Raw genomic sequence first — 54,778 nt, 5'->3', positions numbered from 1 at the left:
GCCGATGTGGAAGAGGTGGGCGAGCACCAGCGACCGGTTGTGCGCGCGGGCGTGCTCGGGCAGCACCTTGCCCGTCGGGCGCAGGGCCCGACCGACTCCGTGGGCCGCCGCGAGGGGCTGCGTGGTCGCTGTCACGTTTGTTAGTAGACCTTCCTTACAAATCCGTGTCAACTCTGATCTGTGACCGTGACCACATCGTGACCGGACGTTCACCGGACCGACTCATGGGATGACATGTCCGGAAACGATTCAACGCGCGTGCCCCTCACCTGCGGGAACACGGGGAACAGCCCGTGCGGTCGATGCGTTCGCATGGGCATGGAGCTGGGGATGTACACGTTCGGTGACGTCGGGGACGCCTCCCCCGGTCAGCGCCTCAGGGAGGTGCTCGAACGCGTCCGGCTGGCCGAGGAGGTCGGCCTCGACTACGTCGGGATCGGCGAGCACCACCGCCACGACTACGCGATCTCGTCCCCCTCGACCGTCATAGCCGCCGCCCTGGCGCAGACCTCCCGGATCACCGTGGGCAGCGCCGTGACGGTGCTGTCCACCGAGGATCCCGTGCGGGTCTACCAGCAGTTCACGACCATGGACCTGCTCTCGCAGGGGCGCGTGGAGCTGCTCGCCGGCCGGGGCTCGTTCATCGAGTCCTACCCCCTGTTCGGGGCGTCGCTGGACGACTACGACGAGCTCTACGACGAGAAGATCCAGCTGCTCCTGCGGCTCGACCAGAGTGAGCGGACGACGTGGCAGGGGCGGTTCCGGCCGGCGCTCGACGATGCCCTGGTGCTCCCCCGCCCCTACGGCGAGCACCTGCGGATCGCCGTCGCGACGGGCGGCAACCCGCAGTCGTCGGTGCGCGCCGGGCTGCTCGGGCTGCCCATCAGCTACGCGATCATCGGCGGCCAGCCGGCCCAGTTCGCTCCCCTGGTCGACCTCTACCGCCGCGCCCATGCGGAGGCCGGGCACGACGAGGCCGACCGTTTCGTGTCCGTCGCCGGGATGGGCTTCGTCGCGACGGACGGCAAGGCTGCGCGCGACTACTTCTACCCGTACTGGCTGGAGTCCATGCGCCGGATCTCGTCGGAACGCGGGTTCCCGATGCCCAACCGGATCTCCTTCGAGTCACAGGCCGCGCGCGGCGGGGCGTACTTCGTCGGCGAGCCGGAGCAGGTCGCGGAGCGCATCGTCGCGCTGCACCGGGTGCTCCACCACGACCGGCAGTCGTTCCAGATGGACCTGTCCGGGGTGCCGCAGAAGGAGTCGCTGCGCTCCATCGAGCTGCTGGGCACCGAGGTCGCACCGCTGGTGCGCGAAGCCCTGCGTCAGTCCATCCGCCCCGACTCGTAGGCCCACATCGCCAGCTCGACGCGGTTCCGGGCGCCGAGCTTGTCCATGAGGCTGCCCAGGTGCGTCTTCACGGTGCTCAGGCTGATGTGCAGCTCGTCGGCGATCTCGACGTTCGTCCGCCCGCGCGCCACGGTGAGCAGCACCTCCTCCTCGCGCCCGGTCAGCGGCACCACGGGCGGCAGGACCCGGCTGCGCCTCCCGGTGGCGGCGAACGCGGCGAGCAGCCGCACCGTGACGTTGGGCGCGATGAGCGCGTCACCGGCGGCGGCGGCGTGCACGGCCTGGACCAGGAGCTCCGGCCCGGCGTCCTTGAGCAGGAAGCCGCGGGCGCCCGCCTTCAGCGCACCGTGCACGTACTCGTCCAGGTCGAACGTCGTGATCACGACCACCGCGAGCGGGTCCGCCACGTCGGGTCCGGCCAGCCGGCGGGTGGCCTCGATGCCGTCCAGCTCCGGCATCCGGATGTCGAACAGGCACACGTCGGGACGCAGCTCGCGGGCCTTGGACACCGCCTGCCGGCCGTCGGCGGCCTGACCCACCACGTCGATCCCCGGCTGCGCGTCGAGGATCATCGACAGCCCGGTGCGGACCAGCTCCTGGTCGTCGGCGACGAGCACCCGGATCGTCATGCGACCGCCCCCGTCCTCGGCAGCACCGCGACCACGGTCCAGCCACGCTCCGCCCCCGGCCCGGCGTCGAGCGTGCCGCCCAGGAGGGACGCCCGCTCGGTCATGCCCACCAGCCCGTACCCCGTGCCGGTGCGGCCCTGGAGCTCGCCGTCGTCGACGACGGTCAGGCGCACGCTCGCCTCGTCCGCGGCGACCGCGACGCTCACCTGCGAGGCGTACCGGGCGTGCCGCAGCGCGTTGGTCACCGACTCCTGGGCGAGCCGGTACAGCGCCGCGCCGACCGCCGGTCGCAGGCCGTCGAGGTCACCCGACAGCTCGACGGCCACCCGCGGCGGCCCACCGGCGGCGAGCCGCTCGATGTCCGCGACCCCGCGCTGCGGCGCCAGCTCGGCGGCGTCGTCGTCGCGCAGCGCGCTGACCATCAGCCGCATCTCGGTGAGCGCACGGGACGCCTCCTTCTCGATCACGACGAGGGCGTCGAGCGCCGCGGACGGGTCCGTCGCCGCCACCACCCGTCCCGCCTGCGCCCGCACGGCGATCGCGGAGACGTGGTGCGCGACGGTGTCGTGGAGCTCCCGGGCCAGCTGCTCCCGCTCCCGCAGCCGGACCTGGTCCCGCTCCCGCAGCCGGGACGTCGAGGCCAGCCGGACCCAGGCGCCGACCGCCGCGGGCGTGAGGATGAACACGACCCCGAGCACAGCCTCCGCGACCCCGTTGTAGTCCCCGGCGATCCCGAGCGCCGTGGCCACGAGGACCGCCGCGAGCCCGAGCACGACCTCCCGCCCGCTCCCCCAGCGGCACAGCGCGTACGGCAGCAGGAGCACGCAGGCCGTCGTGTAGAGCCCCAGCTCAGCCACCCCGCCCACGAGGGCCGCCGTATCGACCACGATGAGCGTGCCGAACACGGCCAGGATCGCTCCCAGCGGGTGGGTCCGGCGCCAGAGCAGCGACAGCACCACGACGAGGGCCAGGACGAGGGCGACAGGCCGCCAGGTCACGTCCGGCCGCAGCACGCCCTCCAGCACCGCCGCGGGGACCAGCAGGGCGACGAGCACCCAGTCCCGCCACACCCGCGCGGGCGCGCCGGGTGCTCGGGGGGCCGTCCAGAGCGGACGGAGGGCGTCGGGGATCACGTGGTGAGCCTAGGGACGCACGGTCGCGCGCGGCTCGGCCGATCGGTCGAGTCGTGCGTCGTCCGTCAGGGCACCCAGCCGAGCGCCCCGGGATGACGCACCGACTCGCTCGCCCGGGCGACGCCGTCGGCCAGTGCCGTCAGCACGTCGTGGCCGGTCGCGAGCGAGGCGGCGGTGGCGCCGTGCAGCACGTCGCCCGCGCCCAGCGTGTCGACGACCTCCGCGGACGGGACGGTCGGCGGGTGCAGGACCGACGACGCACGCCGACCGTCGGCGTCGACCCTGCGGACCTGGACCGGTCCCGCTCCGGCCGACTGCGCCACGAGGCGCGGTCCGAGGTCGGCGACGCGATCGAGGAGGTCCTCGGCGACGTCGGGGAGCCGGAAGTCGGCCGACAGCACCGCGTGGTCGACGTGCGCGAGCAGGCGGTCCAGCCCGGGCTTCCAGCTGCCGCCGTCGAGGAGCACCGGGATGCCTCGCGCGGACGCGTCGGCGGCGAGCACCTCGGCGGCCTCGAGGTGGTGGCCGTCGACGAGCAGCGTCGTCGCCCCCTCCAGCACGTCGAGGCGGCGTGCCGCGCCGCTCAGGTCGCCGGTGCCGACGGCGTTGACCGAGACCACGGCCCGCTCCCCCGTCCCCCGGGTCACCAGCACGGTCGAGACGGCCGGTGTCCCTGGCCCGTCGAGCAGGTCGACGACCGCGACGCCCGCCGCCGCGAGCCCGGCCCGGACGAGGTCCCCGATCGGACCTGCCCCGAGCGCCGTCACGAGCACCGTGCGGACCCCGAGCGCGGCGGCCGTCGCCGCGGCGTTCGCCGCTGGACCGCCGAACGTGACGTCCAGGCTGCGGGCGACGACCTTCTCGTCGGGCGCCGGCAGCCGGTCGACCACCTGCACGACGTCGAGCGTCGCCAGGCCGCAGCAGACCAGCAGCGCCGTCACGCGACGCGGGCGGGCTGCGCGGGGCGGTCCACCAGCGCGTACGTCGCGAGGCCGAGCACGAGGGCCGCGACCGCGACGGCCGGCCAGGCGCCGATCACGCCACCGAGCGGGTGGGAGAACGCGAAGCACACGGCGCCGACCAGGACGACCGCTGCGACCCGCAACCAGCCGGCCGACCGGGCTCGCACCATGCACCACACGACGCCCGCGACGAGCACGACCCCGCCCAGGGCACGCACGCCGGTGAGGTCGGCGACGGCGAACCCGACCACCAGGGTGAGCGCGGCGATGACGGCGGTGGGGAGGCGCGACATGGGACCACCGTAAGACGCGGACGTGCGGTGCGAGGTGCCGCGCCCGCGCAATACGGTGGTGCCATGCCCACCTCGCCGATCGACGCCACGTCCACCGCTGCCTGGCAGGAGCTCAGCGTCCACGAGTCGACGCTCACGCCTGACCTGCGCGGCTGGTTCGCCGACGACCCCGAGCGCGCCACGCGCCTGACCCTCCCGCTGGCCGACCTCACGGTCGACCTGTCCAAGAACCTGGTCACCGACGAGACGATCGCTCTGCTCGTCCGGCTCGCCGACGAGGTCGGTCTGGCCGACCGGCTGCAGGCGCAGCTGCGCGGGGACCACATCAACGTCACCGAGGACCGCGCGGTCCTGCACACGGCGCTGCGCCGGCCGGCCGGCGCGCAGCCGCCGCTCGTCGTCGACGGGCAGGACATCGACACCGACGTGCAGGCCGAGCTGACCAAGATGTTCGCGTTCGCGGACAAGGTGCGCTCCGGTGCGTGGACCGGTGTCACCGGTTCGCGGGTGCGGACCGTCGTCAACATCGGCATCGGGGGCTCCGACCTCGGTCCGGTGATGGCCTACGAGGCGCTCAAGCCGTACGTGCAGGACGGTCTCGAGGTGCGGTTCGTCTCCAACATCGACCCCAGCGACCTGGCGGAGAAGGTCAAGGGCCTCGACCCGACCACCACGCTGTTCATCGTCGCGTCGAAGACGTTCGGCACCCTGGAGACGCTCACCAACGCGCGCCTCGCCCGGAACTGGCTCTGGGAGCAGCTGGGCACGGCCGACGACGACGAGTCCCGCAACGCCGCCGTCGCGCAGCACTTCGTCGCCGTCTCCACCGCCCTGGACAAGGTCGCGGCGTTCGGCATCGACCCCACCAACGCGTTCGGCTTCTGGGACTGGGTCGGTGGCCGCTACTCGGTCGACTCGACCATCGGCACCTCGCTGGCCATCGCCGTCGGCCCCGACGCGTTCCGGGAGTTCCTCGCCGGGTTCCACGCCGTCGACGAGCACGTCGCCACGACCCCGTTCGCGCAGAACGTGCCCGTCCTCATGGGCCTGCTGAACGTCTGGTACGTCAACTTCCTCGGCGCGCACACCCACGCGGTGCTCCCCTACGCCCAGTACCTGCACCGCTTCGCGGCGTACCTGCAGCAGCTGACCATGGAGTCCAACGGCAAGTCGGTCCGCTGGGACGGCACCCCCGTGACCACGCAGACCGGCGAGGTGTTCTGGGGCGAGCCCGGCACCAACGGCCAGCACGCGTTCTACCAGCTCATCCACCAGGGCACGCGGCTCATCCCCGCCGACTTCATCGCGGTCGCCAACCCGGCGCACCCGCTGGCGGACGACGGCGTCGACGTGCACGGCCTGTTCCTGGCCAACTTCTTCGCGCAGACCAAGGCGCTCGCGTTCGGCAAGTCGGCCGACGAGGTCCGCGCCGAGGGCACGGCGGAGGACATCGTTCCCGCCCGCGTGTTCTCCGGGAACCGCCCGACCACGTCGATCCTCGCCGCCGCCCTCACGCCGAGCGTGCTCGGCCAGCTCATCGCGCTGTACGAGCACATCACGTTCGTGCAGGGCGTCGTCTGGGGTATCGACTCGTTCGACCAGTGGGGCGTCGAGCTGGGCAAGAAGCTCGCGCTCGAGATCGCCCCGGCGGTCCAGGGCGATGCCGCCGCGCTGGCGGCCCAGGACCCGTCGACGCGCTCGCTGATCAGCCGCTACCTGGAGCTGCGCGACTGACCCAGACGACGAACCCGACACGGGTGTCGTGACCACGCACCGTCACGACACCCGTGTCGGGTTCGTGCGTCAGGCGCGGGAGCAGGTGACCCAGGACGCGGTCGGGCTTCCGGTGCCCTGGAAGCCGAACTCGACGGAGCCGCCGACCGGGACGGAGCCGTTCCACGGGGCTGCGGCGAACGTCGTCGTGGTCCCGGACGTCGTCGGCTGCGAGCTCCAGGCGTTGGTGACGGCACCGTCCGGCAGGGTGACGGCGACCCGCCAGCCCGACAGCGCGACCGCCCAGGGCTTGACCCGGACCGTCGCGACGAAGCCTCCTGGCCACTGGCTGGCGACCGTGTAGGTGGCGGTGCAGCCGTCCGCGGGCGGCATCGTGAAGGTCGGGCTCGGCGACGGCGAGACCGTCGGGGTCGGGGTGCTCGTCGGCGTCGGGGTGGCCGTCGGCGTGGGGGTCGGCGTCGTGCCGTTCAGCGCCGCGGTGAGCGCCGGGTACCACCGGTCGGCCAGCTTCACGATGCCGGTCTCGTTCGGGTGCACGCCGTCGGAGGTATCGGTGGCGGCGTTCCAGCCGGTCCACTGGTCGACGACCGTGATCGGGGACGCCGAGGTGCTCAGCCCGGCGGCCCACGCCGGGATCGCGGCGTTCAGGTTGATCGTCCGCTGCGGGCAGTCGCTGCAGCTCGACGGCGCCACCGGGATGATCTTCGCGACGAGGATCTTCATCGTCGGCTTGCTCGCCCGCATCTGCTGCACGAGCGTCGTCCAGGCGGCGAGGATCTCCTGCGGGCTCTTGTTGCTCCACACGTCGTTGGTGGCGAAGTGCATGACGACGATGTCCGGGTGCGTCGCCGACAGCCAGCCGACGAGCTGGTTCTGCGTCGCGACGTTGGTCACCAGGTAACCGCCGTGGCCCTCGTTATCGCCGTCGTAGGTGATCCCGCAGCCCTGCGCGGGCAGGGTGCCCACCATGTCGATGTTCGTGTAGCCGGTCTGCTGGAGCTTCTGCCACAGGAGCGCCCGCCAGCAGCCGGGCGACCCGGTGATCGAGTCGCCGAGCGTCATGATCCGGACCGGGTCGGCGGCGGCCGTCGGGCCGGCGAGGGTCAGTGCACCGGTCACGAGCAGCGCCAGGGCGGCGAGAGCGCCGGCCAGTCGGCGCACGAGCGTGGTCGTCATGGGTCCTCCGTCCGCATCCGCCCCCGGGGCCACGATGCCCGGGCGGGGCGGGCACACGCCCACCAGGGTGCAGCGTGGTGCGCATCCGCCTGGTGGTCAGGGGCGCGAATCGTTTCGCCGCGGAAGCGGTTCGACGAGCCCGCAGCGACCGACATCGGCAGCGGGAGGTCCGACGACGCCGTACCGCCGGCCGTGGGGCGACCGGCCGCCGGGCCGCGTGCCCGTGAGAGGCTCGCGAGATGGCTGAGGTGACGCGAGCGCGCGTGGACGCGTGGACGTGGGCGGTGCGGCTGTTCCCGACCCGGTCCGCCGCCGCGGCCGCGTGCCGCGCCGGTCATGTCCGCGTCAACGGCGATCGCGCGAAGCCGGCGACGATGGTGGTCCCCGGCGACGAGGTGCACGTCCGCGGCGGTGAGCGCGAGCGGATCGTCGTCGTGCAGCGCACCGTCGTGAAGCGCGTCGGCGCCCCGGTCGCGGTTGCCTGCTACCTGGACCGCTCCCCCGCGCCGCTGCCCAAGGAGCACGTGGTCCCGGGCGAGCGCGACCGCGGCGCGGGCCGGCCCACCAAGCGCGACCGCCGACTGATCCAGCGCCTCAAGGGCCGCTGACTACTGGCCCGGCGTCAAGCCCAGCCGGGCCGCGAGCGCCATCGAGTCGTACGGGGCGCGGACCTTCAGGTCGTTGTCGAAGTAGACGAACACGTCGCGCTCCGCGACCGGCTGCGCAGGAGCCGACAGCGTCCGCGCACCCTCCGGTTCGCCGCCGGACGCCCACGCGCGGATCTTCGTCGCCCACCGGTCGAGCGCATCGTCGTCGTAGCCGCTGGCGTAGAGCTCGGTCTCACCGTGCAGCCGCACGTAGACGAGGTCGGCCGTCACGTCCTCGATCACGGGCCAGCGTCCGGCGGCGTCGGCGACGACGAGACCGATGTCGTGGGCCCGCAACAGCTGCACGAAGGACGGGTCCTCAAAGCTCGCGTGCCGGACCTCCAGCACGTGCCGCAGGGGCCGGTCGGCGTCGGTCGTGGTCCACGCCCGGTCGTCGAGACGCTCGTCGTGCTCGGTCGCCAGCTGGGCGGCGGCGGCCGTGGTGCGCGGCAGGAGGTCGAAGAACGCGGCGAGCCGGTCCGGGTGGAACCCGAGGTTCGGGGGCAGCTGCCACAGGACGGGTCCCAGCTTCGGCCCGAGCGCGAGCACGCCGCTGGCGAAGAAGTTGGCGACCGGCACCTGCACGTCGGCGAGCTTCTTCAGGTGCGTCACGAAGCGCGGACCCTTGATCGAGAACACGAAGTCGTCGGGCGTCTCAGCGGCCCACGCGACGTAGCTCTCGGGCTTCTGGAGCGCGTAGAACGAGCCGTTGATCTCGATCGACGTGAGCTGCCGGGAGGCGAACTCGAGCTCGCGACGCTGCGGAAGGCCGACGGGGTAGAACACGGAACGCCACGGTGCGTAGCGCCAGCCGGAGATCCCCGTGCGGATGGTCATGCGCCCAGTGTGTCGGCGGTGCGGCGCATAGTGGGGGCGTGACCACCGTGCCGACCGACGAGCAGGCGGGTCTGGAGTCCGTCTACCGTCCGCGCGACCGGGTCGACGTCCGCCTGACGCTCGGTCCGCTGCGGCGCGGTGGCGGCGATCCGGCGTGGTGGTTCGCGCCGGACGGGTCGGTCTGGCAGGCGACGTCCACGGCGGACGGTCCCGCCACCCGCCACCTCGCCGTCCGAAGCGACGGAATCCACGGCACCGCGTGGGGTCCGGGCGCCGAGCGTGCGCTGGCCGACGTCCCCGACCTGCTGGGGGCGCGCGACGACCCGACCGGCTTCGACGCGTCGCTGCACCCGGTCGTCCGCGAGGCCTACCGGAGCCGGACGGCGCTGCGTATCCCGCGGTCCGGCAACGTGTTCGAGGCGCTCGTGCCGGCGGTCCTCGAGCAGAAGGTGGTCGGGCTGGATGCCAAGGCCGCGTGGCGAATGCTGGTGCTCCAGCACGGCACGCCCGCGCCCGGCCCGGCTCCGCGCACGATGCGGGTGCCGCCGACGGCCGCGGCCTGGCGCGAGGTGCCGGTGTGGGACTGGCGCCGGGCAGGCGTCGAGGAGGCTCGGGCGGGCACGGTGCTGCGTGCGGCCGTCGTGGCGCACCGCCTCCAGGAGGGTGCGGACCTGCCGATCGAGGAGGCGCGCCGGCGGCTGCTGACCGTGCGGGGCATCGGGCCGTGGACGGTCGCGGAGGTCGCGTCGCGTGCGCTCGGCGACGCCGACGCGGTCTCCGTCGGCGACTACCACCTGGCCCACCTGGTCGGCTGGGCGCTGACGGGGAGCCGCACCGACGACGCGGGGATGCTGCGCCTGCTGGAGCCCTGGGCGGGTCATCGGCAGCGCGTGATCCGGCTCATCGAGCTCACGCAGACCAGCCGGGCGCCCCGGTTCGGACCGCGCGCGCCACGGGCACGACCGCTGCACTAGAAAACTGCTCGCCCGATCGTGTCGATCCGCCGCCCGCAGGATCGTCCATCAGATGAAGGCTCGACCACCACCTGGAGGACTCCATGCGTTTCCTGCTCCTGATCTGCGACGACCCGACCGCCGAGACCTACCGCCCGGAGGACGACAACATCTCCGACTGGGTGGGCGAGAACGACCGTCGCAACCTCAGCGTCATCGGCGACCGGCTCCGGCCCGCCGAGGACGCCCGCACGGTGCGGGTGCGCTCGGGACAGCTGCTGGTCACCGACGGACCGTTCGCGGAGACGCAGGAGTCCATCGCCGGGTTCGACGTGCTGGAGTGCTCTGACCTCGACGAGGCGCTGGAGCGGGCGGCGGCCCACCCGATGGCCCGCTTCGGACGCGTCGAGGTCCGACCGTTCTGGCCGATGGTGCTGTGAGGGGCGTCTCCTGACAGCGAAAAGCGTCGACCCGCCCGGGCCGCACCGCACAGACTGTGCACAGCTTCCGCGCCGATCCACACCGGCTGCGACCACCCCTCCCTCCCACACCCGAGGTGTTCCCGTGACCGATGAGACCCTGACCACGACCCATCCGCCCTCGGACGCGGCCGCCGGGACCGGCGTGCGCGACCGCCTCGCCGTCCGGCTGCTGCTGATCTCGACCTTCGTCGTCATCCTCAACGAGACGATCATGGGCGTCGCGCTCCCCCGGCTGATGAGCGACCTGGACATCCCGGCGAGCACCGCCCAGTGGGTCACCACGGCGTTCATGCTGACGATGGCGATCGTCATCCCGGTGACCGGCTTCGTGATCCAGCGGTTCACCACGCGTGCCGTGTTCCTGGCGGCGATGACCCTGTTCAGCCTGGGCACCGCGATCTGCGCGCTGGCACCCGGGTTCGACGCGCTCATCGTCGGCCGCGTGGTGCAGGCGTGCGGCACGGCGATCATGCTGCCGCTGCTCATGACCACGGTCATGACCGTGACCCCGCCCGCGAGCCGCGGCCGCACGATGGGCAACATCTCCATCGTCATCTCGGTCGCCCCGGCGATCGGTCCGACCATCTCGGGCCTCGTGCTGAGCGTGCTCGACTGGCGCTGGCTGTTCGCGCTCGTCCTGCCGATCGCGCTCGGCGCCCTGGCGCTCGGCGCGGTCCGGCTGCCGAACCTGACCGAGACCCGGAGCGCCAGGGTCGACATCGGCTCGGTGATCCTGTCGGCCGTCGCGTTCGGCGGGATCGTGTACGGCCTCAGCGGACTCGGGGCCGTCGCGACGACCGGCATCACGACGACGACCTGGGTGTCGCTCGGCGCCGGCGCGGTCGCGCTGCTGGTCTTCGTGCTGCGCCAGCTGCAGCTGCAGAAGGTCGACGGCGCGCTCCTGGACCTGCGCACGTTCTCGTCGTCCACGTTCACCATCTCGGTAGGCGTGATGGCGATCAGCATGATGTCGCTGTTCGGGACGCTGATCCTGGTGCCCCTGTACGCGCAGACGGTGCTCGGGCTCGAGGCGCTGCAGACGGGTCTGCTGCTCCTCCCCGGTGGCCTGATCATGGGTCTGCTGGCGCCGAGCGTCGGGCGGGCCTACGACCGGGTCGGTCCGCGTCCGCTGCTCGTGCCCGGCGCGATCATCGTGAGCGCCAGCGCGTGGGGCTTCACGCTGCTGGGCGCGTCGAGCTCGCCGTGGCTCATGCTCGCGTGCCACGTCACGCTCAGCGCGGGGCTGGCCCTCATGTTCACGCCGCTGTTCACCTCGGCGCTGGGCTCGCTGCCGATGCACCTGTACTCGCACGGCAGCGCGATGGTCGGCACGGTGCAGCAGGTGGCCGGCGCGGCCGGCACGGCGCTGTTCGTCACCGTGCTCACCGCGCAGAGCGCCACGCTGGCTGCCGCGGGCTCCGGGGTGGTCGACGCGACCGCGGGCGGCATCCACGCCGCGTTCCTGGTGGGCGCGGTGATCTCGCTGGCCGCGATCCCCGCCGCGTTCTTCGTCAAGGCGGCTCCGTCACCGCACGGCGCACCGGTCGACGAGTCGGCGCCGGCCCTGGCGCACTGACTACGCTGGGGTCCTCGGTGGAACCACACCGGGGACCCCAGCACAGCACTCCGTGGAGGACGACCCATGAGCTACCCGGTGATCGAGCGCCGCGAGGACGACGGGTCGGGCACGCCCGGTCGCATGCTCAGCGTCGTCTTCCCCGCCATCCTGTTCCTGCTCGGCCTGGCCCTGTTCGCGGTGGCCTTCAACGTCGGCGACTGGGGCCCGTGGGTGTTCTTCGGCGGCATCGTCGCCGTCTCGCTGTCGTTCGCGATCCCCACGACGATCCTGCCGGCGCTGGAAGACCGCGCCTGACATCAGGTTCGGCGGCCCCACCGACGGCGTGTCGGTGCGGGCTCCGGTGACGGCTCCGGCGGTCGGTGTCGCTCCGCCCACGCCTGCACCTCGCGGTCCACGTCCCGCAGCGGCGTGACCACCGGCGGACCGCCCATCAGCTGACGCCGCGCGGACACGATCCGGGCGTTGAACTCCTCGACGGCGGCGCGCACGTCGTCCTGGGTGCGCAGCCCGTCCAGCCGTTCGGCCAGGACCGCGTCGTCCTTGCGCAGCTGGATCGCCTCCGGCAGGACGCCCGAGATCTGCTCCCGCTCGATCAGCGCCTTGAGCCACCAGTCCGGGTCGTGCCGGGCGATGCCGGGGATCGGCTTGCCGGCCAGGGGCAGGTCGTCGAACTCGCCGCGGGCGATCGCCTGGTCGATGACGACGTCGACCCACTGGTGCCGGTTCTCCATCCGGCCGCGCGGCGCAGCGTGTTCCTGCTCGGGACGTTCGCCGGCCGAGTCGCGCTCCACGCGGTACCGGGCCGCGTCGCGCACCGGGTCGTGCTCGGGCATCGTCGTCACCTCCGGGGCTCGTCCCACCCAACCTACGACGACGGGCCGGTCCTCGGCAGCCGCACCTCAGCCCGCAGCCCGCCCAGGTCGGCGACCCCGAGCACGACGTCGCCGCCCTGCTCGCGCGCGATCTCGCGGGCGATCGCGAGCCCGAGGCCGCTGCCGCCCTCGTCCCGCTGACGTGCCTCGTCGAGCCGCACGAACCGCTCGAACACGCGCTCGCGGTCCGCCGGGTCGAGACCGGCGCCGTCGTCGTCAACACGCACGGACCCGTCGCCGACCGTCACCACGACCCGGGAACCCGCGTGCCGGACGGCGTTGTCGACGAGGTTGCGCAGCACCCGTCCCACCGCGGCGGTGTCCCCCCGGGCGCGCCCGGAGCCCGTGACGGTGACGGGTTCGGTCGGCCGCACCACGTCGCGCGCCACGGCACCGAGGTCGACGTCCTCGAGCGCCATCGGCGTGGAGCCCACGCGTGCGAGCAGCAGCAGGTCGTCGACCAGGGCCTGCATCCGCAGCACCTCGCCCTCGAGCTCCGCCGCGAGCTCGTCCGTCCGGTAGGACTGCGGGTGCGCCCGCGCGACGTCGATGCTGGTGCGCAGGGCAGCCAGCGGGGAGCGCAGCTCATGCGCTGCGTCGGCGACGAACGCCCGCTGCCGGGCGGCGCCGGCCTCCAGCCGGTCGAGCATCGAGTTGAGCGTGCGGGCCAGCGCACCGAGCTCGTCGTCCCGCGCGGGAACCGGCAGGGAGCCCGGGCCGCCCGACGACGCGACGAGGGCCGCGCCGCGCCGCAGCTCCTCGACCGGGCGCAGCGCCCGCCCGAGGATCAGCCAGACGACGAGGCCCAGCGCCACGGTGAGCAGCGGCACCACCACCGCGAGCGCGACACGGAGCGCGTCGAGGACACCCTGCACCTCCGTCAGCGGGACGGTCGCGACGACGGTCGCCGGCTCGTCCTGGAACGTCGTGGTCTGCACGGCGACGCGGGCGACGTCGTCGTAGGCGCTCTGGTCGGTCGTCGAGACCCCGCTCAGGCCCGCCAGGACGTCCTGCGGCAGCACCGGCAGGGTCCTGCTCGCGTTCGGGGAGGTGGCCAGCACGGCGCCGTCGGCGTCGATGAGCTGCACGATCTCGCCCGGCTCGGCGACCGGCAGCGTCTCGGGGAGTCGGTCGTCGGAGGCCAGCGCGGACACCGTGGCGGCGCGGTCGCGGACCACCTGGTCGAGGGCGTCGATGCGCGTGCTGCGCAGGACGGTCGTCAGAGCGATCGCGCCGACGACGAGCGCTACGCACAGCGCGCCGGAGGCCAACAGCGTGAGCCGGAGCCGCAGGGACACCTCAGCCCGCCACGCGGTACCCGGCGCCCCGGACCGTCTCGACGGCCTCCCGGCCGAGCTTGCGCCGCAGGTAGCCCACGTACACCTCGACCACGTTGACGTCCTCGCCCGTGCCGTCCCACACGTGGTCGCGAAGCTCGACCTTGCCGACGACGCGGTCGGCGTGGTGCATCAGGTACTCGAGCAGGGCGAGCTCACGGGTCGTCAGCGCCACGGCCTCGCCGGACCGGGTCACGCGCCGGGTCGCGGGGTCGAGGACCAGGTCCCCCGCGGTCAGCACCGGGGGGCGCACCTGGCCCTGCCGGCGCAGGAGGGCACGCAGCCGCGAGACCAGCACCACGAACGCGAACGGTTTGGTCAGGTAGTCGTCAGCCCCGACGTCCAGCCCGTCGGCGACGTCGTACTCGCCGTCCTTGGCGCTGAGCATGAGGACGGGCGTCCACACGTCCTGGGCGCGCAGCTCGGTGACGACGTCGTACCCGTTGCGCCGCGGGAGCATGACGTCGAGCACGATGACGTCGTAGCCGCCCTGCGCGGCGAGCTCGAGCCCGCGCTCGCCGTCGTACGCGACGTCGACGGCGAAGCCCTCGGCGGTCAGCCCGCGGTGCAGCGCACGCACGAGCCCGCGCTCGTCGTCCACCACCAGAACCCGCATGGTCCGAGCATCCCATCCGATGCCCGCACCACGGTCGTCATGCTCTCAGGATGCCCTCAGCAGCCATGACGCACAGTGGAGCCATGAACGAGCCCCGTCGCACCCTCAGCCCCCGGACCCGCTGGGCCGTCCCCGTCGTCGCCGCCGTCGCGGTGGGTCTGGCGTTCGCCGCTCCCCCGCTGTTCGCGTCGGCCGACGACGCCGGCCTGCCGACCATCAGCCCCGAGGAGCTCGCCGCGCAGGTGGCGAGCGCCGAGCCGTCGCCGCTGTCGGGCACCGTCGTCTATACCGCGCGCCTCGGGCTGCCGGCGCTCCCCTTCGGCGACGTCGGCGGCGCCAACCCGGTCGCGCTGCTCGGCGGCAGCTCGACGATGCGCGTCTGGTCGGACGGCGGGGAACGGTCCCGCATCGCACTGCTGGGAGCGACGTCGGAGTACTCGGTCGTGCAGGACGGGCCGGAGGCGTGGACGTACTCCAGCACCGACGACGCGGTCGTGCACTACAGCCTGAGCGCAGCCGACGCCGCCCGGTACGACGAGCTGACGGCGCAGGCGGAGGCCGGTGACCTTCCGGTGCAGGGCGACCTGCCGACGCCGGAGGAGGCCGGTCGGCAGGCGGTCGGGATGGCCCGGCTGACGTCGACGGTGACGCTCGACTCGCAGACCGAGGTAGCCGGGCGGCCCGCCTACCAGCTGGTGGTGACGCCGACCAGCGACACGACCCTCGTCGGGAGGATCGTGGTGGCCGTGGACGCCGAGACCTCGACCCCGCTGCGGGTGCAGGTGTGGAGCGCCTCCGACACGAAGACGCCCGCGCTGGAGATCGGCTTCACCGACGTGTCGTTCGCGACGCCCGCCGACTCGGTCCTCGCGTTCTCGGCCCCGGCCGGGGCGTCGACCCGCGAGGTCGTCGTGCCGCTGCCGGAGGTTCCCGCCGAGGCGGCGACCGAGACTCCCGACAAGGAGCTGCCCGAGGGAGTGACCGTCACCGGGACCGGCTGGGACACCGTCGTGGAGGCCTCCGGGCTCGACGTCGCGGCCCTGGTCGCCGGCGACCCGTCGGCCGCGGCAAGCCTGCCCGGCGTCGACAAGACGTTCGGCTCGCAGGGTGCTGCGGACCTGTACTCCGAGTTCGTGCCCGAGGAGGGGTCCGGCTCACCGATGGGTGACCTCGACACCACCGCGCTGTACGACACGCTGACCACCGAGGTGCCCGAGGGGCGGCTGCTGTCCTCCGCGCTGCTGTCGGTGCTGGTCACCGACGACGGCCGCGTGCTCGTCGGCGCCGTGCCCGGTGCCACGCTCCAGGCCCTGGCGGCCCAGTGACGGATCCGACGACGGGGGCCGCACCTTCGGGTGCGGCCGTCGTCGCGCCGCTCGCCATCTCGACCGAGGGGCTCACCAAGCGGTTCCGCTCGGGACAGGTCGCGGTCGCCGGCATCGACCTGCAGGTCCCGCGCGGTGCCGTCTACGGGTTCATCGGGCCCAACGGCTCGGGCAAGACGACGACCATCCGCATGCTGCTCGGGCTGGTGCGGCCGACGAGCGGGCGCGCGTTCCTGCTGGGCGGCGAGATGCCGGGGGCGGGCGCCGACGTGCTGCCGCGGGTCGGGGCGCTCGTCGAGGGGCCGGCCTTCCACCCCTACCTGACCGGCTCGGCCAACCTCGCGCGGCTGGACGCCAGCGACGCGACGGCCGACCCCCGCACCGCCCGGAAGCGCGCCGACGAGGCGCTCGACCGCGTCGGGCTCGGTGCCGCGGCCGGCAAGCCCTACCGGCAGTACTCGCTCGGCATGAAGCAGCGGCTCGGGCTCGCGGCCGCCCTGCTGCGTCCGCGGGAGCTCCTGGTGCTCGACGAGCCGACCAACGGCCTCGACCCGCAGGGCACGCGCGAGGTGCGCAACCTGGTGCGGGAGCTCGCCGAGCACGGCACCACCGTGCTGGTCTCGTCGCACCTGCTGGCCGAGATCGAGCAGGTGTGCAGCCACATCGGGATCATGAGCGGCGGCCACCTGCTGCTCCAGGGCGACCGCGCGGAGCTCACCTCGCGCGGCCTGCCGCGGCTGTCCGTGCAGACGTCCGCCGACCACGTCGGCGCCGCGACGGAGGTGCTGACCGGTCTGGGCCTGACCGACCTCCAGGTGGTGGACGCCACGGTGTCCGCGCTGCTCGGAGCCGTGCCGCCCGAGAAGGTGTCGACCGCCCTCGTGTATGCGGGCGTCGACCTCCTGGGGTTCGAGGTGCGGCGACCGAACCTGGAGCAGATCTTCGTCGAGCTGACCGGGGAGGGCTTCGATGTCGCTCGTTGAGACCGCCCCTCGTCGAGGTTCGCTCGCGCGGCTCGTCCGCAGCGAGCTGCGGCTCGTCCTCGGCCGACGCCGCAACCAGGTCCTTCTGGCCGGGCTCGCGCTGGTCCCCCTGCTGCTGGGCACCGTGCTCTTCCTCTCGCAGGACACCGCCCTCCAGGGACAGGGGCCGGGGTTCGTCGGTCGGGTGACCGGCAACGGGCTGTTCCTCGTCGTCGCGTCCCTGTTCGTCTGCCTGCCGTTCCTGCTGCCGCTGACCATCGGGATCGCGTCGGGCGACGCCATCGCGGGCGAGGCCTCGGCCGGCACCCTGCGCTACCTGCTGACCGTGCCCGTCGCGCGGGGTCGGCTCCTCGCGGTCAAGGCCGTCGGCGCGCTGACGTTCGCAGCCGCCGCGGTGGCCGCGATCGCGGTGGTCGGGATCGTGGCCGGGGCGACGTACTTCGGTCTGCGCGGCATCACCCTGCTGTCCGGGACCACCGTCTCGCTCGGCGACGGCATCCTGCGCATCGCCGCGGTCGTCGTCTACGTCGGGCTGTCGATGACCGGGCTCGTCGCGGTCGGGCTGTTCTTCTCTACTCTCACCGAGGTGCCCGTCGGCGCGATGGCCGCCACGGTCGTCACCGCGATCGTCTGCGGCGTCCTCGACCAGCTCCCTCAGCTCCACACGATCGCGCCCGCACTCCTGACGCACCACTGGCTCGACTTCGCGGAGTTCCTCCGGCTCGAACCCGACTGGGGCGTGCTCGGTCAGGGGCTCGCACTCCAGGCCGCGTGGGTGGTGATCTTCGGCGCGCTGGCGTGGAGCCGCTTCACGACTGCCGACGTGTCGAGCTGACGCCGTCCGCTCAGGGCAGAAGCGTCGCGACGCCGGTCGGCGGCCCTCGCGGGCTAGCGTGGCGGGAGCACCACAGGACCCCCGGAGGACGCGATGACGCCGCACCTGACGCACCTCGAGCACCGCACCGAGCCGCTGCTCCGGCGGCTCGTGGGCTCGATCCTGCGGGAGCAGCGGGAGCGTCAGAGGCGGACGCTGCGCGATGTCGCCGAGGACGCGCGAGTGTCCGTCGCGTACCTGTCCGAGGTCGAGCGAGGCCGCAAGGAGGCGTCGTCGGAGGTCCTCGCCGCGGTGTGCCGGGCGCTCGGGCTGCGGCTCGTCGACCTGGTGGGCACCGCGCACGCGCAGCTCGCACTGGCCGAGGGCCGGCTGGTGGTGGACCTGACCGCGCCAGCGCCCGCCGACCCGGCGACCTCCGGTCGCCACGAGCTCGCGAGCGTCACCACCCTCACCACCCAGGCGGAGACGCCGTCGCCGACCGGCGAGGTCGGGACGGCGCTCCTGCTGGCCGCCTGAGGGTCAGCTGATCGTCGGCACTGACACTGTGGTCGGTCTGACCTTGCGCTCCGCTACGGGTGAGTGCCGCGTCGCGCCCCTCACCCTTCGCTGCGCTCCAGGTCCGGCCTCGCTTTGAGGGTGGTGACGACGCGATCCGCCAAGCCGTAGTCGACGGCCTGCTGGGCGGTCAGGATCAGGTCGCGCTCGGTGTCGGTGCGCAGCTTGGCCAGCGGCTGACCCGTGTGGCGGTGCAGGATCTCGTCCACCTGCTCGCGCAGCCGGGCGATCTCGCGGGCCTGGATCTCCAGGTCGGCCGCGGTCCCCTCTCCCCCGCCCGACGGCTGGTGCAGCAGCACGCGGGCATGCTCGAGAACGTGCCGGTTGCCGGGCGTCCCCGCCGCCAGCAGCACGGCCGCAGCGGACGCCGCCTGCCCGAGGCAGAACGTCGCCACGGTCGGCTTGATGTACTGGATGGTGTCGTAGACGGCCAGGAGCGCGGTGATCGAGCCGCCCGGCGAGTTGATGTACAGGTGGATCGGCGAGTCCTGGCTCTCCGACTGCAGGTGCAGCAGCTGCGCGATGACGACGTTGGCGACCCCGTCGTCGATCTCGGTGCCCAGGAAGATGATCCGGTCGGTGAGCAGGCGGGAGTAGACGTCGGACGCGCGCTCGCCCGTCGGCCGCTGCTCGATGACCACGGGGATCGTGTACTGGCCGGCCATCACAGACCCGCCCGTCGGATCGACGCGTCGGGGCGCACGTCGTCGAGGTGCTCGACCACCCGGTCGATGAACCCGTACGCGAGCGCCTCCTCGGCGGTGAACCAGGCGTCGCGGTCGGCGTCCCGCTCGATCGTCTCGACGCTCTGCCCGGTGTGCTCGGCCGTGAGCGCCTGCATGGTGCGCTTCACGTGCGCCATGTTCTGCGCCTGGATCGCGATGTCGATCGCGGTCCCGCAGATCCCGCCGGACGGCTGGTGCATGAGCACGCGGGAGTGCCGCAGCGCGAACCGCTTGCCCGGGGTGCCGGCGCTGAGCAGGAACTGGGCGGCGCTCGCCGCCAGACCCATCGCGAGCGTCGCGACGTCGTTCGGGATGAGTCGCATCGTGTCGTACATCGCGAGGGCCGCGCTGACGGAACCGCCCGGGGAGTTGATGTAGAGCGCGATGTCGCGCCGGGGGTCCTCCGCGGAGAGCAGGAGCAGCTGCGCGCAGACGCGGTTGGCGATGGTGTCGTCGACCTCCTGGCCCAGCACGACGATCCGCTGGTGCAGGAGGCGGGTGGACAGGTCGTCGTCGAAGGGGCGGACTGTGGGTGGTGCGGTGGTCATGAGTGCCTCCGTGGGTCGCTGGTCCCTCGACCGTCACACGCGCGGACCGCGCACGGACCCCGGGTCTGCCGTGGGCAGATCTGCCGACGGCAGACCACATACTTGCCAATCTGGAAAGTTCGATCCATACTTTCCGCTATGGAAAGTAGCCGAGATCCTGAGGACCCGCTCACGGCCCTGAACGTGGCCGACGACGCACGCCGACGACTGACGGCCGGCCTGCGGCTGCCCACCGGCTTCTACCCGATGCTCGCCACCGGGATCGCGGTCCAGGTCGGCGCCGCGGCCTACGGGATCGCCGCGCAGACGGTCACCGGGGTCGCCGTCGCGCTCGCCGGGGTCGCGGTCTTCCTCGGCGTGGCGGCGCTCCTCCTGCACCGGTTCAGCCGGATCAACGGCGTCCGGGTGGACGGCCTGGCCAGCCAGGTCGTCCTCGCGGCCGGGGCGGGCGCATCCGTCGTCTACCTCGGCGCGCTCGCCGTGGGGATCGTCGCCGCCTTCGACTCCCGGTGGTGGCTCGTCGCCGTGGCGGCCGTGGCAGCCGGAGTCGGCTGCGCGCTCGGCGCCCGCCACTGGTGGCACGCCTACCGCCACGACCCGGCCGCCCACGAGCGCGGCGCCTCGCCGCGGGTGCTGGGCGTGCTCGCGGTGGTCGCGTGCCTGGGGTGCGCGGCGCTGCTGGTCCTCGGCTGATGACCGGGCTCGATCCGCTGATCCACGCTCCGACGCGGCTGCAGCTCGTCACGACGTTGTCCGGGGTGTCGGAGGCGGAGTTCGCGACGTTGCGGACCGCGCTCGAGGTCAGCGACTCCGTGCTGTCCAAGCACGTCTCGGCGCTGGTCGACGCCGGTTACCTGCACAGCCGCAAGGGCGTCCACGCGGGCCGGCGGACCACGTGGGTCGGGCTGACACCGGTCGGCCGGCGGGCACTGCACGAGCACGTCGCGGCGGTGCGCCGGCTGATCGACGCGGTGGAGTGACGACCGATCTAGTCTCGACCTCGTGACCGACCACGCCCCGATCCCGCTGCGCGAGCTGCGCTCGGACTGCTCCCGGTGCGCTGGGCTGTGCTGCGTGGCGCACGCGTTCCAGCGGTCGTCGGACTTCGCGTACGACAAGCCGGCCGGCACCCCGTGCCGCAACCTGCAGGACGACTTCCGGTGCGGCATCCACGCGGACCTGCGGACCAGCGGGTTCACGGGGTGCACGGTGTACGAGTGCTTCGGCGCCGGGCAGTTCGTCACGCAGCAGCTGTTCGACGGGCGCACGTGGCGCGACGACCCCGCCATCGCCGCCGACATGTTCGCGGTCTTCGGGACGATGCGCGGTCTGCACGAGCTGCTCTGGTACCTCACCGAGGCGCTCGCGCTCCGCGCCGCGGCGCCGCTGCACGACGAGATCGCGCGGCTGCGTATCGAGGTCGCTGACGTGCGGGACGCGGGAGCGGGACCGGATGCCCAGGCCCTGGTCGGCGAGCTGCTCGGACGGGTGAGCGCGCTCGCGCGGGACGGCCTGCGCGGCCGACAGGCCCGCGGCACCGACCTGACGGGGGCGAACCTCCGCCGTGCCGACCTGCACGGGGCCGACCTGCGCGGTGCGCTCCTGATCGGCGCGGACCTGCGGAGCGCCGACCTGCGACGGGCCGACCTGCTGGGAGCGGACCTGCGCGGCGCCCGCCTCGACGGTGCCGACCTCGCGGACGCACTCTTCCTGACACCGCCGCAGGTGGCGTCCGCGCGCGGCGACCGGACGACCCGACTGCCCGCCGGCCTGGACGCACCCGCGCACTGGTGAGCGCAGCGCTCAGGTGGCAGGCCGCGGCGTCCCTGCGGTGATGACGCGCGCGATGACGGCGAGGACGATCGCCACACCCGCGCCGACGAGGTACACACCGGCGAGGCCGATGCCGGTCGCGGACTCCAGCGGCGCGACGCCGAACGCGGCGAACCCGTAGCCGACCTGGTAGGCGGCGATGAGCTCGCCGGAGGACGTCGCGCCGAGCCGGGGGAACTCCTCCCCCGCGAGGCTCAGCGTGAGGGGCAGCATCGCGGAGCACGCGAACCCGGCGGCGGCGAAGGCGAGGACGGCGGCGACGGCACCGTGGGAGGACGAGACCGCGAGGTTGGACGCAGCGATGAGGACCGGCAGCACGACGAACACGACGGTCGCCGCGACGCGCGTCGTGAGGGCCGCGACGATCACCCGGCCCAGGGTCACGCAGGCCCAGAAGGCGGCCAGCGCCAACGAGGCGGTCTGCGCGGACAGCGCGCGCTCCCCGGTGAGGTACACGCTCGACCAGTTGCCGAAGAGCGTCTCGCACACGCCGTAGAGCACGGCCGCGGTGGCGTACCACCAGAACCGGGTGGGCAGCTTCTGGCGCTGCCCGGTGGTCCGCTGCTGTGCCGGCCCGGCATCCAGCGCGGTCCGCAGGGCGAGGACCAGGAACATGACGAGCCCTGCGGCGGCGAGGACCGGCAGGAGCCACCACGCCCCGAGCGCCAGGAACAGGGCGATCAGCAGCGGTGCCAGCGCGGTCCCCGTGCCGAGCAGCGCGTTGAGCGTGAGGATCGACCGGTCCTGGTCGGCCGGCCTCAGTCGCGCGGCGAACGTGTTCAGCGCGGGCACCGTGGTGCCGAAGCCGAAGCCCAGCGCGCCCGTCGCGCACAGGAGGACCGGGTAGGCGGCGGGCGACGTCGACACGGCCTGGCTCAGCACGAGCAGGAGCATCGCGAGGAGGTTCGACACCAGCCCGACCTGCAGCACGCGCTGCAGCGACCACTGTGCGGCCAGCAGCGGGGACGTCGCCGCTCCCGTGATCGCGAGCACGACCTGCGGGACGAACATCAGCCCGTACTGGGTGGTGCTCAGGTCGTACCCGGACGCGCTCAGCAGGATCGAGCTCGCGGCGGGGAACGACACGAGTGCCAGGCCCTGGACCAGTCCTGCCCCGTACACGAGGACGGACCGGGCGTCCGCGCGACCGAGGTGCACGACGACGAGTCCAGCACCACCGCGGACCGCCGTCGTCATCCTCTCGGGATGATGCGCTCGACCGGTCGGACGCGAAGACTCGCACCGAGCAGGTCGACCGCCGATCGAGCCGCCGATGAGGTGGAGAGTCGTGACTGCAACGGACCAGAGCGTTCTCATCAACGGGTTCGGCCTGCTCTTCGTGATCCTCAACTCGTTCGGCCTGGGCCTCAGGCTGCCGGTCGGCAAGGTGGTGGCGCAGGCCGTCGCACACTGGAAGATCACCGTGTCGGTACTGGCGGTCAACTTCCTCGTCATCCCGCTGGTGTTCGTCGGCTACCTGCTGACGGTCGCCTCGTCGATCCCGGACGAGATCAAGGTCGGGTTCTGCATCGCAGCCCTGAGTGCAGGCATGCCCTTCGCCCCCATCCTCGCCAAGCTGGCCAAGGCGGACGTCAGCATCGCCACCACCCTGCTGGTCGTCCTCACCATCGGGACGGTCGTCGCCCTCCCGGTGGGGCTGCCTCTCGCCATCGACGCGGTCGACGCCCAGCTGCGCACCACCGCGTGGGACGTCGCCTGGCCGCTGCTGCTCTTCCTGCTGCTCCCGATCGTCCTCGGGTGCGCGTTCCGGGTCTGGTGGCCCGAACTGACGGCTCCCCTGAGGCAGTGGGTCGTCCGGGTCGCCATCCTGTGCCTGCTCTTCAACCTCAACTTCACGCTCGTGGCGTACTGGAGCCAGTTCGTGGAGAGCTGGGGCACCGAGAGCTACGTCGCTGCCATCGCCGGCCCCTTCATCGGCCTCGGGTGCGGCTACCTGCTGGTCACCGCGCTGCGGGTCAAGGACCTGGGCATCAGGCATGCGAGCGAGGTGACGACGGCGGTGCGCAACATCGGCCCGATGCTCCTGATGATGATCTTCCCCTTCGTCTCCGACCCGCTGGTGACGGTCTCGATCACGATCCTCAACACCATCGGGATCATCGTCGTCCTGGCGTTCGTCCTGATGTGGCGACGCGCTCTCCCGACGGACGAGGCCGTCGCCGCCCGCTGAGCCGAGCCCCTTTCATCCCGACGGGGTGATGCTCGGCCCGAAGGCTCGGTGCGACGCTCGAACGGGTCGACGCGCCGTCTGCGCGCGTCGACCGCAGCCGCACCGTCGACCTGGGGAGGGCCGGTGTCCGACCTCGACCTGGCCCGCCTCCAGTTCGCCTCGACGAGCATCTACCACTTCCTCTTCGTCCCGGTCACCATCGGGCTCGGCTTCCTCGTGGCCGTCCTGCACACGATGTGGTTCCGGTCCGGCAACCCCGACCACAAGCGGCTGACCAAGTTCTTCGGCACGCTGCTGCTGATCAACGTGGCCGTCGGCGTGGTGACGGGACTCATCCAGGAGTTCCAGTTCGGCATGAACTGGTCGGCCTACTCCCGCTACGTGGGCGACGTGTTCGGCGCACCGCTGGCGATGGAGGGGCTGGCCGCGTTCTTCCTGGAGTCGACGTTCATCGGCCTGTGGGTGTTCGGCTGGAACGTGCTGCCCAGGAGGATCCACCTGCTCACCGTGTGGCTCGTCGCCGCGGGGGCCGCGGGCTCCGCGGCGTTCATCATGGCGGCGAACTCCTGGATGCAGCACCCGGTGGGGTACACCGTCGACCAGGCGACGGGCCGCCCCGAGCTGTCCGACATCGGCGCGGTGATGACGAACCCCGTCTTCGTGTGGGGCTACGCGCACGTGCTGACCGCGTCCCTGGTCACCGGGTCGGTCCTCATGCTGGCCGTGTCGGCGTGGTACCTGCGCCGCGGTCACCACGCGGAGGTGTTCACGCGCTCCGCGAAGGTGTCGATCGCCGTGCTGCTGCCCTCGATCTTCCTGGCGCTGGGCATCGGCAGCCACCTCGGCGTGATCGAGGCGACGTACCAGCCGATGAAGATCTCGGCGGCGGAGGGGCAGTGGGAGACGTGCCAGCCCTGCTCGTTCTCCGCGTTCCAGATCGGCGGCGGCAACAACGACCAGAACCCCACCAAGATCATCGAGATCCCCCACCTGCTCTCCATCCTCGCGACGGGGACGTGGAACGGTGAGGTGGTCGGGATGAACGAGCTGAACGCGCAGTACCAGGAGGAGTACGGGCCCGGCGACTACGTGCCGAACGTGTTCGTCCAGTACTGGTCGATGCGCGTGATGGCCTACCTGGGCTCGCTCGCCGCGCTCGTCGCCCTCTGGGGCCTGTGGCTGATCTGGCGGCGCCGACTACCCACCGCGCGCGTGTTCCTGTTGGTCGCGACCTGGGCTGTCGCCTTCCCGTTCCTGATGAACACGGCCGGGTGGATGCTCACCGAGAACGGCCGGCAGCCCTGGATCGTCCAAGGGCTGATGCTCACCAAGGACGGGATCTCCACGTCCGTCGGCAGGACCGAGCTGATCATCAGCATCGTCGTCTTCTACACGATCTTCCTGCTCCTCGGCGCCGTGAACGTGTACCTGATGATGCGCTACGCGCGCCGCGGCCTGGAGCTCGAGGAACCCGACGAGCCCGTCGACGACGACCAGCCGCGCGTCCCCGCCCTGACGTTCTGAGGAGGTGTCCCGATGACCCTGCCCGACCTGTGGTTCCTGATCATCGCGTTCCTCTGGACCGGGTTCTTCGTGCTGGAGGGGTTCGACTTCGGGGTCGGCATGCTGCACAAGGTGGTCGGTCGCACCGACACCGAGCAGCGCGTCGCGATCAACGCGATCGGGCCGTTCTGGGACGGCAACGAGGTCTGGCTGATCGTCGGTGCGGCCGGGATCTTCGCGGCCTTCCCCAGCTGGTACGCCACCTGGTTCTCCGCGATGTACCTCCCGCTGGTGCTGCTCCTGGTCGCGCTCATTGCCCGCGGCGTCTCGTTCGAGTTCCGAGGTCGCATGGAGGCGAGCCGCTGGCGGCAGACGTGGTCGTGGAGCCTGACCCTCGGCAGCCTGCTGTGCCCGCTGCTCATCGGCGTCGCGCTGGGCAACCTCCTCGCCGGCCTGCCGGTCGACTCGACCGAGGAGTTCACGGGCTCGGTCACCGACACGATCACCGGATACGGCCTGCTCGTCGGGCTCACGCTCACCGCCCTGTGCGTCCTGCACGGCGCCACCTTCCTCGCCCTGCGGACCACGGACCAGGTGCGCACCCGGGCGCAGCGCGCCGCGGCCGTGGCGATCGTGCCGGCGGTCCTGCTCCTGCTCGCGTTCGCCGTCGCGACGCCCGCCGTGTCCGGCGCTCCCGCGCTGCGCGGCACCGTGCCGCCCGTGCTCGCGGTCGTCGCGGTCCTCGCCGCGGCGCTGCTGGTCCGGGCGCACCGGGACGGCTGGGCGTTCACCGCCACGGCTGTCGCGATCGCCCTGACCGTCGTGACGCTGTTCGCGAACCTCTACCCGAACGTCCTGGTGTCCAGCACCTCGGCGGCCGACAGCCTGACCGTGACGAGCGCGGCGTCCGGGCCATACGCGCTCAAGGTCATGACGATCGTCGCCCTCGTGCTGGTGCCGCTGATCCTGCTGTACCAGGGCTGGTCGTACTTCGTCTTCCGTCGCCGGATCGTAGGCCCGCCGACGGCTGTACCACCGGAACCACCGGAACCGCCGGACCCGACCACGGGACCGTCCGCACCCCTCGACGAAGGAGCACGCACATGAGCCTGCACGGGAAAGTGGCCATCGTCACGGGCGGCAACAGCGGCATCGGCAAGGCCGTCGTTCTCGCGCTCGCGGAGGCGGGGGCGAACATCGTCATCGACTTCGTCGCACACCCGGAGGCCACCGAGGCGCTGGAGCAGCAGGTGCACGCCCTCGGCGACCAGGCGATCGGCGTGGACGCCGACGTCAGCAAGGTCGCGGACCTCGAGCGGCTCGTCGCCACGACGGTGGAGGCCTTCGGGCGCCTCGACATCATGGTGAACAACGCGGGCATCGAGACGCGCACGTCGATCCTCGACACCACCGAGGAGCAGTACCAGCGCGTCATGGACATCAACCTCAAGAGCGCGTTCTTCGGCACCCAGATCGCCGCGAAGCAGATGATCAAGCAGGGCACGGGCGGCCGGATCATCAACATGACCTCGGTGCACGAGGACTGGCCGATGCCCGGGAACACCGCGTACTGCCTGTCCAAGGGCGGGATGCGCATGCTCACCCGGACCGCGGGCGTCGAGCTCGGGCCGCAGGGCGTGCAGGTCGTCGGCGTGGGCCCGGGCGCGGTGGCGACCCCGATCAACACCTCGACGATGAACGACCCGGAGAAGATGAAGACCCTCGACGCCGCGATCCCGCTCGGCCGGATGGCCGAGCCCGAGGAGATCGCCAGCCTCGTCGCGTTCCTCGCCGGCGACGGCGCCACCTATCTCACCGCCACGACGATCTTCGCCGACGGCGGCATCATGCACAGCAGCCCGGGTCTGTGAGGCGGACGAGATGACCGAGCACTACGACGTCGTCATCATCGGGTCGGGCGCGGGCGGCGGGACCCTCGCGCACCGCCTGGCCCCGTCGGGGAAGAAGGTCCTCCTCCTGGAGCGGGGCGACTGGCTCCCGCGCGAGCCGGAGAATTGGGACGCGACCGAGACGTTCGTCAAGAATCGCTACGTCTCGAAGGACACCTGGTACGACCACGACGGCAGGTCGTTCCAGCCCCAGGTGCACTACAACGTGGGTGGCGCGACGAAGTTCTACGGAGCTGCGCTCTACCGGCTGCGGGAGCGGGACTTCGGGGAGCTGCAGCACCACGGCGGCATCTCCCCCGCGTGGCCGGTCGCGTACGACGAGTTCGAGCCGTACTACGCGCAGGCCGAGGAGCTCTACCAGGTGCACGGCGAGCGCGGCGAGGACCCCACCGAACCGCCGTCGAGCGGTCCGTACCCGTTCCCACCGGTGTCGCACGAGCCGCGCATCCAGCAGCTCTTCGACGACATGGGGGCGATCGGCCTGCACCCGTTCCACTCGCCCTCGGGCATCATGCTCGACGAGGCGAACCCGGCCTACAGCCCGTGCATCCGGACGGCGACGTGCGACGGGTTCGCGTGCCTGCTGCACGCCAAGTCCGACGCGGAGGTCATCGCGGTCCGACCCGCCGTCACGCACGCGAACGTGACGCTCGTCCGCAACGCCGAGGTGCACCGGCTCGAGACCGACGACTCCGGACGCTCGGTGACCTCCGTGGTCGCCGACGTCGACGGCGTCGAGCAGCGGTTCTCGGGCGACGTCGTCGTGGTCTCGGCCGGTGCCGCCAACTCGGCGAAGCTCCTCCTGGCCAGCGCCAACGACCGGCACCCGAACGGCCTGGCCAACGGGTCCGACCACGTCGGCCGCCACTACATGTTCCACAACAGCCGCGCGTTCCTCGCGATCTCGATCGAGCGCAACGACACCCGGTTCCAGAAGACGCTCGGCGTCAACGACTACTACTTCGGCGACGAGAGCTTCGCGTTCCCGATGGGCAACATGCAGATGGTCGGCAAGTCGTCGGCACCGATGTACCGCGGCGAAAAGCCGATCGCGAAGCTCGCGCCGCTCTTCGCACTCGAGGAGGTCGCGGAGCACGCGGTCGACTTCTGGCTGTCGGCCGAGGACCTGCCCGACCCCGACAACCGCGTGACCCTGGGCAACCACGGCGACATCGTGCTGACCTACACCCCGAACAACCGGCAGGCCCTCGACGAGCTGTACAGCCGCGTCAAGCACAACCTCGGGCACCTCGGCATGCACCCGCACCACCTGGTCCCCCGCGACCTGTACATGAAGAACGACATCCCGGTCGCGGGCTGCGCGCACCAGGCCGGCACGGTCCGGTTCGGCGACGACCCGGCGACCTCGGTGCTGGACCGCGACTGCAGGACGCACGAGGTGGACAACCTCTACGTCGTCGACACGAGCTTCTTCCCCAGCATCGGCGCCGTGAACCCCGCGCTCACCGCCATGGCGAACGCCCTGCGCGTGGGTGACCACCTGCTCGCCCGACTCGCCTGAGCACCCCCACCAGGAGGAACCTGTGGACTCGAACAGCCCCGCATCCCCGTTCCCGCCGATCGCCCAGTACGCGTTCCTGTCCGACTGCCACACGGGAGCGCTCGTCGCGCCCGACGGGTCGGTCGACTGGCTGTGCGCCCCACGGTTCGACAGCCAGAGCGTGTTCGGCAGCCTGCTGGACCGGGGCGCGGGCTACTTCCGGTTCGCGCCCTACGGCATCAACGTGCCGACGTCCCGCGCGTACGACCCGGGCACGAACGTGCTCGTGACCACGTGGCACACGCCGTCGGGGTGGGTCGAGGTCCGTGACGCGCTCACCATGGCCAAGCGCGAGGGACCGGACGAGACGACCCCGCACACGCGCCCGCCTGCCGACGACGACGCCGAGCACCTGCTGGTGCGCACCGCCACGTGCTTGGAGGGGTCCGTGCGGATCGAGCTCGTGTGCGACCCGGCGTTCGACTACGGCCGGACGCGGGAGCCGTGGGTCCTCGACGCGGGCGGCCACACCGCCGACATCAGCGGGGCAGGGCTGTCGATGCGCCTGCACTCCGACCTGGCGCTCGGTGTCGAGGGCGACGCGCTGCGCGGCCGGCACGAGCTCGCCGCGGGCGAGACCGTGTTCTGCGCGCTGTCGTGGGGTGCCTCCCTGGACGGTCCCACCGACGCGGCCGACGCCGTCGCGCGGATCGCGGCGACGCGCGACTTCTGGCGCCGCTGGCTCAGTCGCGCCCTGATGCCCGACCACCGCCTGCGGCCCTACGTCGAGCGCTCCGCACTGGTGATCAAGGGCCTGACGTACATGCCGACCGGCGCCACGGTCGCGGCGCTGACGACGTCGCTGCCCGAGACGCCCGGGGGTGAGCGCAACTGGGACTACCGGTACACCTGGATGCGCGACTCGACGTTCACGCTGCAGGCGCTGCACTACCTGCGGCTCGACTGGGAGGCGGACGAGTTCATGCAGTTCGTCGCCGACGTCGAGCCCGACGAGGACGGTGCGCTGCAGATCATGTACGGCATCGACGGCCGACGCGACCTCACCGAGACCACGCGCGACGAGCTCAGCGGCTACCAGGGCGCACGACCCGTCCGCCTCGGAAACGGCGCCTTCGACCAGAAGCAGAACGACGTCTTCGGGGCCGTGCTGGACTCGATCCTGCTGCACACCCGGCGCAGCGAACGGCTGCCGGCGCGGCTGTGGCCCATCGTGAAGTCCCAGGCCGAGTGCGCCACCGCGATCTGGCAGCAGCCCGACCAGGGCATCTGGGAGGCACGCGGCAAGCCGCAGCACTACGTCTCGTCGAAGATCATGTGCTGGGTCGCCATGGACCGGGCCGCGCAGCTGGCCGGGATCCGCGGCGAGCCCGACCTCCAGGCGGCCTGGGGCGCGACCGCGCAGGAGATCAAGGACGACATCCTCGCCCACGGCCTGAGCGACCGCGGCGTGCTCCGCCAGCACTACGACACGGACGCGCTCGACGCCTCCAACCTGCTCGCCGCGCACTTCGGGCTCCTGCCCGGCACCGACGAGCGGCTGCACGCGAGCGTCCTGGCCATCGCCGACGAGCTGTCCGAGGACGGCTTCGTCCTGCGCTACCGGACCGACGAGACCGACGACGGGATGTCCGGCAAGGAGGGCACGTTCGTCATCTGCTCGTTCTGGCTGGTCTCGGCCCTCATGGTCGTCGGCGAGAAGCAGCGCGCGCTCGACCTGATGGAGCGCCTGCTGCGCATCGCCTCACCGTTCGGCCTGTATGCCGAGGAGTTCGAGGTGGCGGCCGCGCGGCACCTCGGCAACATCCCGCAGGCGTTCTCGCACCTCGCGCTCATCGAGGCCTCCGCGCGGATCATCCTGGCGGAGCGCCTCGAGGAGATGTCGCTGTGACCGACGCTCTGGTGCTCGGCGGCGGCCTCGCGGGCGTCGCCGCGGCGCAGACCCTGGGCGAGGCGGGCATCCGCACGACGCTCGTCGACCGCACGGACTACCACCAGTTCCAGCCGCTGCTCTACCAGGTCGCCACGTCGCAGCTGCCCGCCGAGGACGTCGCGCGCCCGCTGCGCACGATCTTCGCGGACGTGCCGAGCGTCGACGTGGTCCTCGCGCACGTCACGTCGGCGTCGCTCGCGGACCGCACGCTCGTGCTCGACGACGGCCGGTCGCTGTCGGCCGACCACCTCGTGCTCGCCGCGGGCGCGCGCCCGAACTTCTTCGGCATCCCGGGCGCCCAGGAGCACGCGTTCCCGCTGTACTCGGTCGTGGATGCGGAGCGCCTGCGCCTGCACCACCAGGCCCTGGTCGCGGAGGCCCTCGTCGGTGACACCGGGTCCCGCGACGTCGTGGTCGTCGGCGGCGGACCCACCGGCGTGGAGGTCTCCGGCGCTCTCGCCGAACTCGTGGCGGCCCTCCAAGCACAGGGCAGGATGCCAGCGGATGCCCGCGTGCACCTGGTCGACCGCGGGCAGGCGGTGCTCGGCCAGTTCTCGACGCGCGCCCAGGCGTACGCCCACAAGCACCTGGACAAGGCCGGCGTCGACATCCGCCTCGGCGCGGGGGTCAAGGAGGTCCACGTGGACGCGGTCGACCTCGACGACGGCACCCGCCTGCCCACCCGGACCGTCATCTGGGCGGGTGGCGAGTCGGCCTCCGCCATCGCGCAGTCCGCCGGCTCGTCCACCGGGCGCGGCGGGCGGATCGACGTCCGCCCGGACCTCGGGGTCGAGGGGTACCCCGGGGTCTGGGCGGTCGGCGACGTGGCGAACATCCCCTCGGGTGCTGGGGCGCCGACGCTGCCGCAGCTCGGGTCCGTCGCGCAGCAGTCCGGGCGCTGGGCGGCCCAGAACATCCTGCGCTCGATGCAGGGCGACGAGCTTGCGCCGTTCCACTACAAGGACAAGGGCATCATGGCGATGATCGGCCGCAACGCCGCCGTCGCCGAGGTGGGCGCCCACCGCCACGAGGTCGACGGCCCGATCGCCTTCGCCGCGTGGCTCGGGGTGCACGCGATGCTGCTCAGCGGCGTGCACAGCCGCACCGACGCGTTCCTCAGCTGGGCCTGGGACTACTTCGAGCGCGACCACGCGGCCACCGTCGAGTCGCACGACGCACCGCGCCGCATCGCGTGGGGCGACGACGCCGACGACGTGCCCCACATCGACCTCGGAGCACCGGCGCACGGCTGACCCGTCGGGACCCTTGTGCTCCGAACGGGGACCGGTAGCGTGGCCCGACGTGGGGGAACGTCCCGAATTGCGCGGTTCATCCGTCGTTGGGCACCGGTCGGCCATCCCGCGGAGCTCGGCGCCCTCCGTGGTGCGACGCCGTCGCGCGGGAGTCGGGCTCGTCGCTCGCGCTGAGCTGGTCGACGCTCTGATGGCGTCGCCCGCACGCGTCGTCGCCATCGTCGCCGGGCCCGGGTACGGCAAGTCGGCGGTCCTGGGCCAGTGGGCGGACCGGCTGGCGAGCGCGGCGGTGTGGCACACGTGCACCGACGCCGACAACGACCCCGCCGCGCTGCTGACCGCGCTCGGTGGTGCGGCCGGAGCAGGACCGGGCATCGTCACCGTCGCGGGCCTCGTGCAGGCCCTCCCCCCGGACCCGGCGCGCACCCTGCTGGTCGAGGGCGTGCACGTCATCACCTCGGCCGGGAGCCTCAACGTGCTCTCCGACGTCATCGACCGGCTGCCCGACACGTGGCGGGTCGGTGTCTCGTCACGGGCCAAGCCGCGCCTGCCGATCGCGCGGCTGCGCGCCGCGGGCGACCTGCTGGAGCTCGGCGTCCCGGAGCTGTCCCTCGGTCCGGACGAGGCCGCGCAGGTGCTCGCCCGGTCGGGTGTCACGCTCTCGCCGACCGCGACGGCCGAGCTGCTGGACCGCACCGAGGGCTGGCCGGTCGCGGTGTCGCTCGCCGGGATGGCGCTGCGCGCGGACGGCACCCGGACGTTCACGGGCGACGACGTGTTCATGCGCGAGTACCTGCGCACCGAGGTGCTCGCCGGTCTGGGCGGTCGCGACACCGCGCTCCTGGTGCGCTGCGCGATCCTCGACGAGCTGTCCGGTCCGCTGTGCGACACCGTGCTGCGGGTGCGCTCCTCGGGGGCGGCGCTGGAGCACCTCGCGGCGCACGGGGTGATCCAGCCCGTGGGCCGCGACGGCGACCGCTTCCGGTGCCACCCCCTCCTGCGCGACCTGCTGGGCGCCGAGCTGCACCGCAAGGAACCCGCGCTGGTGCCGGAGCTCCACCGCCGCGCCGCCCGTTGGTACGCCGACGCCGACGTCCCGGACCAGGCGATCGATCACGCGCACCGCGCCGGCGACATCGCCGAGTTCACCCGGCTCGTCCTCGACTGGTCACAGCAGACCTGGGTCAGCGGCGGCATCGACTCGGTCCACAAGTGGATGTCGTGGCTCGAGGAGGCGAACACCGTCAGCGCCTTCCCGGCGATCGCCGCGCACGCAGCGCTCATCTTCGCGCTGGTGGGCGAGCCCGCGCGCGCCGAGAGGTGGTCCGCGATCGCCAAGGGGGTGCCCGCGACCGGCACCCTGTCCGACGGCAGCACGATCGAGGCGACGCTCGCGTACCTGGACGCGATCGAGGCGCGCCAGGGCACGGAGCAGATGCGACGCGACGCGCGCACGGCGTGGGAGGGGTTGTCACCCGGGAGCCCGCTGCGCGCGACGATGCGCCATACCGAGGCGCTCGCCGACCTGCTCGACGGCGACCTCGACCGCGCGGACGACCTCTTCGTCGAGGCCCAGGAGGCCGCTGAGGCGGCGGGCATCGGCCCGCTCGCCGCGATGGTCCTGTGCGAGCGCGCTTCCATCGCGGTCGAGCGCGGCGACTGGTCGGCGGCGGAGAGGTCTGTCGCGCAAGCGACGTCCATCGTCACCGACGGTGCCTTCGGTTCGTACTGGTCCAGCGCGCTCGTGTTCGCCTGGGCCGCCCGCATCGCCGTGCACCTCGGTCTGCGCTCGGAGGCCGTCGAGCACACCCGGCGCGCGCTGGCACTGCGCCCCCTGCTCACGTACGGGCTCCCGGTCGTCTCCACGCAGGCCCTCCTGGCGACCGCGCAGGCCTCGCTCGGCCTGGGCGACCTCCACGCCGCCGCCAGTACCGCGCGGCAGGCCGAGGAGATCGTGCGCCGTCGGCCCGGGCTCGGCGACCTGCCGGACAAGGTCGCGACCCTGGTCGCGGCCGTGCAGGAGACGGCGAACCAGGGACGACCCGACACCCTGACGCCGGCCGAGGTCCGGCTCCTGCCGCTGCTCGCGACCCACCTCACCTTCCCGCTCATCGCCGAGCGCCTCGGTGTCTCCCGCAACACCGTCAAGACGCAGGCGATCTCGACGTACCGCAAGCTCGGCGTGACGTCGCGCAACGAGGCCGTGGCGCGCTGGGAGGTGCTGGACGGCTCGTAGAGAGTCGTCCCGGGCCCGATGTCGAGATCGTGGGGACGGCTCCGACCACCTCACGAAGGGACGCAGGGCACCAGGCCTCGCGTCGCACACACCGGAGGCACCGAGATGAGCATCAGCCCGTTCCTGTGGTTCGACGACCAGGCCGAGCAGGCCGCGCAGCGCTACGTCGAGATCTTCCCGAACTCCCGCATCCTGTCGGTCGCCCGGTACCCCGAAGGTGCTCCCCAGGCCGGGACCGCACTCACGGTGAGCTTCGTGCTGGACGGCCAGGAGGTCCAGGCCCTCAACGGTGGGCCGGCGTTCCCGTTCACGGAGGCGTTCTCGTTCGCCGTCTCCGTCCCCGACCAGGCCGAGTGCGACCGCGTGTGGGACGCCCTGACCGCCGACGGCGGAGAGCCGGGCCGGTGCGGCTGGCTCAAGGACCGCTGGGGTCTGTCCTGGCAGGTCATCCCCGCCGCGCTCCCGGAGCTGCTGGGCGACCCGGACCCGGGCCGCGCCGGCCGCGCCATGAACGCGATGCTGACGATGGACAAGATCGACGTGGCGGCCCTTCACGCGGCCGCCGACGCGAGCGCCTAGCTGCCCAGGTCCGCCAGCCGCGGCACCGCGGGGGCCACGGTGTCCTTCACCCAGGCCGCGAGGCTGGTGTCCGCGGGCGTCAGGATCACGGACTCCACCCCGAGGGCGTCGTAGGCCCGCATCTCCTCGACGAACCCGTCGACGTCCCCGGCGAGCAGCTTCTCGCCGCGGGACAGCATGGTCACGCGGATCTCGGCGGGGTCGCGGCCGAGGTCCGCGCAGTGGCCGCGCAGGACCTCGAGCTTGTGCGCGACCTCGTCGGGCGTGGACGTGAACAGGTTGCACGCGTCGCCGTACTGCGCGACCAGGCGCAGGGTCTTGCGCTCGCCCGAGCCGCCGATGAGGATCTCGGGGCGCGTCAGCGGCTGGGGCGAGCACAGGGTCTGGGCCAGCTGGTAGTGCGTGCCGTCGTAGGGGCCGTCGTTGGTCGGGTCCCACATCTGCCGGCAGATCTGCAGGGTCTCCTCGAGGCGCTCGAACCGCTCGGACAGGGGCGGGTAGGGCACCCCCATCGCGCGGTGCTCCTCCTCGTACCAGGCGGCCCCGATCCCGAGTGTCGCCCGGCCGCCGGAGAGCACGTCGAGGGTGGCGTGGATCTTGGCCAGCAGGCCGGGGTGCCGGTAGGTCACGCCGGTGACCAGCACGCCGAGCTGCACCTCCGACGTGACGCCCGCCAGGTAGCCGAGCGTGGTGTACGCCTCGAGCATCGGGTCGTCGGCCGGGAAGCCGGCCGCGATCATCTGGAAGTAGTGGTCCATGACCGACACCCAGGCGACCCCGGAGTCCTCGGCCGCGCGGGCCGCGTCGGCCAGCTCCTGGCGCAGGGCGGTGGGCTCGACGGAGTCGAAACGGTAGAGGTGGACGCCAACGCGCACGGGATGCTCCTTCGACGGGGGTTTCCTGTCACCCTGCCCCTTGAAGCGCGCTCGAAGTCAAGCGGTCAGCCGACCACCCAGTCGGACATGACCAGCAGCACCACGTCGACGGCCGCGACCGCGATCGCGAACAGGAAGGGCAGCCGGTGGCGTCCCCCGCCCAGGGCGAGCACCGTCCCGACGATCGTCAGGCCGACGGCGAGCACGAGCGCCGCTGCGGCGGCTGCGCGGGGCGGTCCGGGCGGCGCCAGGACGACCAGGAGGGTCGCGGCGACGAGGGCCAGGGCCGTGCCGATGCTCGTCGCGGTCCCCCCGACGCGGTGCGGAAGGCCCCGGACCCCGGTGGTCTGGTCGTCCTGCAGGTCCGGCACCACGTTGGCCCCGTGCGCACCGATACCGAGCAGAGCACCCCCCGCCATCGCCCACCAGGCGGCGACCGGTGAGCCGGGCAGGGCCAGCGCGATGGCCAGCGGGAGGAAGCCGAACGAGAACGCGTACGGCGCCCACGACCAGACGGTGCTCTTGAGCCGGACGTTGTAGGCCCAGGCCGACGCCACGGTCGCCAGGTGCACCAGACCGGCCCGCCAGCCGAGCGCCAGCGAGAGCACCACGCACGCCGCCGCCGCGCTCAGCGCCGCGGTGCGGACCGTCCGGACCGCCAGCCGCCCGGCACCGACGGGCTTGTCCGTCCGTCCGACGGCCGCGTCCCGGTCCGCGTCGATCCAGTCGTTGGACCAGCCCACGGACAGCTGGCCCGCCAGGACCGCGGCACCGACCAGGGCCGTCGTCGCGAGGGGCGCGTCGGCCCCCGCGGCCATGGCGATCGCGAAGACGGTCACCGCGACGGCGGGCGCCGGGTGGCAGGCGAGCGCGAGGTCGACGACGCGCGACCCGCCGGCTCCTACGCCCACCCTGCTCACCTCCGCATCGACGCGTCATCGTCGCAGGTCGGGGTGAAGGTTCGGCACGACGGCCAGGACGCGTGCCGGACGTGCGGTCGCGTGGCACGATGCCCGGATGGCGCGTATCGCCGCTCTTGCCCCGGTCCTGCCCGAGCACGCCTACGCCCAGAGCGAGATCACCGCCGCGATGGCCCCTCTGCTGTCCGCGGACCCGCGGCGCTGGGCGACGATCGAGCGGATCCACGCGGCGACCGGCATCGAGACCCGCCACCTCGCGCTGCCGCTCGAGGAGTACGCGAGCCTGACCACGTTCACGGCCACCAACGACACGTTCATCCGCGAGGCGACATCCTTGGCGGCCGAGGCCTGCAGGCAGGCTCTCGCGGCGTCCGGGCTGGACGCGCAGGACGTCGACTACCTGCTGGTCACGACGATCACCGGCGTCGCCACCCCGTCGCTCGACGTGCTCCTGGTCGAGCGGCTCGGGCTGCGTCCCGACGTCAAGCGGGTCCCCGTGTTCGGGCTCGGCTGCGCGGCCGGCGCCGCGGGGATCGCCCGGGTGCGCGACTACCTGCAGGGCCACCCGCAGGACGTCGCGCTGCTCGTCTCGGTCGAGCTGTGCTCGCTGACGCTGCAGCACGGCGACGACTCGATGGCGAACATCGTGTCCGGCGGGCTGTTCGGCGACGGTGCCACGGCCGTCGTGATGGTGGGCAGCGACCGCGTGGACGACGTGCCCGGTCGCGTCGACGTCGTCGACTCCCGCAGCGACCTGGTCCCGGGCACCACCGACGTGCTCGGCTGGGACATCGGAGCCAGCGGCCTGCGGATCGTGCTCGGCGCGAGCCTCGCCGACATCGTCGAGGCGAACCTCGGTCCCGGCGTCGTCGACCTGCTCGCCGCGCACGGCCTCAAGGTCGCCGACGTCGGCACCTGGGTGGCGCACACCGGTGGACCGCGGATCCTGCAGGCCGCCGCGAGCTCGCTCGAGCTGCCCGACGAGGCCTTCGCCGCGAGCTGGCGGTCGCTGGCGCGGGTGGGCAACCTGTCGTCGTCCGGGGTCCTGCACGTGCTCGCCGACGAGCTGGCGACCGGCGGGCAGATCCCCGGGTCCGCCGGCGTGCTGTTCGCCTTCGGTCCCGGGGTGTGCACCGAGACCGTCCTGCTGCGCTGGACCGAGGAGTCGTAGGTGAGCTGGTACGACTGGCTGATCGTCGTCGTCGCGTTCGAGCGCCTGGCCGAGCTGATCGTCTCCCAACGTCATGTGACGTGGGCGTTCGCGCACGGCGGCATCGAGACGGGGAAGCGGCACTACCCGCCGATGGTCGCGCTGCACACCGGCCTGCTCGTCGCGTGCGTGGTCGAGGTGCACGTGGCGGACCGGCCGTTCATCCCCGCGCTCGGGTGGACCGCGCTGGCGTTCGTCGTCGCCGCGAACGCGTTGCGCTGGTGGTGCATCGGGACGCTCGGCAACCAGTGGAGCACCCGGGTCATCGTCGTGCCGGGGGTGGCCCTGGTCCGTCGGGGCCCGTACCGCTGGCTGAGCCACCCGAACTACGTCGCCGTCGCCGTGGAGGGCGCCGCCCTGCCCCTGGTGCACACCGCGTGGGTCACCGCGGTCGCCTTCACGGTGCTGAACGCCGTGCTCCTGCTCGGCTTCCGGATCCCGACCGAGGAGCGCGCCCTGCGGTCTGTCAGCCCGGCTCCGGCATGACCCCCGACGCGGACCTGCTGGTCATCGGTGGCGGACCGGTGGGGCTCGCCGTCGCGATCGAGGGGCGGCTCGCGGGCCTGTCCGTGATCGTCGTCGAACCTCGGGCTACGCCCGTGGACAAGGCCTGCGGCGAAGGGCTGATGCCCGGTGCGGTGGCGGCGCTCGCGCGCCTCGGCGTCGACCCGGAGGGCCACACCCTCACCGGGATCCGGTACCTGCGGGGCGCGCACACCGCCGACCACCTCTTCGCGGAGTCGCCCGGGCGCGGCGTCCGGCGGACCGTCCTGCACGCCGCCCTCGCCGCACGCGCGCTGGAGCTCGGCGCCGTCGTCGTCCCCGGCCGGGCGGGTGCGGTCGAGCAGGACGCGTCCTCCGTCTGGTGCGCGGGGATCCGGGGGCGCTGGCTCCTGGCCTGTGACGGCCTGCACTCGACGGTCCGCCGCCAGGTCGACCTCTCCACGCACCACCGCCTGCGCGCCCGGCGGTTCGGGGTGCGCCGCCACTTCCGGGTGGCACCGTGGACCGACCTCGTCGAGGTGCACTGGGGGCGCTCCGTCGAGGCGTACGTGACCCCGGTGGCCGACGACGTCGTCGGCGTCGCGCTCCTGGGCCCGGCCCACCACGACTACGACCGGACGCTCGACTCGTTCGTCGCCCTGCGCCACCACCTCGGCGACGCGGAGCGGCTCGGCCCCGCGCGCGGCGCCGGCCCGATGTACCAGCAGAGCCAGCACCGCACCGCAGGGCGCGTGCGGCTGGTCGGCGACTCGTCGGGCTACGTCGACGCCCTGACCGGCGAGGGCGTGCGGGTCGGGCTCGCCCAGGCGCACGCCGCCGTCGCGACGCTGGGCGAGGACGTCCGCCGCTCCAACGCCGCCTACGAGAAGGCGTGGACCGCGGCCACCCGCGACTACCGCGTGGTGACCAGCAGCCTGCTCGCCGCCGCGCGCACTCCCCTGCGGCGCGCCATCGTCCCGCTGGCCGTCACAGCACCGGGGCTGTACGGGGCGGTGGTCGAGCGCCTCGCGCGCTGAGTCAGGACGCGAACTCAGCCGGCCCGGCGGATGCCAGCGCGCTCGCGATCCGCGCGTGCATCTCCGCGGACATCGCCGGGAGCGCGTCGAGCGCGAACCACGCCGCCTCGGTGTTCTCGCCGTCGGCGGGGAACGGCTCGCCGGAGACGTACCGGAACAAGAACGTGTGGTCGAGGTACTGCGCGCGGTCCCCGTTGTCGTAGACCATCGGCGGCAGCGCGTGCACCCACGTGAGGCGCTCCGGGACCGCGACGACCGAGGCCTCCTCGAGCACCTCGCGGGCGCCCGCGACGGCCGGCTCCTCGCCCGGGTCGATGATCCCGGTCACCGGTGTCCAGGCGCCGTTGTCCGCTCGACGCACGAGCAGGACCTGATCGTCGCGGACGACGACGGCGGTCACGCCGGGCAGCCAGAGGAGGTCGTGGCCGACGGCGGAGCGCAGGGTGCGGACGTACTCGGGGATCGACACCTGGCCGATGGTACGAGGGCGCGTTCGGCCACCGGGCTCCCGGGGGTGAGAATGGACCGTCGCCGACCGAGAAGGACCTTGTGCCGTGAACCAGCCCCGCATGAACGTCGAGTCGTTCAACCTCGACCACCGGACCGTCGCCGCGCCGTACGTGCGCCTGGCCGACACCAAGCAGCTTCCCGCCGGGGACGTGATCCAGAAGTACGACGTCCGTTTCACGCAGCCGAACGTCGCGCACCTCGAGATGCCGACGGTGCACTCCCTCGAGCACCTGTTCGCGGAGCACTCCCGCAACCACTCGGAGCGGGTCATCGACTTCTCCCCGATGGGCTGCCAGACCGGGTTCTACCTGATCCTGCAGGGCGAGTGGGACTACGACGACGTCCTGGGCCTGGTCCAGGACACGCTCACGGACATCACGACGGCGACCGAGGTGCCGGCCGCGAACGAGGTCCAGTGCGGCTGGGGCGCCAACCACACGCTCTCGGGTGCCCAGGAGGCGGCGACGACGTTCCTGGCCGCCCGCGGGGAGTGGAGCCAGGTCACCGCATGATCGCCGTCGACGCGGTCATCGTCACCGCGATGCCCGACGAGTCGGCCGCGTTCCTCGCGCGTGCCGACGTCGTCGGCGACCCCACCCAGATGGGTCACGCCGAGCACCGCCTGCTCACCGTCTGCGGCCGGCAGGTGCTGCTGGTGCAGTGCGGGATCGGTCTGGTGAACTCCGCCACGGCCGCCGCCGTCGCCATCCAGGGCACGCACCCGCGGGCGGTCATCAGCGCCGGCAGCGCGGGCGGCGTCGGGCTGGACGTCCGGGTCGGCGACGTCGTCGTCGGGTCCGAGTACCTGTACTCCGGCGCCGACGCACGCGCGTTCGGGTACGAGCTGGGCCAGGTCCCGGGCATGCCCGAGGTGTACGAGGCGGAGCAGATCCTGCACGACGCCGCGGTGACCGCGACCGTCGACCTGCGCGTCCTGACCGGCACCATCCTGTCCGGCGACGCGTTCATCGACGCCAGCCGCATCGACCGCATCCGTGCGGCGTTCCCGGCGGCCATGGCCACCGACATGGAGTCGGCGGCGCTGGCCCACACGGCCCACCTGTACGGGGTGCCGTTCCTGTCGGTGCGCGGCATCTCCGACCTGTGCGGCCCGGTCGCGGGTGCGGACTTCCTCACGCACGTGGACGATGCTGCGGACCGGTCCGCCGCGGTCGTCATCGAGGTGCTCCGACGGCTGGCCGTCGGGGACATGGCCCACGCACGCTGACCGTCTCTCTCGCCGGACCTCTCACAGGAAGCGACCTGATGACCCAGAACCACGCCGTGCGCGTGCACCCGAGCGCCGACCGCCTGGCGCGTACCGACCAGCTGGCCTGGGCCATCGCGGAGGTCGCCGCCGACCCCGTCGAGGTGCCGGACGACGTGGTCGACATGATCATCAACCGCGTGATCGACAACGCGGCGGTCACGGTCGCATCCCTGACACGCACTCCCCCGTCGACTGCCCGGGCCCAGGCGCTCGCGCACCCGTACGCGGGTCCGCGCAACGGCGCGACGGTCTCCGGAGTGGACCCGGCCACGCGGGTCAGCCCGGAGTGGGCGGCGTGGGCGAACGGCGTCGCGGTCCGCGAGCTCGACTACCACGACACGTTCCTCGCGGCCGACTACTCCCACCCGGGCGACAACATCCCGCCGATCGTCGCCGTCGCGCAGCACACCGGTCGGGACGGGGCCGCGCTGGTCCGCGCGATCGCCACGGGCTACGAGATCCAGGTCGACCTGGTGCGCGCGATCAGCCTGCACGCGCACAAGATCGACCACGTCGCCCACCTGGGCCCGTCGGTGGCCGCCGGTCTGGGCACGCTGCTCGACCTGTCGCCCGAGGTGATCTTCCACGCGGTCGGCCAGGCACTGCACACGACGACGGCCACGCGGCAGTCGCGCAAGGGCGAGATCTCGTCGTGGAAGGCGTACGCCCCGGCGTTCGCGGGCAAGATCGCCATCGAGGCGGTGGACCGGGCGATGCGCGGCGAGACGTCGCCCACCCCCATCTACGAGGGCGAGGACGGCGTCATCGCCTGGATGCTGGATGGTCCCGACGCCGCCTACGACGTGCCGCTGCCCGCTCCCGGCGAGGCCAAGCGGGCGATCCTCGACACGTACACCAAGGAGCACTCGGCGGAGTACCAGTCGCAGGCGCTCATCGACCTGGCGCGCAGCCTGCACCGCGAGCGCCCGGACCTGACCAACCCGCACAACGTGGCGTCGATCGTCATCCACACGTCGCACCACACGCACTACGTGATCGGTTCCGGCGCCAACGACCCGCAGAAGTACGACCCGACGGCGTCCCGCGAGACGCTCGACCACTCGATCCCGTACATCTTCACGGTCGCGCTGCAGGACGGCGTCTGGGACCACGTCGCGTCGTACGCACCCGACCGGGCGGCCCGGGCGGACACGGTCGAGCTGTGGCAGAAGGTCACCACCACCGAGGACCCTGCCTGGACGGAGCGGTACCACTCGAGCGACCCAGCGCAGAAGGCGTTCGGCGGCCGCGTCGAGATCACGACCACCGGCGGAGAGGTCGTCGTCGCGGAGCTCGCCGTGGCCGACGCCCACCCGCTGGGCGCCCGGCCGTTCGCCCGGGAGCAGTACGTCGCGAAGTTCCGCTCGCTCGCGGCCGGGGTGCTCGCGCCCGACGAGATCGAGCGGTTCCTCGACGTCGCCCAGCGCCTGCCGTCCCTGACCGCCGACGAGCTTTCCGGCCTCACGGTCGTCGCACCCGCGGGCTGGCTCGACACGGTCAGCACCCCGGAAGGACTCTTCTGATGCTCTACGCGACCGCGACCCCCGCGGACAAGCGCGTCGCCCTGCGGGACGGGCTCGCGTCCGGACGCCTGCTGCGGCTCCCCGGCGCGTTCAACCCGCTGTCCGCGCGGCTGATCGAGGCTAAGGGCTTCGACGGCGTCTACATCTCGGGGGCCGTGCTCGCCGCGGACCTGGGGCTGCCGGACATCGGGCTGACGACGGCCACCGAGGTCACGCAGCGCGCCGGCCAGATCGCTCGCATGAGCAACCTGCCCGCGATCGTGGACGCGGACACCGGGTTCGGCGAGCCCATGAACGTGGCCCGGACGGTCCAGGGTCTCGAGGACGCCGGCCTGGCGGGCTGCCACATCGAGGACCAGGTCAACCCGAAGCGCTGCGGGCACCTCGACGGCAAGGCGGTGGTCGACGACGACACCGCGCTCAAGCGCATCCGGGCCGCGGTCGACGGTCGCCGGGACCCGAACTTCCTCATCATGGCCCGCACCGACATCCGGGCCGTGGACGGCCTGGCGGCGGCGATCGACCGGGCCAAGGCGCTGGTCGACGCCGGTGCCGACGCCATCTTCCCCGAGGCGCTGACCGGTCCCGACGAGTTCGAGGCCGTGCGCGCGGCGGTCGACGTGCCGCTGCTGGCCAACATGACCGAGTTCGGCAAGGGCGAGCTGCTGACCGCGCGCCAGCTCGAGGACATCGGCATCAACATCGTCATCTACCCGGTCACCCTGCTCCGGCTGGCCATGGGCGCCGCGATGACCGGGCTCGATACCATCCGCGCCGAGGGCACCCAGGCCGGCCTGCTCGACAAGATGCAGACGCGCGCCGAGCTCTACGAGCTGCTCGACTACGAGGCCTACGGCCAGTTCGACACGAACGTCTTCAACTTCACGCTCTGACCAGCACCTCTGCTCTTTCTCACGCACGAGTCCCGTCAACGACGATGGAGGCACACCGCATGACCGAGACCGACACGCAGATCCACAAGGGCCTCGCCGGCGTGGTCGTCGACACCACCGAGGTCTCCTCGGTCGACGCCGCCAGCAACTCGCTGCTGTACCGCGGCTACCCCGTGCAGCAGCTGGCGGCGCGCTGCTCGTTCGAGGAGGTCGCGTACCTGCTGTGGCACGGTGAGCTGCCCACCCCGGACCAGCTGGCCGAGCTGGAGGCGGCCGAGAGGTCGCAGCGGGTGCTCGACGACGACGTGGTCCAGGCCGTGCTGTCGCTGCCCACCACCTGCCACCCGATGGACGTGGTGCGCACCGCCGTGAGCGTGCTCGGGGCGCACGACCCGACCGAGGAGGACTCGTCGCGCGAGGCGAACCTGGCCAAGTCGGTGCGGCTGTTCGCGCAGCTGCCCGGGGTCGTGGCCCTCGACCAGCGCCGTCGCCGCGGGCAGGACCCCGTGGCACCGCGCGACGACCTCGGGTTCGCGGAGAACTTCCTGCACGTCACGTTCGGCGAGGTGCCGGACCCCGTCGTCGTCAAGGCGTTCGAGGTGTCGATGGTGCTGTACGCCGAGCACTCCTTCAACGCGTCCACGTTCACCGCCCGCGTCATCGCCTCGACCCTGTCGGACCTGCACTCCGCGGTCACTGGCGCGGTCGGCGCGCTCAAGGGTCCCCTGCACGGAGGCGCCAACGAGGCGGTCATGGCCACGTTCACGGAGATCGGCACCGCGGACCGCACGGCGGCGTGGCTCGACGACGCCCTGGCGAGCAAGCGCAAGATCATGGGCTTCGGGCACCGCGTCTACAAGCACGGCGACTCCCGGGTGCCGACCATGCGCGAGTCGCTGGTGACCCTGGTCGAGCACTACGACCGGCAGGACATGCTCGACCTGTACGACGCGCTGGAGTCCGCGATGACCGAGCGCAAGAACATCCTGCCCAACCTCGACTACCCCACCGGCCCCGCGTACCACCTCATGGGCTTCGACACCCCGACGTTCACGCCGCTGTTCGTCGCCAGCCGGATCACGGGCTGGACGGCGCACGTGATGGAGCAGCTGAACGCGAACTCGCTGATCCGGCCGCTGAGCCAGTACGTGGGCCCGGCCCGGCGGGACGTGCCGTAGCGAGCACGACTGGGCGGGTCAGGCCGGTGCGATCGGTCGCCCGACCGTGAGGGCCTCCCGCATCGGTGCGTCCAGCGCCTGGTACGCAGCGTCCGGTTCCGCACCCACGGCCTCCAGGACTGTGCTGAAGAAGCACCGCGCGGCCGCGGCGAGCACAACGTCGAGGACCTCGTCGTCGGTCCACCCGAGGGCGCGCAGCTCGTCCAGGTCGATGGGCCGCATGTCCGCCGCCCCCGCCGCGACCTTGTCGGCCAGCCGGGCGACCGCGTGGTCGACCTCGGTCAACTCGGGCGAGTCCTCGCCGTCCGCGAGCGCGCGCACGGCGTCCGGACTCATGTGCGCGGTCGCCAGGACCTTGCCGTGCGCCAGCGCGCAGTAGCTCGACCGCAGCCGCAGCGCCGCCGCGGTCGTGGCCACCTCGTAGCGTCGAGGGTCCATGCCCTTGATCGCCCCGTTGAGGCCTTGCCACGCGCGCAGGACGGCGGGTCGGTGCGCGAAGACCCGCGTGTAGTTGGCGACGTGGCCGAGCGACGCCCGGTCCTTCTCGAACGCCTCCGTCACCTCGCCCGTGGGGTCGTCGTCGTCCGGCGTGGCGTCCTGGATCCAGCTCATGGGCAGATCATGGCGGTGCGGGTCCGTCGGCGTCGAGCACGGTCGTGCGGCAGAGTCGGGACCATGTCCGACGCCCGCATCGTCGCCGCCGCGGTCGCCAACAACGCCTCCTGGTGCGACCTCGTCTGCCGCGCCGTCGGTCTGCCCACCGTGCTGGGCCGTGACCTCTGGTCAACCTCGCGCCGCTCCCCCGACGCCTACCCGGACGCCGTCACGCTGCGACCCGGGGTCCCCGTGGCCGCCGTGCTCGCGGCAGTCGACGACTCCGACGGCGCCTCGGTGAAGGACTCGTTCGCCGACCTCGACCTGGCGCCGCACGGCTGGTCGGTCCTGTTCGAGGCGCAGTGGCTGACCCTTCCCGCCGTGCCGGCGGCGGCTCCCGGACTGCCGTGGCGGACCGTCGACGGCCAGACCCTGCCGCTCTGGCTCTCCGCCCACGGCTCGGCGGCGATCCGGCCGAGCGTCGTCGACGACCCGGACGTGCGGCTGCTGCTGGCGGCCGACGCCGACGGCCCGGTCGCCGTCGCCGCGCTCAACCGCTCCGGCGCGGGCGCGGACACCGTCGTGGGTCTCTCCAACGTGCAGGTGCTGCGCTGCGAGCCCGAGCTCGTGTGGTCGGAGCTCGCGATGCTCGCCCGTCGCGAGCTCGGCGCGCACCGGCTCGTCGGCTACGAGTCGGGACCGGACCTGCTCCCGCCCGTCGCGGTCGGGTTCGAGCCTGTCGGGCGGCTGCAGGTCTGGGTCCGCTGACGGCTACGGCTCGATCTCGAAACCCGCTAGACCCTCCGGCGCCTCGTCGATGACCTCGACGCCGGCCACCTGGGCGCCACCGGGGCCGGACCGGCACCAGGCGACGAGCGCCTCGACAGCCTCGGCGGGCCCCTCGGCCACGGCCTCCACGGCCCCGTCGGCGCGGTTGCGGACCCAGCCGTGCACGCCGAGCCGGCGCGCCTCACGGGACAACGACCACCGGTAGCCGACGCCCTGCACCATCCCGCGGACGACGAGGTGCCGGCGGATCACGTCGCGGCCCCGGCGTTGCTGTACTCGGCCGGTCCGAACACGACGAGTACCTGCAGGTCCTCGGTGATGTCGACGAACCGGTGCGGTTCGAGCGCGGGCACGAACGCGACCGCACCCGGCCCCACGTCGACGGTCACGTCCGGCGTCCACAGTCGCGCGCGGCCCCGGAGGACCACGTAGACCTCGTCCTCGGTGTGCGGCTGCTGCCCGTCGACGTCCCCGACGGCAAGCACGTAGGTGCCGACACTGAGGTCGGGGACCCGCAGGTGCTCGGTGTACGCGGTGGGGCCGGGCAGCCCTGCGCCGGTCAGGAGGTGCATCCGCCCAGTGTGGCCGCCGGGGTTGCCTCCGGCGACCCACCCACGTCGTCCCGGACCGCCGACCGTCGTCATCGGGCGGTCATGGCACGTTCCCACATCTCGACGTACCGGGTGGCGGACCGGAGCAGTGGCGCGAGCTCATGCTCCGAGAGGCCGGCGACCCGGAGCTCGGCGACGAAGTCCGGAAGCATCCCGGCGTGCGCGACACCGTGGTCGGCAATGTCGAACGTCCTCGTCCCGAGCGTGGCCCGCGGCATCGAGGCGGTCCCGACAGGCGACGGGAACGGGTACTGCACCGAGGCTCCTGCTCGCGCACCAGGCGAGCCGGCGAACCCGTTGAGGTCCGAACCGAACCCGCCCGCCGCGCCCGGGGCGGTGCGCAGCAGGTGCCGGTACGCCTCGGCGAAGGTGTCCGACGTGCCCCGGCTCGTCGCGGGACCGGCCTGGACCGACTGCCGGAGCAGGAGCGCCACGACGCCTCCGGCGGCCTCGATCCGGGCGACCTCCGCGTCGGTGAGCTGGCGCTCGCTGCGCAGCTCGGGTCGACTGGTCGTCAGGAGCTCCGCGTGGCCGGCGACCACCGGGTAGTGCCTGGCCCCGGTGCGGTCGAGGACGTCGGCCCGCGTCGCGGCGGACATGTGGTCGACGTCGATGAGGAAGCCGTGCGCCATCAGCTCGTCGACGAGCACGCCGCCGAGGTCGGTGAGGCCCCGGGGGTTGCGGTGGCCTCCGCGGTATCGGTACGTGTCCGTTTGCCCGGGCTCGGTGCGCATCCGGTACACGGGGAGGGAGCCGAGCGGGTTGACCGTGGAGAAGATGCCCGCCGACCGCGACCAGTGCAGGAGGAGTGCGAACGCAGCACCGCCGAAGGCGTTGTCCCGGAGATGGCACGGCATGACGTGCCGCACGCCGGCGTCGTGGTACTTGGCGACGGCGGCGCGGACCGACGCGGGAGTCGGTTCGACCCCCGGGGTCGCGAACAGGGTGTCGACCTCGATGCCGAGCACGACCGCGAGCCGGCCGGACGCGATGACCTCGCGCGCCTCCTCCGGCGTCCGGACGATGCGGTACCACCCACGTCCGTGCCCGCCAGACCGGGCGTCGATGGACGCCTCCATCTCATGGGCCGCCGCGAGCTGGAGATCGACCACCGCCATGTCGTTGCCCGGGCCGCGGGCACCCGGTGTCAGGCGGTACACCAGCTCGTTGTGGAGGGCGTGCATGACGACGAGTCGCAGTCCCCCGTCGACCGCCCGCCGGAGCATGTCCTCGTGCGCGCCCTGGTGCGTGAGGTCGTCCCAGCGCAGCCAGTCGTCGAACGCGGGGTACCCGGTGGTTCGGTGGCCGAGCAGCGCGCGCCAGCCGGCACCCAGGAGCACCACCCGGCCGATGTTGCCGAGGAGGTCGAGAATCCCGTGCGGGCCGTGGGCCGCGCGGCACGATGCCAGAGCGTCCGCGAGCTCGCCCGACGGGGCTCCGGCAATCACGCGCCCGCCGAACGCAAGGTGGGCGTGCTGGTGCAGGTGCAGGTCCGCGAAGCCGAGCCCCTCGACGTCACCTCCCATGACTGCCCCCGTAGTCGGCGATCCTTCATGCTCCCACGCGTCCACATTCCCGGGACACCCGGGCCACCGGTCCCTCGGGCCGCGAGAGCGCGCCGGCTCGAACGGGTTGAACACCGCCAGTGCGCGCCGTCCCGCTCTCGCAGGGGAGGATGACCGGGTGACCTCCCCCAGCGTGACCTCTGCCGACCGAGCCGACGCGGCCCGGCGTTTTCGGACCGCCCTGTTCGTCGACTTCGACAACGTCTACATCGGCCTGCAGCGCCTCGACCCCGTGGCGGCCGAGGCCTTCGCCACGAACCCGGCCCACTGGCTCAGCGAGCTGGAGTCCGGCACGGACTCCGAGGGCGACTTCTCGCGACGGTTCCTCATCCGCGCGTGCTACCTGAACCCGTCGCGGTTCTCGCAGTTCCGCCCGAACTTCACGCGCGCCGGCTTCCAGGTGGTCGACTGCCCGTCGCTCACGCAGCAGGGCAAGAGCAGCGCCGACATCAACCTCGTCCTCGACGCCGTCGACGCGCTGGCCGCGCCGACGCACTACGAGGAGTTCGTCATCGTGTCCGCCGACGCGGACTTCACTCCTCTGGCCCTGCGCTGCCGGGCGGCGGCCCGCCGGGTCACGATCATGACCGCCAGCCCGGCCGCGAGCGCGTACCGCGCGGTGGCCGACTCCGTCATCACCGCCGACGAGCTGGCGGACCTGGTCACGCACACCGCGTCGACGCTGCCGGTGGAGACCGTGGTCGCCGAGCCGCCGGTCGTCGTCGAGCCGCCCACCGCCGCGACACCGCCTGCCCGCACCAAGAAGGCGGCGCCGGAGCCCGTCGTCGCCGCACCGCCTGCCAGCTCCGCGGCGCGCAAGGCCGTGCTCCAGCGCGTGCAGACGGCCGACCGCCCGGTGCCGCTGGGCACCATGGCGCAGCTGGCGCAGAAGACCGAGCCGGCTCTGCCGGAGACCCGGTGGGCGGGTGCCGGTGGGTTCCTGCCCTGGCTCGCGAAGGTCGTCCCCGAGGTCGGCGTCTCGTCGCGTCCGCCGGGCTACGTGTGGGACCCCACGCGGTTCGGCGAGGCCGACCTGCCGGGCGCCGCCACGGACACGGCCCCCAGCGCGCTGCAGAACCAGGTGGTCGCCGTGACCGACACCCCCGGCTTGAGCCAGTCCACCTACCGCGTCCTGCTCACAACGCTTGCCGCCGACCTCGCAGGCCAGCCGTTCGACCGCGCCGAGACCTCACGCCGTGTGCGCGACGCATGCCAGAAGGCCGGCGCCAAGATCGGCCTCTCGACAGTCAACTTCGTCATCGGCGGCATCATCTTCGCCGGGCTGCGACTCACGTCGTCCGTCACATCGCGCGACCTCGCGACGGCGTGGGCCGACAACGTCGTCGGACTGTGCCGAGGCGCCCGGATGCAGATGAGCACCGGCGACGTGGCAGCGATCCGCTCCTGGGTCGGCGGCGGTCTGCTGGAGGGCTGACTAGCGGTCGTAGTCGAAGCGCAGGCGCATGCGGTCGCCGCGGAACACGATCGACGAGTACTCGAACGGCCTCGAGAGCGCATCGGAGATCACGTCCTGCAGCTGGAGGGCCGGCTCGCCGCGCCGCATGCCCAGGTGCTTGGCGTCCGCGGAGGTCACGGCGACGGCCTCGAGCTCCTCGTGGACGCGCTTCATGGGCAGGCCGTAGTGCTCCTCGAGAACGACGCACAGCTGGTTGGCGACGACGTCGTGCCCGTCGAGCCCGGGCGCCAGGCGGGCCGGCACGTAGGAGCGGTGCAGGCTGATCGGCTCGCCCTGGACGGAGCGGACGCGGACGATCACGTACGTCTCGTCGCCCTCACCCAGCACGAGCCGTTCGCGGACCCCGGAGGACGGTGTCTCGAGGCCGACCGAGACCAGCCGCGTCGACGTCTCGTAGCCGAGGCCCTCGAGCTGCTCGCGCACGCCCCGGTAGGCCGGTGAGACCGCGTTGATCTTGGGCGTGGCGACGTAGGTGCCCTTGCCCGGGACCCGGACCAGCAGACCGTCGCCGACGAGCTTGGTGAGCACGCCGCGCACGGTCATCCGGCTGAGGCCGTAGATGCGGTTGAGCTCGTTCTCCGACGGGATGCGCTGCCCGGGCAGCCACTCGCCGCTGGTGATCCGGGTGTGCAGGATCTGCTCGAGCTGCGCGTAGAGCGGCACCGCCGACTCTCGCTGCAGGACCTCCGTCATGGGGTCCAGGGTTCCATGGAAATCGCCTCCCTGGTCGTGCATGAGTAGACCTGTCTAGACTGCCGAGTGGTCGGGACGATGCGGTCCCGGTCGTGCAGGACCGCTCGCCGGGAGGGCTGAGCCATGATCTCGTCGACGCTCGCGATGACGCGGACCGCTCGCGAGCGCGGCTACGCGGTGCCGGCGGTGAACATCCTCGACGACCTGTCCCTGCGCGCCGTCGTCGCCGCCGCGGTGGCCGCGAGCTCGCCGCTGATCATCCAGATCTCCGTCAAGACGGTCCGCTCGATCGGCACCGACCTGATCACGACGATGTTCCGGCACGCCGCCGCCGACGTCCCGGTGCCCGTCGCGCTGCACCTCGACCACTGCCCCGACCGGGCCGTCATCTCCGACGTCGTCCGGGCCGGGTGGTCGTCGGTGCTCTTCGACGCCTCGGACCGGGACCTGGAGACGGCCGAGCGGGAGACGGCGGAGGTGGTCGCGGAGGCGCACGCCGCGGGGGTCGACGTCGAGTCGGAGATCGAGAACATCATCGGCGTCGAGGACGGCGTCGGGTCCGACGTGAGCCTCCACTCCTACGACGTCGCGACGCTGGCCGCCGTCGCGGAGCGCACCGGTGCCGACCTGCTGGCACCCCAGCTGGGCACCGCGCACGGCGAGTACAAGGCGCAGCCGGTCCTGCTCCCGGAACGTGTGCGGGAGCTCGCCGCGCTGACCGACCGCCCGATCGTGCTGCACGGCGGCACGGGACTGTCCGCCGAGGACTTCGCGACGTTCATCTCCGCTGGGGTGTCCAAGATCAACATCTCGACCGGCGTGAAGGTCGCCTACATGCGCTCGGCCGAGCAGCACCTCGCCGAGGCGCGTGCGAAGAACAGGTGGGACCCGCCGTCGATGTTCCGGGACATCTCCGCAGCCGTGCAGGCCGCGATCGCGGTGCACATCGAGGAGTTCGGCGCGGCCGGGAAGGCCTCCCCATGAGCCCCACGCTGATCTTCGACTGCGACGGCGTCCTGGCCGACACCGAGCGCGACGGCCACCTGCCCGCGTTCAACCAGACGTTCGCCGAGGCCGGCCTCCCCATCCACTGGAGCGAGGAGGAGTACGGGCACCTGCTCGCGATCGGTGGCGGCAAGGAACGGCTCGCGACCGTGTTCACCCCGGTGTTCGTCGAGACCGCGAACCTGCCCACCGACCCCGACGAGCAACGGGACCTGGTCGCGCGCTGGCACAAGGCGAAGACCGCGCACTACACGGCTCTCGTGGCCGACGGCGTGCTGCCGGGACGGCCCGGGATCGCGCGGCTCGTGGCCGAGGCGTCCGCGGAGGGCTGGGGGCTCGCCGTCGCGTCGACGTCCGCCGAGGCCTCCGTCCGGGCGGTGCTCGAGCACGCCGTCGGTGCCGAGCTCGCCGCACAGTTCACCGTGTTCGCCGGGGACGTCGTGCCCGCCAAGAAGCCCGCCCCCGACATCTACCTGCTCGCACTGCAGGAGCTCGGCATCGGCCCCGAGGAGGTCGTCGTCGTCGAGGACAGCGCCAACGGCCTGCGCGCCGCGCTCGGTGCCGGGCTGCGGACGATCGTCACCGTGAGCAGCTACACCGCCGACGAGGACTTCACCGGCGCCTCCCTCGTCGTCAGCTCCCTCGGCGACCTCCCCGACGACCCCGCGGTCGTGCTGAGCGACCCCCACGGCGTCGCCGTCGACGGCCAGGTCGAGCTGTCGCACGTCGAGCACCTCCTGCACACCCCCTAGAAGAGAGCGACTGCCGTGTCCGATGCCCGCGTCGAGTCCGTCGTCCGCACCATCACCGAAGGCTGCATCGAGAACGAGAAGTACTTCGGGGACCTCGACTCCGTCGTCGGCGACGGTGACTTCGGGTTCTCGCTGGCCCGCGGGTTCGAGAAGGTGCTCGAGCAGTGGGACTCGTTCGACCGCTCCGACACGGGCACGTTCCTGCAGAAGGTCGCCGTCGTCATGTCGGGCCGGATCGGCGGGACGTCCGGGCCGATCTGGGGCACCGCGTTCCTGCGCGCGGCAGGTCAGGTCAAGGGCAAGCAGGAGATCGCCGGCGACGACGTCGTCGCGATGCTGCGGGCCGCGATCGAGGGCATCAAGGCGCGCGGCGGCGCCGACCTCGGTGAGAAGACGCTGCTCGACGCGCTCGCGCCGATGACCGAGACGATCGAGCGCGAGCTCGCGGCGGGGTCGGCACCCGCGGACATCGCGAAGGCCGCCGCCGTCAGCGCCCGGGACGCCGCCGAGGCGACCCGGCCCATGCAGGCCCGTCGCGGACGCGCGTCCTACACGGGCGAGCGCAGCATCGGGTCGCTGGACCCCGGGGCGGTCGCGGTCGCGGTGCTCGCGGAACGCGTCGCCGACAGCTGGTGACGCACACACGTCCGCGCTCCGGGGGGCGACGCGGCGGCAGGTCGACCGATCACGACGATGTGGAGGAATGACTGATGAAGAAGTTCGTCAACGACCCGTTGAACTTCGTCCCCGAGATGCTCAAGGGCATCGCCCTGGCCAACCCCGACACCCTGCGGTACGTGCCCGAGTACAACCTGATCATGCGGGCCGACGCCCCCAGCCCCGACAAGGTGTCGATCATCCAGGGCTCCGGGTCGGGCCACGAGCCGGCGCACGTCATGGTGGTCGGCAAGGGCATGCTGGACGGGGCGTGTCCCGGTGACGTGTTTGCCGCTCCGCCGATGGAGTACGTGCTGGAGACCGCGAAGCTGCTGGCCTCGGACAAGGGCGTCCTGCTGCTGGTCAACAACTACACGGGCGACAAGATGGCGTTCGAGATGGCTGCCGAGCTGGCCGAGGCCGAGGGCCTGAACGTGCGGACGCTGTTCATCAACGACGACGTCGCCGTCAAGGACTCCACGTGGACGGTCGGTCGGCGTGGCGTGGCGGGGAACTTCTTCGTCATGAAGGCCGTCGGCGCCGCCGCGGAGGCGGGCGCGTCGCTGGAGGAGCTGGTCCGGATCGGCGAGAAGGTCAACTCCGTCACGCGGACCATGGGCATCGCCCTGACGCCGTGCACACCGCCCGCCAAGGGCTCACCGCTGTTCGAGCTGGCCGACGACGAGATGGAGGTCGGTGTCGGCATCCACGGCGAGCCCGGTCGACGTCGCGCCAAGCTGGTCAGCGCCGACGAGATCGTCGACGAGCTGCTGGGCGCGGTCGTCCCCGACCTGCCGTACTCCTCGGGCGACTCGGTGGCGCTCATGATCAACGGCCTCGGCGGCACCCCGATCAGCGAGCTGTACCTGCTGTACGGGCTGGCGCACGAGAAGCTCGCCGCCCAGGGCATCACCGTGGGCCGCAGCTACGTCGGCGAGTACTGCACGTCGCTCGACATGGCCGGCGCGTCCCTCACGCTGGTCCAGCTCGACGACGAGATCACCGAGCTGCTGCTGGCCCCCGCCGAGATCGCCAACCGCGTGTTCTGAGGCCCACGACGCCGCGGGGCTCGCTCACGGGTTCCGCGGTGTCCAAGCGGCGACGAGCACGCACACGTCGTCGCGCTCGTCGCCGGCACGCGCGAGCAGGCCCGTGACCAGGTCCGCGACCGAGCCGTCCCCGAGCTCCGCGCCCGCGGTCGCCAGGGCGTGCAGGCCGTCGGGCAGCGGGCGGTCCCGGCGCTCGACGAGACCGTCGGTGTAGAGCACGAGCAGGTCCTGCGGGGCCAGGACGGTGACGGCCTCGGTCCGGCCGACGCCGATACCGAGCGGTGTCGACCTGCCCTCCCACAGGAACTCGTGCGCGCCACCCGCCGTGAAACGCAGCGGTGGCAGGTGCCCCGCACACGCGTACCGCACCTGCCCGGTCACCAGGTCGATCTCGGCGTACGCCAGCGTGGCCATGAAGCCGACGGCCGCCTGCGTCACGAACCGGTCCAACCGCGTGAGCAGCGCGGCAGGACCGACACCCGGCCCGGCGAGCGCGCGGACGGCGCTGCGCAGCTGCCCCATGGCGGTGGCGGCGTGCAGGCCACGGCCGACGACGTCGCCGACCGCCACCGCGAGCACGTCGTCGTCGATCAGGAAGGCGTCGTACCAGTCGCCGCCGACCTCGAGCGCCTGGACACCGGGGCGGTACTCCGTCGTGACGCTGAACCGGTCGTCGACCGGCAGATGGGTGCTGAGCAGTGCGCGCTGGAGCTCGTGGGCGACCGACGCCTTCTGGTCGAACAGCTGCGCACGCTCCAGCGCCAGTCCCGCCTGCTGCCCGACGGCGGTGAGGACGCCGACGTCGAACGGGTCGTCGCGCGGGGACAGGACGAGCACGCCGCGTGGGGTGTCCGGCGCACCGAGCGCCACGACGACGACGCCGCCGGCGTGCTGCTCGACGGCGTCGGGCGTGACCCGGTCGGCGGGCGGCTGGTCGGGCGCCGCGCGCGGTGCCGGGGCCCACGGCTCGTCCGGCACATCGGTGCCTTCCTCGGCGCCGGCACCGGAGCTCGTCCGACGCACCAGCGTGCCGTCCTCGGCCGCGACCCACACGGTCGCGTTCACGGCGCCCAGGTGGGTGACGGCCACCTCGACGAGCGCGCGGGCGACCCCCTCGGTCCCGACGCCCTGCGACAGGGCCGCCGTCGTGGCCTGCAGG

General features: G+C 72.5%; 59 protein-coding genes (2 of these 59 running past the window's edge). 37 read left to right on the top strand and 22 right to left on the bottom strand.

Going from position 1 to position 54,778, the window contains the following annotated elements:
* Positions 1–135, bottom strand: partial view of an ROK family transcriptional regulator gene (locus J2X26_RS12105; RefSeq protein ID WP_307492592.1) — the beginning only. Its footprint begins 1,041 nt before the window's first position; 135 of the gene's 1,176 nt are visible here — the first part of the coding sequence; it begins with the start codon at positions 133–135; the stop codon falls past the left edge of the window.
* 177 nt (positions 136–312) lie between these two features.
* Here J2X26_RS12105 and J2X26_RS12100 point away from each other — a divergent pair, with 177 nt between their 5' ends.
* Positions 313–1,350, top strand: a complete 1,038-nt coding sequence (locus J2X26_RS12100; RefSeq protein WP_307492591.1) for an LLM class flavin-dependent oxidoreductase — start codon at positions 313–315, stop codon at positions 1,348–1,350.
* Here the strand turns inward: J2X26_RS12100 and J2X26_RS12095 are convergent.
* From J2X26_RS12095 to J2X26_RS12080, 4 genes are all read right to left on the bottom strand, one after another.
* On the bottom strand, positions 1,326–1,979 hold the full coding sequence (locus J2X26_RS12095; protein ID WP_307492589.1) for a response regulator transcription factor: 654 nt from the start codon (positions 1,977–1,979) through the stop codon (positions 1,326–1,328). The two genes, J2X26_RS12100 and J2X26_RS12095, sit on opposite strands and share 25 nt — an antisense overlap.
* Positions 1,976–3,112, bottom strand: a complete 1,137-nt coding sequence (locus J2X26_RS12090) for a sensor histidine kinase (RefSeq protein ID WP_307492588.1) — start codon at positions 3,110–3,112, stop codon at positions 1,976–1,978. Before J2X26_RS12090 ends, J2X26_RS12095 begins: the two co-directional genes overlap by 4 nt.
* 65 nt (positions 3,113–3,177) lie before the next feature.
* Positions 3,178–4,053 (bottom strand): PfkB family carbohydrate kinase, encoded by an 876-nt coding sequence (locus tag J2X26_RS12085; protein ID WP_307492587.1) that lies wholly within the window; start codon positions 4,051–4,053, stop codon positions 3,178–3,180.
* Positions 4,050–4,367 carry a hypothetical protein gene (locus J2X26_RS12080; RefSeq protein ID WP_307492586.1) on the bottom strand — a complete coding sequence of 106 codons (318 nt, stop codon included), beginning with the start codon at positions 4,365–4,367 and terminating at the stop codon, positions 4,050–4,052. The genes J2X26_RS12085 and J2X26_RS12080 overlap by 4 nt, the downstream gene beginning before the upstream one ends.
* A gap of 63 nt (positions 4,368–4,430) precedes the next feature.
* Here J2X26_RS12080 and pgi point away from each other — a divergent pair, with 63 nt between their 5' ends.
* Positions 4,431–6,101, top strand: a complete 1,671-nt coding sequence (pgi, locus tag J2X26_RS12075) for a glucose-6-phosphate isomerase (protein WP_307492584.1) — start codon at positions 4,431–4,433, stop codon at positions 6,099–6,101.
* Between the two features lie 69 nt (positions 6,102–6,170).
* Here pgi and J2X26_RS12070 read toward each other — a convergent pair whose 3' ends face one another.
* Complete coding sequence (locus tag J2X26_RS12070; protein ID WP_307492582.1) at positions 6,171–7,277, bottom strand: GDSL-type esterase/lipase family protein; 1,107 nt, start codon at positions 7,275–7,277, stop codon at positions 6,171–6,173.
* Between the two features lie 239 nt (positions 7,278–7,516).
* Between J2X26_RS12070 and J2X26_RS12065 the strand changes: the two genes are divergently transcribed.
* Complete coding sequence (locus J2X26_RS12065; RefSeq protein WP_082570996.1) at positions 7,517–7,885, top strand: RNA-binding S4 domain-containing protein; 369 nt, start codon at positions 7,517–7,519, stop codon at positions 7,883–7,885.
* Here the strand turns inward: J2X26_RS12065 and J2X26_RS12060 are convergent, their stop codons facing one another.
* Positions 7,886–8,761: a DUF72 domain-containing protein gene (locus tag J2X26_RS12060; protein WP_307492581.1), complete on the bottom strand. Its 876-nt coding sequence runs from the start codon at positions 8,759–8,761 to the stop codon at positions 7,886–7,888. It lies immediately after the preceding gene.
* A 38-nt stretch (positions 8,762–8,799) separates the two neighbouring features.
* Here J2X26_RS12060 and J2X26_RS12055 point away from each other — a divergent pair, with 38 nt between their 5' ends.
* The 4 genes from J2X26_RS12055 to J2X26_RS12040 all read left to right on the top strand — a co-directional run bounded on the left by J2X26_RS12055 (position 8,800) and on the right by J2X26_RS12040 (position 12,069).
* Positions 8,800–9,735 carry a DNA-3-methyladenine glycosylase family protein gene (locus J2X26_RS12055; protein ID WP_307492580.1) on the top strand — a complete coding sequence of 312 codons (936 nt, stop codon included), beginning with the start codon at positions 8,800–8,802 and terminating at the stop codon, positions 9,733–9,735.
* 83 nt (positions 9,736–9,818) lie between these two features.
* Positions 9,819–10,154, top strand: coding sequence for a YciI family protein (locus J2X26_RS12050; RefSeq protein WP_307492578.1), 336 nt, complete (start codon positions 9,819–9,821; stop codon positions 10,152–10,154).
* A gap of 124 nt (positions 10,155–10,278) precedes the next feature.
* Positions 10,279–11,772 (top strand): MDR family MFS transporter, encoded by a 1,494-nt coding sequence (locus J2X26_RS12045; protein ID WP_439897846.1) that lies wholly within the window; start codon positions 10,279–10,281, stop codon positions 11,770–11,772.
* A gap of 66 nt (positions 11,773–11,838) precedes the next feature.
* Positions 11,839–12,069, top strand: coding sequence for a hypothetical protein (locus J2X26_RS12040; RefSeq protein ID WP_307492576.1), 231 nt, complete (start codon positions 11,839–11,841; stop codon positions 12,067–12,069).
* 2 nt (positions 12,070–12,071) lie between these two features.
* On the opposite strand, the gene J2X26_RS12035 is transcribed toward J2X26_RS12040, so the two are convergent.
* Genes J2X26_RS12035 through J2X26_RS12025 form a run of 3 tightly spaced genes read right to left on the bottom strand, consistent with a single transcriptional unit; the run spans position 12,072 to position 14,600 of the window.
* A complete protein-coding gene (locus J2X26_RS12035; protein WP_307492574.1) occupies positions 12,072–12,608 on the bottom strand; it encodes a DUF1992 domain-containing protein in 537 nt (178 codons plus the stop codon).
* 32 nt (positions 12,609–12,640) lie between these two features.
* Positions 12,641–13,945: an ATP-binding protein gene (locus J2X26_RS12030; protein WP_307492572.1), complete on the bottom strand. Its 1,305-nt coding sequence runs from the start codon at positions 13,943–13,945 to the stop codon at positions 12,641–12,643.
* A gap of 1 nt (position 13,946) precedes the next feature.
* Entirely contained in the window at positions 13,947–14,600 is a 654-nt protein-coding gene (locus tag J2X26_RS12025; protein ID WP_307492570.1) for a response regulator transcription factor, read from the bottom strand.
* Between the two features lie 83 nt (positions 14,601–14,683).
* Between J2X26_RS12025 and J2X26_RS12020 the strand changes: the two genes are divergently transcribed.
* The 4 genes from J2X26_RS12020 (at position 14,684) to J2X26_RS12005 (ending at position 18,259) form a co-directional block, all read left to right on the top strand.
* On the top strand, positions 14,684–15,925 hold the full coding sequence (locus J2X26_RS12020; protein WP_307492569.1) for a LolA family protein: 1,242 nt from the start codon (positions 14,684–14,686) through the stop codon (positions 15,923–15,925).
* Entirely contained in the window at positions 15,922–16,908 is a 987-nt protein-coding gene (locus J2X26_RS12015; protein ID WP_307492567.1) for an ABC transporter ATP-binding protein, read from the top strand. Before J2X26_RS12020 ends, J2X26_RS12015 begins: the two co-directional genes overlap by 4 nt.
* Positions 16,895–17,743, top strand: coding sequence for an ABC transporter permease (locus J2X26_RS12010; RefSeq protein WP_307492566.1), 849 nt, complete (start codon positions 16,895–16,897; stop codon positions 17,741–17,743). The genes J2X26_RS12015 and J2X26_RS12010 overlap by 14 nt, the downstream gene beginning before the upstream one ends.
* Before the next feature lie 93 nt (positions 17,744–17,836).
* The gene (locus J2X26_RS12005; protein ID WP_307492565.1) at positions 17,837–18,259 is read left to right on the top strand and encodes a helix-turn-helix domain-containing protein; all 423 of its coding nucleotides are present in this window, start codon (positions 17,837–17,839) and stop codon (positions 18,257–18,259) included.
* A gap of 80 nt (positions 18,260–18,339) precedes the next feature.
* Here the strand turns inward: J2X26_RS12005 and J2X26_RS12000 are convergent, their stop codons facing one another.
* Together J2X26_RS12000 and J2X26_RS11995 are read right to left on the bottom strand one after the other, a co-directional pair.
* Positions 18,340–18,963, bottom strand: a complete 624-nt coding sequence (locus J2X26_RS12000) for a ClpP family protease (RefSeq protein ID WP_307492564.1) — start codon at positions 18,961–18,963, stop codon at positions 18,340–18,342.
* A complete protein-coding gene (locus tag J2X26_RS11995) occupies positions 18,963–19,571 on the bottom strand; it encodes a ClpP family protease (RefSeq protein WP_307492562.1) in 609 nt (202 codons plus the stop codon). The genes J2X26_RS12000 and J2X26_RS11995 overlap by 1 nt, the downstream gene beginning before the upstream one ends.
* Positions 19,572–19,709: 138 nt before the next feature.
* On the opposite strand from J2X26_RS11995, the gene J2X26_RS11990 reads away from it, so the two are divergent.
* From J2X26_RS11990 to J2X26_RS11980, 3 genes are read left to right on the top strand one after another with little or no spacing between them, the layout of a single operon-like run.
* Complete coding sequence (locus J2X26_RS11990) at positions 19,710–20,264, top strand: hypothetical protein (protein ID WP_307492560.1); 555 nt, start codon at positions 19,710–19,712, stop codon at positions 20,262–20,264.
* Positions 20,264–20,551: a transcriptional regulator gene (locus J2X26_RS11985; protein ID WP_307492559.1), complete on the top strand. Its 288-nt coding sequence runs from the start codon at positions 20,264–20,266 to the stop codon at positions 20,549–20,551. The genes J2X26_RS11990 and J2X26_RS11985 overlap by 1 nt, the downstream gene beginning before the upstream one ends.
* A gap of 22 nt (positions 20,552–20,573) precedes the next feature.
* Complete coding sequence (locus J2X26_RS11980; protein WP_307492557.1) at positions 20,574–21,365, top strand: pentapeptide repeat-containing protein; 792 nt, start codon at positions 20,574–20,576, stop codon at positions 21,363–21,365.
* A 9-nt stretch (positions 21,366–21,374) separates the two neighbouring features.
* Here the strand turns inward: J2X26_RS11980 and J2X26_RS11975 are convergent, their stop codons facing one another.
* Complete coding sequence (locus J2X26_RS11975; protein WP_307492554.1) at positions 21,375–22,601, bottom strand: MFS transporter; 1,227 nt, start codon at positions 22,599–22,601, stop codon at positions 21,375–21,377.
* A 91-nt stretch (positions 22,602–22,692) separates the two neighbouring features.
* On the opposite strand from J2X26_RS11975, the gene J2X26_RS11970 reads away from it, so the two are divergent.
* The 9 genes from J2X26_RS11970 to J2X26_RS11930 all read left to right on the top strand — a co-directional run bounded on the left by J2X26_RS11970 (position 22,693) and on the right by J2X26_RS11930 (position 34,528).
* Positions 22,693–23,595: a bile acid:sodium symporter family protein gene (locus J2X26_RS11970; RefSeq protein ID WP_307492552.1), complete on the top strand. Its 903-nt coding sequence runs from the start codon at positions 22,693–22,695 to the stop codon at positions 23,593–23,595.
* Between the two features lie 123 nt (positions 23,596–23,718).
* A complete protein-coding gene (locus J2X26_RS11965) occupies positions 23,719–25,119 on the top strand; it encodes a cytochrome ubiquinol oxidase subunit I (protein ID WP_307492550.1) in 1,401 nt (466 codons plus the stop codon).
* Between the two features lie 12 nt (positions 25,120–25,131).
* Positions 25,132–26,205, top strand: a complete 1,074-nt coding sequence (cydB, locus tag J2X26_RS11960; protein WP_307492548.1) for a cytochrome d ubiquinol oxidase subunit II — start codon at positions 25,132–25,134, stop codon at positions 26,203–26,205.
* On the top strand, positions 26,202–26,969 hold the full coding sequence (locus J2X26_RS11955; protein ID WP_307492546.1) for a glucose 1-dehydrogenase: 768 nt from the start codon (positions 26,202–26,204) through the stop codon (positions 26,967–26,969). The genes cydB and J2X26_RS11955 overlap by 4 nt, the downstream gene beginning before the upstream one ends.
* 10 nt (positions 26,970–26,979) lie before the next feature.
* On the top strand, positions 26,980–28,530 hold the full coding sequence (locus tag J2X26_RS11950; RefSeq protein ID WP_307492544.1) for a GMC family oxidoreductase: 1,551 nt from the start codon (positions 26,980–26,982) through the stop codon (positions 28,528–28,530).
* A gap of 22 nt (positions 28,531–28,552) precedes the next feature.
* Positions 28,553–30,418, top strand: coding sequence for a glycoside hydrolase family 15 protein (locus J2X26_RS11945; RefSeq protein ID WP_307492542.1), 1,866 nt, complete (start codon positions 28,553–28,555; stop codon positions 30,416–30,418).
* Positions 30,415–31,713, top strand: a complete 1,299-nt coding sequence (locus J2X26_RS11940; protein ID WP_307492541.1) for an NAD(P)/FAD-dependent oxidoreductase — start codon at positions 30,415–30,417, stop codon at positions 31,711–31,713. Before J2X26_RS11945 ends, J2X26_RS11940 begins: the two co-directional genes overlap by 4 nt.
* Positions 31,714–31,840: 127 nt before the next feature.
* Positions 31,841–33,949 carry a LuxR family transcriptional regulator gene (locus tag J2X26_RS11935; protein ID WP_307492539.1) on the top strand — a complete coding sequence of 703 codons (2,109 nt, stop codon included), beginning with the start codon at positions 31,841–31,843 and terminating at the stop codon, positions 33,947–33,949.
* A gap of 105 nt (positions 33,950–34,054) precedes the next feature.
* Positions 34,055–34,528 (top strand): VOC family protein, encoded by a 474-nt coding sequence (locus J2X26_RS11930; RefSeq protein ID WP_307492537.1) that lies wholly within the window; start codon positions 34,055–34,057, stop codon positions 34,526–34,528.
* On the opposite strand, the gene J2X26_RS11925 is transcribed toward J2X26_RS11930, so the two are convergent.
* Both J2X26_RS11925 and J2X26_RS11920 read right to left on the bottom strand, forming a co-directional pair.
* Entirely contained in the window at positions 34,525–35,403 is an 879-nt protein-coding gene (locus tag J2X26_RS11925) for an LLM class F420-dependent oxidoreductase (RefSeq protein ID WP_307492536.1), read from the bottom strand. The two genes, J2X26_RS11930 and J2X26_RS11925, sit on opposite strands and share 4 nt — an antisense overlap.
* Before the next feature lie 65 nt (positions 35,404–35,468).
* Positions 35,469–36,314 (bottom strand): UbiA family prenyltransferase, encoded by an 846-nt coding sequence (locus J2X26_RS11920; protein WP_307492535.1) that lies wholly within the window; start codon positions 36,312–36,314, stop codon positions 35,469–35,471.
* 106 nt (positions 36,315–36,420) lie between these two features.
* On the opposite strand from J2X26_RS11920, the gene J2X26_RS11915 reads away from it, so the two are divergent.
* Genes J2X26_RS11915 through J2X26_RS11905 form a run of 3 tightly spaced genes read left to right on the top strand, consistent with a single transcriptional unit; the run spans position 36,421 to position 39,053 of the window.
* The gene (locus J2X26_RS11915) at positions 36,421–37,494 is read left to right on the top strand and encodes a type III polyketide synthase (protein WP_307492533.1); all 1,074 of its coding nucleotides are present in this window, start codon (positions 36,421–36,423) and stop codon (positions 37,492–37,494) included.
* Complete coding sequence (locus J2X26_RS11910; protein WP_307492531.1) at positions 37,495–38,019, top strand: isoprenylcysteine carboxyl methyltransferase family protein; 525 nt, start codon at positions 37,495–37,497, stop codon at positions 38,017–38,019.
* On the top strand, positions 38,016–39,053 hold the full coding sequence (locus J2X26_RS11905) for an NAD(P)/FAD-dependent oxidoreductase (RefSeq protein ID WP_307492529.1): 1,038 nt from the start codon (positions 38,016–38,018) through the stop codon (positions 39,051–39,053). The genes J2X26_RS11910 and J2X26_RS11905 overlap by 4 nt, the downstream gene beginning before the upstream one ends.
* A gap of 1 nt (position 39,054) precedes the next feature.
* Here the strand turns inward: J2X26_RS11905 and J2X26_RS11900 are convergent, their stop codons facing one another.
* Positions 39,055–39,522, bottom strand: coding sequence for an NUDIX hydrolase (locus J2X26_RS11900; protein ID WP_307492528.1), 468 nt, complete (start codon positions 39,520–39,522; stop codon positions 39,055–39,057).
* 100 nt (positions 39,523–39,622) lie between these two features.
* On the opposite strand from J2X26_RS11900, the gene J2X26_RS11895 reads away from it, so the two are divergent.
* Genes J2X26_RS11895 through J2X26_RS11875 form a run of 5 tightly spaced genes read left to right on the top strand, consistent with a single transcriptional unit; the run spans position 39,623 to position 44,427 of the window.
* Positions 39,623–40,075 carry an S-ribosylhomocysteine lyase gene (locus J2X26_RS11895; RefSeq protein ID WP_307493160.1) on the top strand — a complete coding sequence of 151 codons (453 nt, stop codon included), beginning with the start codon at positions 39,623–39,625 and terminating at the stop codon, positions 40,073–40,075.
* Positions 40,072–40,791, top strand: a complete 720-nt coding sequence (locus tag J2X26_RS11890; protein ID WP_146846310.1) for a 5'-methylthioadenosine/adenosylhomocysteine nucleosidase — start codon at positions 40,072–40,074, stop codon at positions 40,789–40,791. Before J2X26_RS11895 ends, J2X26_RS11890 begins: the two co-directional genes overlap by 4 nt.
* A 38-nt stretch (positions 40,792–40,829) precedes the next feature.
* Entirely contained in the window at positions 40,830–42,356 is a 1,527-nt protein-coding gene (locus J2X26_RS11885; RefSeq protein WP_307492525.1) for an MmgE/PrpD family protein, read from the top strand.
* Positions 42,356–43,249, top strand: coding sequence for a methylisocitrate lyase (prpB, locus tag J2X26_RS11880; protein ID WP_307492523.1), 894 nt, complete (start codon positions 42,356–42,358; stop codon positions 43,247–43,249). Before J2X26_RS11885 ends, prpB begins: the two co-directional genes overlap by 1 nt.
* Positions 43,250–43,308: 59 nt before the next feature.
* On the top strand, positions 43,309–44,427 hold the full coding sequence (locus J2X26_RS11875) for a bifunctional 2-methylcitrate synthase/citrate synthase (protein ID WP_307492521.1): 1,119 nt from the start codon (positions 43,309–43,311) through the stop codon (positions 44,425–44,427).
* An 18-nt stretch (positions 44,428–44,445) separates the two neighbouring features.
* Here J2X26_RS11875 and J2X26_RS11870 read toward each other — a convergent pair whose 3' ends face one another.
* Positions 44,446–45,039 carry a carboxymuconolactone decarboxylase family protein gene (locus J2X26_RS11870; protein WP_307492519.1) on the bottom strand — a complete coding sequence of 198 codons (594 nt, stop codon included), beginning with the start codon at positions 45,037–45,039 and terminating at the stop codon, positions 44,446–44,448.
* 63 nt (positions 45,040–45,102) lie between these two features.
* Between J2X26_RS11870 and J2X26_RS11865 the strand changes: the two genes are divergently transcribed.
* A complete protein-coding gene (locus J2X26_RS11865; protein ID WP_307492518.1) occupies positions 45,103–45,789 on the top strand; it encodes a hypothetical protein in 687 nt (228 codons plus the stop codon).
* Between the two features lie 3 nt (positions 45,790–45,792).
* On the opposite strand, the gene J2X26_RS11860 is transcribed toward J2X26_RS11865, so the two are convergent.
* The 3 genes from J2X26_RS11860 to J2X26_RS11850 all read right to left on the bottom strand — a co-directional run bounded on the left by J2X26_RS11860 (position 45,793) and on the right by J2X26_RS11850 (position 47,947).
* Positions 45,793–46,062, bottom strand: a complete 270-nt coding sequence (locus J2X26_RS11860; protein ID WP_307492517.1) for an acylphosphatase — start codon at positions 46,060–46,062, stop codon at positions 45,793–45,795.
* On the bottom strand, positions 46,059–46,382 hold the full coding sequence (locus tag J2X26_RS11855; protein ID WP_307492516.1) for a cupin domain-containing protein: 324 nt from the start codon (positions 46,380–46,382) through the stop codon (positions 46,059–46,061). Before J2X26_RS11855 ends, J2X26_RS11860 begins: the two co-directional genes overlap by 4 nt.
* Positions 46,383–46,450: 68 nt before the next feature.
* Entirely contained in the window at positions 46,451–47,947 is a 1,497-nt protein-coding gene (locus tag J2X26_RS11850; protein WP_307492515.1) for a membrane dipeptidase, read from the bottom strand.
* 157 nt (positions 47,948–48,104) lie between these two features.
* Between J2X26_RS11850 and J2X26_RS11845 the strand changes: the two genes are divergently transcribed.
* Positions 48,105–49,421, top strand: a complete 1,317-nt coding sequence (locus tag J2X26_RS11845) for an NYN domain-containing protein (protein WP_307492513.1) — start codon at positions 48,105–48,107, stop codon at positions 49,419–49,421.
* Here J2X26_RS11845 and J2X26_RS11840 read toward each other — a convergent pair whose 3' ends face one another.
* Positions 49,422–50,156, bottom strand: a complete 735-nt coding sequence (locus tag J2X26_RS11840) for a GntR family transcriptional regulator (RefSeq protein WP_307492511.1) — start codon at positions 50,154–50,156, stop codon at positions 49,422–49,424.
* 123 nt (positions 50,157–50,279) lie between these two features.
* Here J2X26_RS11840 and J2X26_RS11835 point away from each other — a divergent pair, with 123 nt between their 5' ends.
* The 4 genes from J2X26_RS11835 to dhaK all read left to right on the top strand — a co-directional run bounded on the left by J2X26_RS11835 (position 50,280) and on the right by dhaK (position 53,619).
* Entirely contained in the window at positions 50,280–51,140 is an 861-nt protein-coding gene (locus J2X26_RS11835; protein WP_307492509.1) for a class II fructose-bisphosphate aldolase, read from the top strand.
* A complete protein-coding gene (locus J2X26_RS11830; RefSeq protein WP_307492507.1) occupies positions 51,137–51,913 on the top strand; it encodes an HAD-IA family hydrolase in 777 nt (258 codons plus the stop codon). Before J2X26_RS11835 ends, J2X26_RS11830 begins: the two co-directional genes overlap by 4 nt.
* A gap of 15 nt (positions 51,914–51,928) precedes the next feature.
* Positions 51,929–52,549 carry a dihydroxyacetone kinase subunit DhaL gene (gene dhaL, locus J2X26_RS11825; protein WP_307492505.1) on the top strand — a complete coding sequence of 207 codons (621 nt, stop codon included), beginning with the start codon at positions 51,929–51,931 and terminating at the stop codon, positions 52,547–52,549.
* Positions 52,550–52,623: 74 nt separating this feature from the next.
* A complete protein-coding gene (gene dhaK / locus J2X26_RS11820; RefSeq protein ID WP_307492503.1) occupies positions 52,624–53,619 on the top strand; it encodes a dihydroxyacetone kinase subunit DhaK in 996 nt (331 codons plus the stop codon).
* 24 nt (positions 53,620–53,643) lie between these two features.
* On the opposite strand, the gene J2X26_RS11815 is transcribed toward dhaK, so the two are convergent.
* Positions 53,644–54,778, bottom strand: the 3' portion of a protein-coding gene (locus tag J2X26_RS11815; protein WP_307492502.1) for a SpoIIE family protein phosphatase. The gene runs 407 nt beyond the window's last position; only the last 1,135 of its 1,542 coding nucleotides appear in the window; its start codon lies off the right edge, out of view — the gene reads right to left on this strand; its stop codon occupies positions 53,644–53,646.

It is taken from the genome of Cellulomonas humilata (assembly GCF_030814415.1).
GTDB lineage: Bacteria > Actinomycetota > Actinomycetes > Actinomycetales > Cellulomonadaceae > Cellulomonas > Cellulomonas humilata_A.
The sequence above is the reverse complement of the archived record's forward strand: the minus strand, read 5'-3'. Positions and strand labels throughout refer to the sequence as shown.

Bases quoted from the DNA above. Each gene is read 5' to 3' on its own strand.
- J2X26_RS11895 (WP_307493160.1), top strand. From the start codon at position 39,623: ATGAACGTCGAGTCGTTCAACCTCGACCACCGGACCGTCGCCGCGCCG.
- J2X26_RS12100 (WP_307492591.1), top strand. From the start codon at position 313: ATGGGCATGGAGCTGGGGATGTACACGTTCGGTGACGTCGGGGACGCC.
- J2X26_RS11865 (WP_307492518.1), top strand. From the start codon at position 45,103: ATGTCCGACGCCCGCATCGTCGCCGCCGCGGTCGCCAACAACGCCTCC.
- J2X26_RS11930 (WP_307492537.1), top strand. From the start codon at position 34,055: ATGAGCATCAGCCCGTTCCTGTGGTTCGACGACCAGGCCGAGCAGGCC.
- cydB (WP_307492548.1), top strand. From the start codon at position 25,132: ATGACCCTGCCCGACCTGTGGTTCCTGATCATCGCGTTCCTCTGGACC.
- J2X26_RS11915 (WP_307492533.1), top strand. From the start codon at position 36,421: ATGGCGCGTATCGCCGCTCTTGCCCCGGTCCTGCCCGAGCACGCCTAC.
- J2X26_RS11840 (WP_307492511.1), bottom strand. From the start codon at position 50,156: ATGACGGAGGTCCTGCAGCGAGAGTCGGCGGTGCCGCTCTACGCGCAG.
- J2X26_RS12035 (WP_307492574.1), bottom strand. From the start codon at position 12,608: ATGCCCGAGCACGACCCGGTGCGCGACGCGGCCCGGTACCGCGTGGAG.
- J2X26_RS11955 (WP_307492546.1), top strand. From the start codon at position 26,202: ATGAGCCTGCACGGGAAAGTGGCCATCGTCACGGGCGGCAACAGCGGC.
- pgi (WP_307492584.1), top strand. From the start codon at position 4,431: ATGCCCACCTCGCCGATCGACGCCACGTCCACCGCTGCCTGGCAGGAG.
- J2X26_RS12005 (WP_307492565.1), top strand. From the start codon at position 17,837: ATGACGCCGCACCTGACGCACCTCGAGCACCGCACCGAGCCGCTGCTC.
- J2X26_RS12020 (WP_307492569.1), top strand. From the start codon at position 14,684: ATGAACGAGCCCCGTCGCACCCTCAGCCCCCGGACCCGCTGGGCCGTC.
- J2X26_RS12060 (WP_307492581.1), bottom strand. From the start codon at position 8,761: ATGACCATCCGCACGGGGATCTCCGGCTGGCGCTACGCACCGTGGCGT.
- J2X26_RS11890 (WP_146846310.1), top strand. From the start codon at position 40,072: ATGATCGCCGTCGACGCGGTCATCGTCACCGCGATGCCCGACGAGTCG.
- J2X26_RS11905 (WP_307492529.1), top strand. From the start codon at position 38,016: ATGACCCCCGACGCGGACCTGCTGGTCATCGGTGGCGGACCGGTGGGG.
- J2X26_RS11985 (WP_307492559.1), top strand. From the start codon at position 20,264: ATGACCGGGCTCGATCCGCTGATCCACGCTCCGACGCGGCTGCAGCTC.
- J2X26_RS11870 (WP_307492519.1), bottom strand. From the start codon at position 45,039: ATGAGCTGGATCCAGGACGCCACGCCGGACGACGACGACCCCACGGGC.
- J2X26_RS12065 (WP_082570996.1), top strand. From the start codon at position 7,517: ATGGCTGAGGTGACGCGAGCGCGCGTGGACGCGTGGACGTGGGCGGTG.
- J2X26_RS12080 (WP_307492586.1), bottom strand. From the start codon at position 4,367: ATGTCGCGCCTCCCCACCGCCGTCATCGCCGCGCTCACCCTGGTGGTC.
- J2X26_RS12040 (WP_307492576.1), top strand. From the start codon at position 11,839: ATGAGCTACCCGGTGATCGAGCGCCGCGAGGACGACGGGTCGGGCACG.
- prpB (WP_307492523.1), top strand. From the start codon at position 42,356: ATGCTCTACGCGACCGCGACCCCCGCGGACAAGCGCGTCGCCCTGCGG.
- J2X26_RS11990 (WP_307492560.1), top strand. From the start codon at position 19,710: ATGGAAAGTAGCCGAGATCCTGAGGACCCGCTCACGGCCCTGAACGTG.
- J2X26_RS12025 (WP_307492570.1), bottom strand. From the start codon at position 14,600: ATGCGGGTTCTGGTGGTGGACGACGAGCGCGGGCTCGTGCGTGCGCTG.
- J2X26_RS11950 (WP_307492544.1), top strand. From the start codon at position 26,980: ATGACCGAGCACTACGACGTCGTCATCATCGGGTCGGGCGCGGGCGGC.
- J2X26_RS11835 (WP_307492509.1), top strand. From the start codon at position 50,280: ATGATCTCGTCGACGCTCGCGATGACGCGGACCGCTCGCGAGCGCGGC.
- J2X26_RS12000 (WP_307492564.1), bottom strand. From the start codon at position 18,963: ATGGCCGGCCAGTACACGATCCCCGTGGTCATCGAGCAGCGGCCGACG.
- J2X26_RS12050 (WP_307492578.1), top strand. From the start codon at position 9,819: ATGCGTTTCCTGCTCCTGATCTGCGACGACCCGACCGCCGAGACCTAC.
- J2X26_RS11885 (WP_307492525.1), top strand. From the start codon at position 40,830: ATGACCCAGAACCACGCCGTGCGCGTGCACCCGAGCGCCGACCGCCTG.
- dhaK (WP_307492503.1), top strand. From the start codon at position 52,624: ATGAAGAAGTTCGTCAACGACCCGTTGAACTTCGTCCCCGAGATGCTC.
- J2X26_RS11875 (WP_307492521.1), top strand. From the start codon at position 43,309: ATGACCGAGACCGACACGCAGATCCACAAGGGCCTCGCCGGCGTGGTC.
- J2X26_RS12095 (WP_307492589.1), bottom strand. From the start codon at position 1,979: ATGACGATCCGGGTGCTCGTCGCCGACGACCAGGAGCTGGTCCGCACC.
- J2X26_RS12070 (WP_307492582.1), bottom strand. From the start codon at position 7,277: ATGACGACCACGCTCGTGCGCCGACTGGCCGGCGCTCTCGCCGCCCTG.
- J2X26_RS11830 (WP_307492507.1), top strand. From the start codon at position 51,137: ATGAGCCCCACGCTGATCTTCGACTGCGACGGCGTCCTGGCCGACACC.
- J2X26_RS11995 (WP_307492562.1), bottom strand. From the start codon at position 19,571: ATGACCACCGCACCACCCACAGTCCGCCCCTTCGACGACGACCTGTCC.
- J2X26_RS11855 (WP_307492516.1), bottom strand. From the start codon at position 46,382: ATGCACCTCCTGACCGGCGCAGGGCTGCCCGGCCCCACCGCGTACACC.
- J2X26_RS11850 (WP_307492515.1), bottom strand. From the start codon at position 47,947: ATGGGAGGTGACGTCGAGGGGCTCGGCTTCGCGGACCTGCACCTGCAC.
- J2X26_RS12010 (WP_307492566.1), top strand. From the start codon at position 16,895: ATGTCGCTCGTTGAGACCGCCCCTCGTCGAGGTTCGCTCGCGCGGCTC.
- J2X26_RS11975 (WP_307492554.1), bottom strand. From the start codon at position 22,601: ATGACGACGGCGGTCCGCGGTGGTGCTGGACTCGTCGTCGTGCACCTC.